This is a genomic window from Thermoactinomyces sp. CICC 10523 (genome assembly GCF_016055105.1).
GTDB classification, from domain to species: domain Bacteria; phylum Bacillota; class Bacilli; order Thermoactinomycetales; family Thermoactinomycetaceae; genus Thermoactinomyces_A; species Thermoactinomyces_A daqus.
Genome location: NZ_JAECVX010000003.1, coordinates 230687 through 287813 on the forward strand (window position 1 = coordinate 230687; position 57127 = coordinate 287813).

Sequence of the window (57127 nt, forward strand, 5' to 3'; positions counted from 1 at the left end):
GGGTGCGGTGGAAGAACTATTAAAAGCGCTTTTTTTCTATAAAGGAATCTACCGCCATCGTGAATTTGACGAACCGATTGACGGCGTTGTTTATGCTGTGGCCGTCTCGCTCGGGTTTGCCATGGTGGAAAATATACTGTACGTGTCCAGTTACGGCCTGGCCACTGCTTTTTTGCGCTCAGTTACAGCCATTCCCGGGCATATGTTTTTTGGCATCATCATGGGCTATTATTTCTCCCGGGCCAAAATGGGACGGAGCCGGCTCTCCGCTGCCTTTGCCATTCCCGCTTTTTTTCACGGCGTTTACGACAGTTTCGCCATGAGCGACGGGTTCCGGGCGAATGTCGCGCTTCTGGTCTATTTATTGATCCTGCTGTTTTTCAGTTTAAACATCATCTCCCGGCTGAAGCGAATGGTGATCAACTAACCCGGCAATTCAGCATCTCGGTCCCTGTCCAATACAACCCGGATCCAACACAAAAGCTCCTCGCAAATGAGGAGCTTTCGAGGAGCTTTTGTATCGCAATTTCCAATTTTCAATCTACAGGATAACGGCCAAGCCGGCAAACAAGTGCAAAAGTGCTACGATCATCCTGATGACCTCCCGTTCTATGAGTTAATTCTGAATTTTCCAGTTCCAACTTACAGAATAACAAGCAATCCAGCAACCAAGTGCAAAAATGCTACAATCACTCATGCCACCTCCCGTTCTATATACTGGTATTCAACCCAAATTCGGTAAATTCCTGTTCGTTAACATATTTGTCAATATTTTTTCTTTTTGACAATTTACACTGTTTTCTTCTGAAATTACACGGTTTGCTCTGGAACCCAAAAATTTTTTGCCGGCATTTTTGCAAAAACGTTGGAGAAGAAAATGCCGAAAAACAAGAAAGTTTTTCGTGTCTAGTCGCCGTCCACAAATATCAGAAACACACTCTTCTGAATAAATGATTTTTAATTTTGCATAATTATTGTTATAATTAAATTATTACAAATTATATATCGCATAGAATTTCAGGAGGTAAGAAATGAAAAGAAAAAGATTCTCTCCTGGACTTGTGATGCTGATGTTGACCCTCATCCTTTTTCCGCTGAATGGTTTCGCTTACAGCTATACAGGTTCCGAACAGTGTAACTACTATGTGGAATGGCGCTGGGGGGGAACACTCCTGAACGGCGAGGCGGTCTTCCAAAATGCATTTCAACAAGCTTTGACGGACTGGAACAACAGTCAAAATGCCCGTCGCTATGTCAATGGCGGTTCCGATGCTTCGGGCGCATTGGACACATACAGCGAAAAAGACGGGAAGTACGGAAACTCGATTTGGTATACTAACTTGCTCGGCTGTGTCACTTCCTGGGTATCCAAGATTAACCGATATTATTCGCTCACGCATGAATTTACTCCTGCCCGCAGCACGGCAAACCATGAACTGGGGCACATCCTGGGACTGGCCCATACCAATAATCCCGCCATCATGAACACCAGCCGGAATCGCTATTCCATGTACACCCCGCAAACGGACGATATCAACGGGGTGAATAATCTCTATTAGCTGAAACATAATCCGCAGTAAAAACGTCCGAAGATTAAAGATTATTTTGATCAATCACGGAGGACTTGAAATGAAAAAAAGGATCATTTTGGCGGTTGTTGTGATGATCAGTCTTCTTTCACTTTCCGGCTGTTCGAATTTACCGGCAACAGGGGTTCCCACCATTCACATCGGTGCTGACGACCTGATCGTCGCCAAAGATCTGAAAGATATGACAGAGAAGGCCCCATTCATTGTAGTTGGTCATTATATAAAATACGTAACATCCGTGAATGCGGCGAGGGACGTGCAAAACCCTGCCGAACCGGCCAAAGATGTCTACGATGAAGCCAAGGTATACGAATTCAAAGTGGATCAGGTCTTAAAAGGGACGATCACGAACGAGTCCATCCTGATTCATAAAGTTTACAGCCAGGAGATAAAGGAACTGAAGGATGAGAATGGCCAGCCATTGGATATCCATGTCCCCAATTCCACTTTTCTCAAGCCGGAAACGGGTATAAAATACATTCTTTTTCTGGACAAATACCCCTATATGGAAAACACCTACTCCGGCTCATTTGCCAACTATGAAATCAAGTTCAACGATCAGGATCAAGCTGTGTTGAAACAGCCGGAAGCGTTCAGTCCCCAGATGGTGAAAGCAAACGGAAAAGAGATTAACATCCAGATGGAAGGGGAAACGAACTTCCCCGATGATGTCAGCGGCAAAAGCTTTAAGGAATTGACGGACACGATCAGGGAAAATGCCCGGTCATCATCAACCTCTTGATCGGCGTCATTCCCGTCATGATCCCCGCCATGCATAAATCAGGAATATACCCCGGGGCGGATGCCGGAAACCATCAGGTTTAATCATCGCCACACGACACCTTCAGAAAAAGGGTTGAGCAAAGCTGTTGATTAGTGAAGAACGAATGTAAATCTGCCGACACAGTAACTGCTCAGGCATTATTTTCGCCCCTGGTTATGAAGCACCGCTGTTCCCCGGGATCATTAAAACTGCCCCCGACAAAAGGGCAGCTTTTTTCTTTATAGTCAAATCATCTATCACCTTTGGAGAAACAAACCATCGACCATTTGAAGGATTTTATTCTGCTATCGATTCTCAAATCGGAGAACTACTTAAGTCGCCTCACAGTTTCCGGCCAATCTATTCCACTCGACGAATGAACATCCGATAAGCCACCCACATCCACAAACCATGGATCACGAATCCCATCCCGTGCGCAACAAAAAAATGCTGTCCCGCAGGCAATCCCGATAAAAAAGCTGCAGAGGCCCAGTAAGTGGGGAGCCACCACGCAGCCCATTGCCACTGCGGCGGGAGAAAACACACGGCGACGGGCCCAAAAAAGGAAAGCCCCATCAACTTGGAAATGGCCAACCCCTCCACTTTGTTTTGCGCCCAGGCGCCCAGGAACAATGTGGCGAGCGGCGCTTCCAATGACAACATCAAGAGGGAGGGAAGCAAACGTGCGGAATCGAATTGGACAAGGTTTGCGAGCAGAATGAAGGCCCCCGTGAAGAAAAAACCAAGTAAAACGGGTAAAACCAATCGATACACCAGATATCCCCTCTTCGTCATTGGAGTGACCGCCAACACCAACAACATGCCCTCATCGCGGTCATCCAGCAACAGGAAACCGGCCAGCATTCCGATCGTCATCGGAGTGACGAGTGCGAGAAAACTCATAATGAAATCCAAATGGGGCCGGATGGAGAAATGGAATACGTGCTGAACACCCCATTCCATCCAAGGAAGGACGACCCAAACGAAGATCAAGAGAAAAAGAGGGGAGGCGAACGACATCAGCAAAACCCAATCATGTCGCAACCGCCGCACATCCCCGAGAATAAGATACAGCCATCGGGTCATGCCCGCACCCCTCCCCATTCTTTTGTGAATGCTTGAAATAGCGAGCGTTTCGCCCCATAGAATGAAACTGCACACCACGCGATGAGCAGAAGAAAATCACGCAGCGGAAAAGAAACGAAAGGCTTGGACAGGGCCCATTCCAGGAGGCTGAAAGCGGCGCTTCCCGGCCAGATATCGGCCCACAACCCGCCCGCCAATCCCCAATATCCCAGCAGAGGGAGAGCGATCGGGAGCAAAAAAACTTGTGAACCTACAAGAAAAGCGTTGATTGTCTGTACATGCACAACCAGTATCATGCCCCAGCAGGTGAAACAGATGGAACTGAAGAAAATGCCAATGACCATGAGAAGGCTTTTTCCGCTGAAGCCGTGAACCCCCATCGCAATGGTCATACTGGACAAGCTGGAGAGAAACGCCAGTGAAACCAATTTCGCGCTTAAATATTCTGACAAGCGGAGCGGCGTCACCCACAACGGCTGCAAAATCTTTTGCACTTTTTCCAACAGCACAATTCCTCCGACGAAATAAAACCCCAAAAAAGAAGGATCGCTATACAAAATAGTGATGGTCAAATCTTCTTGGTATTTTTCCGGAACGAAGCGCAGGAAAAGGATATACAGCGTGCTGATGATGGCATAAACGGCATAGAAACCATGGCGCCACTGGAAGCGAACGTCTTGGATCAAGGCCTTTGACCACCTCATGCCAACTTCCTCCCCGTGACGGCGATAAAAATTCGTTCAAGCGTAGTTTCTTGGGTGTGGATGGTCTCCAAACCGTCATGGGACAGCAGGCGGAGAAAGGCGTCATTTTGGGCAAGACCCGACAGCGGAAACTCCCGCGCCAGCAATCGATCCCCGTCTCGGTATTCGACGCGCACCATTTTGCGCCCGTACTTCAGTTTCATCACCCGCGGCGCATCAATTAACGCGATCTTCCCGTCCACGATTAAGGCTACTCGGTCGCACAGTTCTTCAGCGATGGCCATATGGTGGGTGGTGAGGAGAATGGTTTTCCCCTCTGCTTTCTTCTCCAATATCAACTTTTTTACCGCTTCCGTGCTGACCGGATCCAAGCCGGATGTCGGCTCATCCAGGAATACCAATTCCGGATCATGCAGAAAAGCGCGGCAGACATTGAGCCGTGTTTTCATCCCTTTGGAAAAGCTGGATACGCGTTGATGGACAGCGTCCGATAAGCCCACTTGTTTCAGCAAATCCACCGGGGAAAGCGTTTTATTTCGATAGAGGGAAGAAAAAAAACGCAAGTTTTCGAGTGCGGTGAATTTGTGGTAGAAATAGGGCGTCTCAAACGCCACTCCGATCTTTTCAAGGTATTCCGCACCCGTTTCGCGCAGCTCTTGCCCTTCCACTTTTACACTGCCAGCATAATCTTTCAGAATGCCGATCATCACCTTTTGCAAAGTGCTTTTGCCCACCCCGGAAGGGCCGAGGAAGCCGAAGATTTCCCCGCGGGAAACGGTGAACGACACATCGCGGAGTGCCGTTTTTTCCGTGCCTGGGTAGCGGTAAGTGAGCCCCTTTACTTCAATCACGATGCGCCTCCCCTTTCTCTGCACCGGTGGTCAGATATAAGGCGATGCTTTCCGCCAGTTTTTCCATCGTCTCGGAAAATACGTCCTTCCCGATTTCCCGCTGGTGGATGGGAAGAAGGAAAAACGCGCGAATCATCCCCGCGATCAATTCCGGCTTTTCCGGGCGGATGATTCCTTCCCGTGCCCACGCATCCACCAGCGGCGTCAAATCGTACAGATCCCGTTTGTTGTGATTTTCCAACAATTCAAGGGGGAATTTTGGCATATATTCCTTTTCCATGTAGAGACGGCGAACAATCTTGTTTTCATAAACTAGTTTCAATCCTTCCAAAAGCAGGTTTTTCACTCGTTCAAAACCACTTGACTCCTCTTTCATCGCTGTTTCCAAGAGCCTGGTTTTGATCTTCTCCTCTTCTCGCTCAAGGATGGCGAAGTATAATGCCTCTTTGGAAGGGAAGAAAAGATAAAAAGCCCCCTGTGAAATCCCCACCGCCCGGGCGATTTCCCGGATACCCGTTTTTTTCAGGCCATAGGTCCCGAAGAGCTCACACCCCACTTCGAACAGTTTTTGTCTGATTTGTTCTTTTTCCGCTTCACTGAATCCGCGCATGGTCATTCCTCTCTTATGGTTTATCCCCTTTTTATGAACATATGAACAAAATTATTATTTGTTCATGATTTAACTGCATTATATCGCTTGGTGACCAGGAAGGCAAGAAGATTAAGTTAAAAAGGCTGCCGGATCATTGGACAGGATTGAGAGACCGATGCATGACAGAAGGGGATCAGGATCGCTCCACTTGTCACAAATTGGACCATAAACTACAGGAACACCGGTTACACTTGTCCAGAAAAGGTCCGGTTATTTTTCCAAAATATTAAAGAAGGATCACAAACCTCCCTGATGTTACTGCTTTATTGCGTTTGGACTCACATCACTCATCCTTGAAACAACCAGGATTTTTTAATAGAAATGAATAAAGAAAAGCAGGAGAACTTGATTGTTTGATTAACAAATGTGAAAAGGAGTCTTATATCGAAGCCTAAATTTCCTCATTCACTTATGCCAAATTGTTGACAAAACAAAAGGGGCTGTTTGAAAAAAGGGTTTTCCTCCTTGCAAAAAGCGATTTCGAAATTTGTAAATAAGTTATGGGAGGATCTAAAAAATGACACACATGAACAGCGATCCACCTGAAAAAGAGGATCTGACGAATTTAAAAGCGATTCTGGTCTTCCTCCTGGCGCTCGGGGTCGGAGCCGGTTTATACGCCTGGCCGAAGCTCACTTACGCCCCGAAAAACCACATTTGGATTTACGAACCCGATGTGATTCCGATCATATTCATCGGCTTGACCATTGTACTTACATTTATCGGCTCCCTGCTGAAGGCGCGTAAATTTTGTATCGGTTGCCTTGTCTTCATCCTGTTGCTTGTGTTTTACTACCACTCTACATTTGCCGATGGTCCGTATCTGAAGGAGGATCGAATCGTATTGGACGGAAAAGCCTATCGATGGAATGACATCAAGTATGCCGTTCTGGACACATCCCTGGACAAGGGACATCCCCATGTCTATTTTGATCTTCACTTTCATGACGGGGAAATGTGCACAGTGGGCATGAGAAGTGTATTAGCCACGGATGTAAACGGACTGAACCGGGTTTATCATCAACTGCTGAAATACAGGATCCCGATTCAAAAAGAACCTTTGGATGAAGACAAGATTAAACATATCAAGTTTGATTTGTCGGACAGGGAAGAAAAGATCATCTTCTCCATGTATCAATGAAGAAGGGGGACAAAAAAAGAGGAAGCCTTGAACTCCCTCTTTCTTCCAAACTTATTTGCTGTTTTTCTCCGACACCAAAGCTGCGATTTTATCAAAGGTTTTGGATTCATTGGAGCTGGACACCATCTGAATCCCCATCTCCTGAATTCGTTTGTATGCTTCATCCAGCTTCGCCTGCAATGTGGCGATCGTTTCGTTGGCCATTTGCAATTGATTTTTGAGGTTGTCCCGTTCCTTTTCCAGAATCCGTTTGTCCGCTTCCACTTCTTTTTTGAACGCCGCTTCGCGAATGGCCAAGACTTTCTTCATTTCCGCATCTGCCTTTTCCTTGGCCTCTTTTTTCACTTGGGCGATTTTGTCTGGGATGGAGGCTACTTCAGCTTCCAGCTCCTCCATTTTTTCTTCCCGTTTTTGAATTTTTTCTTCGCGCTCGTCGAGCGATTTCTTATATGTATCCAACTCTTTTTTCCTTTTTTCCAATTCCGCTTCAAACGTTTTCCGCTTGCTGGCCAATTCGTCTTCCAGTTGGTCGTGCGCTTGTTTTTTATGTCTGGCGAACTCGTATTTAAACTCTTCTTCTTCCCTTTTTTTCAATTGCGCCAGTTTCTCTTTTTGTTCCTTGAGGAGCGATTCATGCTCTTTGCGAGCTGTTTCGATTTGTTTGAGGATCTCGGCCAGTTCGGAGGAAGCTTTTTCTTTCTCTTCGGCCAACTCTTTTTCTTGCGACAACTTCAGTTCCTGATGGGCGTTGACCAGTGCAGCCAGGGTATGGGCCTGTTTTTCAATCCCGTACAGTTCCTTCAATTCAGCTTCTTTCATGGAAATGGCTTCTTTTACCGTTTTCAGGTTTTGCGTCTGCTCGAGAATGTCCTCGCTGATTTTACTCAGCAATCGGGTGACCGATTTGGACAAGTCCATAATTTTGACGTCGATGTTCTCTTCCATGAGATTGTCCGCTTTTTTGATGGTTTCTGCCGTTTTTTTCGCCTGAGTTTCACTTTCAGGGTCCAGTTTCCCTTTTTCCAGTTCAGCGATTCTTTTTTCCGCTTCCCGAAGTGCTGCCAAAATGGTTGCCTTGGTGCTTCTCTCTGTTATTTTGGCCATCTTCGCTCTCCTTTTTGTGAATTCTTGTTGTCAAAATTATGATACCATACGAACAGACGTTTGTAAATCTTTTTGTCTTAAAAAAATGCCTTCCCAAGCGATCACTTGAGAAGGCATAAATTCTTCACTCATTCTGCTGAAACCATTTGGCCAATGCTTCTTTCAACGCGGGATTTCCCTCATCCTGCTGCCGTTCCTGCTGTTTCAGATACCTGGAAATCTCTTTTCGCGAAACCATGCTCTTTTTTTCCTTGCTTTTGCGTTCCTGGAAGGAAGCGTATTTTTCGCGGTAGCCGCAAGCACACACAAAAATCCGCCCATCCCCTTCTCCGCGCAGCTCCAGCTTTTTCCGGCATTCCGGACAGCGCGCATTGGTCACGCGGGCAATTCCTTTGCGGTAACCGCAAGCGCGATCCTGGCAAACGAGCATTCTCCCTTTTTTGCTGCTGACTTCCAACAGCCGTTTGCCGCAATCAGGGCAGCGGCTGGTTGTGAGGTTATCGTGTTTAAAGTTTTTTTCGCTCTCTTTGATCTCCCGGACAACCGCCTGCGCATATTCTCTCATTTCGGCAAGGAAGGATTCCTTGTTTAATTTCCCTTTGGCAATGGCGCCCAGTTTCTGCTCCCATTCGGCGGTCAAAGCGGGCGACTTCAGCTCCTCAGGAACCAGGTCGAGCAGCTGTTTTCCCTTGGATGTGATGGCAATATGCTTGCCTTTCTTCTCGATCAGGAAACTGTCAAACAGCTTCTCAATAATGTCCGCGCGGGTAGCCACCGTTCCCAGCCCGCCCGTTTCCCCCAGCGTCCTGAGCAAATCTTTCCGCTGATTTCCCATATATTTTCCGGGATTCTCCATAGCGGCGATCAAGCTTCCTTCCGTGAACGGTTCCGGCGGTTTGGTCTCTCCCCGGGTCAATTTGACAGACCGGATCGCCAGGCGATCTCCTTCCTTGATTTCGGGCAGAATCTGCTCCGGCATCCCTTCGGTTTGCTCCTCCTCCTGCCACTGGTCACCGTAAACTTGTTTCCATCCCTGCGCCCGGATCACTTTTCCGCGGGCAATGAAGGTCTCGCCGCCGATATTTGTCTGAACGGTGGTCTGCTCATACTCAAAGGGTGGAAACATCACGGCAAGGAAACGTTTGACGACGAGGTCGTAAATCTTTTTCTCCTTGGCGCTCAGTTTGTCCAAAAAGACCGGTTCTTCGGTCGGAATAATCGCATGATGGTCGGAAACCTTGCTGTTATCCACGAAGCGTTTGTTTGGCTTCAGCGATCGGGAAGCCTGGTGGGCCAGCTTGCGGTACGGGCCGACCCCGCAAGCCTCCAGACGGTCCTTCAGAGTGTTGACGATATCGGTGGAAAGATAACGGGAATCGGTTCGCGGATAAGTCAACACCTTATGATTTTCATACAACCCTTGCAGGACGGACAGTGTTTCTTTCGCGGAAAAACCGAAGCGCTGGTTTGCCTCCCGCTGTAATTCCGTCAAATCATAGAGCGGGGGTGCATAGCTTTTTTTCTTCGCCTTTTTCACTTCGGTGACGATCGCTTCTTGCCCCGTTAACCGGGAAAGTAGACGCTCGCATTTCTCTTTGGCAAAACTTCGCCAGTCTTTGGTTTTGCCGTCCTGCCAGACCAACTTCAGGCCATTGGCCGTGACCGCCTCCAACCCGTAGAAGGCTCTCGGCTGAAAATTCCGGATCTCCTCTTCCCTTGCAGCAATCATCGCCAGGGTGGGCGTTTGCACCCGGCCGCAGGAAAGGCTGGCATTATGTTTGCACGTCAAAGCCCGCGACGCGTTGATGCCCACCATCCAGTCGGCTTCCGCCCGCGCCACGGCTGAGGCATACAAGTTTTCGTACTGTTTGCCGTCTCGCAGCTGCCGAAATCCTTCCTTGATCGCTTTGTCCGTCACCGAGGAAATCCAGAGGCGCTTCACCGGCTTCTTGATCCTGGCTTTTTCGATGATCCATCGGGCCACCAGCTCCCCTTCGCGTCCGGCGTCGGTGGCGATGACGATCCGCTTCACATCCGGTCGTGACATCAAATTTTTCACCTGCTGGAACTGCCGGGCCGTCTTTTTGATCACCACCAGCTTCATACGGTCCGGGAGAAGAGGCAGGTCTTCCAACCGCCAGGTCTTGTATTTCTCTCCATAGGCTTCCGGGTCTGCCAACGTGACCAGATGGCCGAACGCCCACGTCACCACATATTGATCCCCTTCCATATAGCCATTTCCCTGTTTGTGACAACCCAGCACTTTCGCTATATCTCTGCCCACGGAGGGCTTTTCTGCCAATACCACTGTTTTGCTCATCGTAACATCCTCTCACCCAACATCCGCAGTACATACTTCTATCTTAACCCTATTTCCCCGCAGATCAAGGGCGAGGATGATCTCAGGCACCATCCCCCTGCCTGTGAGGAGACTACAGGACGATTGAATGCAGGAGGAAAAGTCCGGTGCCGCGGAATCACACAAAGTTGTCCAAAGCTCAAAACTTGTTTCACTCAGCATGAAGCAAATAGTATGCACCACCCGAAAATCAAGGGAGAGAGAAAGCATGGCAAAAGGATGTGAAGATGGCTGGCAGTCTGTCCGGAGTATGCAAATAACGGTGAAGAAGCGATGTATTTAAACGCCGAATCGCTTCCTTAAAATAGCGTTTTCGGCGTTTTTTGCTGAGGATTTTATTTCAAGTGCCTCAAAGCGGTGTCCGATTCGATCTCAGACGAAGGCCGCAATGGATCAGAGAAAATGAAGATCCTCATTTTGTGCGCAAAGCATCCTCTTTCTTGTTCGTTCCCGCTGCCAGATCCCAGCCTGCCTTCGCCAGGAAAATGAAGAGAACAACATTTAGAAGCGAGGTGAGAAACATGGGAACATTATAAGGGACTCCTCCGCGGGTCATGCCGTACAAAACGGTGGCGGTGTTGATAAAACTGGTGGCACTCAATCCGACGGACAGCCAAAGCAACCTTTTGTCCTTAAGAAAGATAAATGCCAGCAAGGACAGGGCCACTGCGGGGAACAGATACCTTTCATGCATACTGACGGAAAAGGTGAAGACACCGGCAATCTGAATCAGCGCCGCCAGGAAAGCATGCTTGGCGCTGCGTCCTCTGTAATAGAGAAACCCGGTGAAAAGGGTAATGAGGACAATGAAAATCATCCCCCAGGTATAGTAACTGAAAAACAACATCACGGTTGTATCCGGCTTGTAATTGGCCCCGATCAGACTGAAGAAGTTATAAGCATTGACTGAGGCATACGGATATTCCCCGATGGTCCCGGCGAACAGTTTGACAATCCAAAGCGGACTTTGCCGGAAGGAAAAGGGCAGGATGATGACCAGAGCCGTGGCCAATGCAGTAAATGCGGCAATGAAAAAACGCTTGACACTCTTCAGCCGCACCAGCTCAAATAACAGAACAGGCAAAAAGATGATCCCTTGCGGTTTCATCAGGACGGCTGCGGCAAAAAGCGCTGCCGAGCCGTACACCCTTTTCTCCGTCAGCAACCATACCGCCACGACTACAACCCATGTGAAGAAGGAATCGACCTGCCCCCAAAAAGTGGAGTTGATGAATACTGCCGGACTAAAAAGATAAAACGCCGACAGCAGAAGGCCGGTCTCCACCGAAAGATGCTTGGCGGCCAGCCGGTAAAGGAGAGCAGCGGTGAGCAAATCGGCCGCGATGGACGGCAGCTTGATCAACAGGGTAAAATAGGAACCCAACGCCGGAAGCGAGACTGCCTTGCCAACCAGATACAAAATGTAAATGTACAAGGGTGGGTAATCGCTGGAACCATGAAGATAAAATCCACTGAAGTTTTCGGCTGCGGCCAAGGCCCAACTTTTGAAGAGATTGAGATCAAACGATTGCCCCCCGACCCATGGAGCGAGAGCCACCCTCAAGCACAAGCCGGCTCCCAACAAGCTCCACAAAAAGGCCTTCTGCTGCTGAGGCGCAACCTTTCCCTTTTTGCGGAAAACACGATCGCAAGCAAAGGCAAAAGCGCCGAGAAACAAAAGGCTGTAAAGAAAAACACAAGTTCTTTCCGTTGAATCGGAATTCGCCCCGCGAAAGTTGCCAAAAAAATGTTTTCCGTCCGGTGATGGATTGCCACCGTTTCTCCACATCGGATGACTGGCGGGAATCTTTTGGCCCGGGTGCGCCTGATGCATCCGGTGGCCTGAATGTTTGTGCCAGCCCGCGTGGCCAGCCGGAGGCAGATCATTGGACTGAGAGGCATCGCCACGGGCTTTCCATACGGAGAAGGCACATAACAAAATCGATGCGGCCAGGATCAGGAACAAGCCGATTCGCAACTTATGACGAAACACCGCGATTTTCATCCCCTTTTTTCAAAGCCAAATGGATGGGTTTGATGCCATTTCCACGCACTCATTATGATCGTCTGCAAATCGCTGTATTGAGGTTTCCAGCCCAAGTGCTCCCGTAAGGCCTTGCTGTCGGCCACAAGCATAGGCGGATCTCCTTCCCGGCGGGGAGCGATCGTGCTGCGGATCGCCTTTCCGGTAACGCGTCCGGCCATGTCGATGATCTCACGGACGGAATAGCCCGACCCGGTTCCCACGTTATAGCAATTTTGCGGGAGATGGCCTTCACCAAGCGCCTGAAGAGCCAAAATGTGAGCTACCGCCAGATCGAGAACATGGATGTAGTCGCGGATGCAGGTTCCGTCAGGAGTCGGATAATCATCACCGTAGATGGCGACCGACTCACGTTGTCCAAGTGCGGTTTGAAGGACAAGGGGGATCAGATGGCTCTCCGGCTGATGATCTTCCCCGATCGCCCCGTCGAGCGCAGCACCGGCCGCATTGAAATAACGCAGGGCGACCCATTTTACGCCTCGGTTCGCCCCAGCCCATTGCAAATATTTTTCCGTTTTCAACTTGGATTGCCCATAGGGATTGACAGGCCGCAAAGAGTCATCTTCCCTGATCGGGGCGGAGTGAGCCGATCCGTAAACCGCTGCCGTCGAGGAGAAAACAATGTTCCGGACTCCTTCGCGGATGACCGTTTCGAAAAAGGAACAGGATTTCATCGTATTTTCCCTGAAATACAGGTCCGGCTTTTTGACCGATTCAGAGACAAGACTTTTGGCGGCAAAATGGATCACGGCATCGATCCGATGCTTTTGCACAATCTCTTTTACTAACGATTCATCAGCAATATCCCCTTCATAAAAATAAGGGGTTTGCACCGCCTCACGGTGTCCGGTGGACAAGTTGTCCAGCACGACCACATGGATCCGGCGCTTTTTCAATTCCCGAACAGTGTGGCTGCCGATGTAACCGGCTCCCCCTGTCACCAAAACGGATTTCATCGTAACACCTCTCCCTCCATTTCCCTTTTCAAGACGTCCTCCAGATAGGAGAGAAACGGCTCTCTCATTTCCTTCCGCCGCAAACCGATCTCAATGCCGGCTTTCAGGTAACCCAATTTGTCTCCGATATCATAGCGGCTTCCCTTCAGTTCCCGGGCGAGGATCGGCTTCTTTTTGCAGATTACCCGCAGGGCATCGGTCAACTGGATTTCATTTCCGGCCCCCCTGCCGACCGTCCGCAAGATCGGGAAGATGGCGGGCTTCAAGATATAACGTCCCATAATCGCCATGCGGGAAGGCGCTTCATGAAGGGAAGGTTTTTCGACCAAATCGCGAACCTCATAGACGCTTCCCCTTTGTTTGCGGGCATCGATAATGCCATATTTATGCACTTCTGACGACGGCACCGATTGCACCCCGACCACTTCGGTTTCCGCTTCGGCAAACACATCGATCAGCTGCTTTAGGGCCGGCTTTTCCGAGACCATCATGTCATCCCCCAGGAGAACCGCAAACGGCTCATCCCCGATAAACTGCTCAGCGCACAAGATGGCATGCCCCAGCCCCAACGGCACCTTTTGCCGGATATAATGAATGGCCGCCATGTTAGAAATCTGCTTCAGCTCCTGCAGGAGATCCGTTTTCCCTTTGTCCCGGAGGGTCTGTTCCAGCTCCACGGAACGGTCAAAATGATCCTCAATCGACCGCTTGTTTCTCCCTGTGACGATGATGATGCTTTCAATCCCCGATTGGACTGCTTCTTCGACGATATATTGAATGGCGGGTTTATCGACAATCGGCAGCATTTCCTTTGGCTGGGCTTTCGTCGCCGGAAGAAATCGCGTACCCAGTCCCGCCGCCGGGATGACTGCTTTCCTTACCCTCATGAAACTTCACTCCCCTTGGTTTTGGTTCCTGAAAACACCCAGAGGCGGCTTCCGATAAAGTTGACCGCCATTCCGCCCCCGGTGGCTGCCAGTTTGGCAATCCAAAGCGAAAGATGATTGACATCGCGCAAGAGGTAAAGCAGGCCGGATGACACCAGCAGTGAAAAAACGTTTACCAAAAGAAACTTCATCAACTCCGGGGTGTTCGCCTTGCGCCTGATGCGAAACGTCCATTTCCGGTTCAAGATAAAACTGTTGGCAATCCCGGCCGTATAGGAGAATGCCTGAGCGGGAAGGAACGGCATCCCGCCCAGTGTCAGCAGGCAGAAGACGCCGAAATCGACGGCCGTATTGGCCACCCCGACAGCGCAGAAGCGAATGAGCAAAACAGCCTCCTGCTTATGGGCGAACACCCTGCTTCACCTCTTGCTGCTCTCTCTGTTCCACATTCGGCCTGTTGCGGAGGATATAGAGGGGACGGTTCTTTGTTTCATCATAGATTCTGCCGACATACTCGCCGAGAATCCCCAAAATGATCAGAATCACCCCGTTGAGGAGCAGCACACAGGCGATCAGCGACGTCCACCCGGCAACCGTGCTCGTCGTGAACAATCTTTCCCCGAGCGTGACCAACAGATAGAGAAAGCTGGCGAAGGAAATGAAAAAACCGAGATATGTAGCCAGTTTCAGCGGTTTATAAGAGAAGGAGGTGATCCCGTCCATCGAGAACCGCAACATTTTTTTCAACGGGTATTTCGTTTCCCCGGCAAACCGCTCATCCCGCACATACTCAATCGCTGTCTGCCGGAAACCCACCCAGCTGACCAGACCACGGACAAAGCGGTTCTTCTCGCGGATGCCCTTCATGGCCTCTGCCACTTTCCTGTCGATCAGGCGGAAGTCGCCCGTATCGAGCGGAATGTTTACCTCGGTCAATGCGCGGAGCGTCCGGTAAAAAAGAGCCGCCGTCCACTTTTTGAACAGCGTCTCCCCTTTGCGTTTTGAGCGCTTGGCATAGACGACTTCATACCCTTCCTTCCATTTCTCGATCATTTGCGGAATCAGTTCGGGCGGATCTTGCAAATCGGCATCAATAATCACGATCGCATCGCCGAGGGCATGATCCATCCCTGCCGTGATTGCGATCTGATGGCCGAAGTTACGCGAGAAATCCAACAGCTTGACATGAGGATCAGCCTCTTTTAATTCCGTGATGATTTCCTCTGTGCGATCCTGGCTCCCATCGTTGACAAACAGCAATTCATACGGTTCGGCTAGCGATTCCATCACCTGCGTGAGCCGGCGGTGCGTTTCATGGATAACGGCTTCTTCATTGTAGACCGGAATGATGATGGAATAGCGAATCGCTTCATTCATGTTCGGCCCTCCTTACTTATTGCTCAATTTCGTATAATGTTTCCCCGCCGCCAAAGTGCATGGGGAATCCGTGATCGGGAGATGAGTCCGGCTGCCACTCGGACTTGGGCACTTCCTTGCCGTGCGCCCGGATCCACTCGAATACCCGGTTGCTTTCATTGCCGTCCCCAAATCCCCTGAAACCGTCTTGGGAAGGAATCAGGAAAAACTTCACTTCTTTGGTTTTCACCATCTCTTCCAGTTTGGAGACAGTGAGAATCGGGTCGGAACCCGAAAATCCACCCATCGCCATCACAGGTTTGCCCGTTTCGATGATATACGGGGCGGCTGACATCGCATTGGTCGTGGCAAACAGATACTTTTCACCCGTATTGTGACTGGTCACATATTGCAGCAATTTGGAGTTGATTTGCGTCTCGCGTCCTCCCCTTGTCCTTCCTGAGGAGAACGGGTGAGATTCGCGCGATTCTTGATTGGCAGACATCTGCGGATTGGCAAAGCGTTTCCCCATTGCCATTCCCGGACCAAAGCCCCGCTGCACCGGTCCGGCCTCCGGAATCATGCTGTTTTCACCGTAAATGATCGGGGTCGCTGCCCAGTACAAAGGGGCCACCAGCAGCACGAGCATGCCGGCAAGGGCCACGACGGGGATCCATTTCTCACTGGCGGCAACGAACAAGACCAGTGACAAGCCGATGCCGGCCGCTCCGATGCCGATCGACCAGCCGACACCGATCTGCTGCTGGTACGGGTGAAGCACCACCAGTTCAAACGCGGTCGTCGCCAAAATCCCTGAAGGCAGCAGCCAGCGTTTCCATTCCTCCTTGTTCCGGTATTGCCGCCACAGCGCCACCCAGCCCGTTCCGGTAAGGGCCGCGATCGGCGGAGCCAGCATGACCAGATAGTATTGATGGAAAAAACCGGCCACACTGAAAAACGCCATCACCGGAAGCAACCAGCCGAGCCAGAATAATGTTTCTTGTTGCTGATCCGTAAGCGGCTTTTTACGGCGAACACCGGCAAGCAGACCTGCTGAGGCAAAGGCGACAAAGGGCAGGAGCCAGCTGATTTGCCCGGAAAGTTCGCTTTGAAACAGGCGGAGCGGACCCGGTTGCCCGGTGCCGAACATGCCGCCAGATCCCGGGCCTTGTGCTCGGTCAAATCGGGGCATTTGGCCCGGTTTGCCATTGGACATTCCGAACGGTCCCGGCATCCGTTTCCCGTTCGGAGCCGTATGCTGATCGCCCGCCATGTTTCGTCCGTTCCCCTGTGCCTGGCGCAGATGCTCTCCGTTCATCCAGCTCTTGCCGCTGGCACCCTTGCCTCCCCCGTGCATTCCTGTAAGTCGGCTCATTCCGTTATATCCGAAAGCGAGCTCCAGCACGGAATTGGTTTGGCTGCTGCCGATATAGGGCCGTTGATCTGCTGGAATGGAATCGACCACGACCGCCCAAGAGAGGGAAACAGCGGCCATAAGTACCGTTGCTGCGGCCAACACCGTCAGTTTCTTTTTCCATCCGCTCTTAAAAGCGAGGAGATAAAAGAGATAAATAGCCGGTACGACCATATAGGCTTCCAGCATCTTCATGTTGAAGCCGACACCGATCATGGCAAATGCGCCCAAAATCCAGGAAATCTTTTGCCGTCGCATTCCTTTGAACAACATCCAGGTGGCCAGAAGCAGGGCAAACACCAGCATGCTGTCAATATTATTGCTCCGGCTGATCGCTGCCGCGACCGGTGTGCAGGCCATGACCAGGCTGGCGAGCCGGGCCGCTGTTTTTCCGAATGACGGTTTGACCAGTATGTACATCATCAGGACGGAGCCGACACCCGCCAAAGCCTGCGGCAAAATCACGCTCCAGCCGTGAACCCCGAAAACAGCAGCGAACATCGTCTGAATCCAGAACACGACCGGCGGTTTGTCAACCGTCACGTAGCCGCCGGGATCAAAAGAAGCGTAGAAGAAATTGTGAAAGCTCTGAAGCATGCTGGTGACTGCAGCGGTGTAGTAAGCATTCGCGTATCTATCCTTCCAAATATCGAAAATGTTCAAAAAAGCAGCCAGCAGGGCAATCACGATCAAGAGCCAATCGATCCGCAGCCTCTGCTTCGTTTGTCCTGTCATGGTTGCGAATTCACTCCTCTTTGTTTGATATCATGCGCTGTCTTCATTTCTCTGCTATCTTATCTGCTCTGGCTGAATTGACGCTTAAGGGTAACTGAATATTGCTTGAGAATTGGCTGAATGTTTGCTGAAAAGGCACAACGGCAGAGGGAAACGGAGCAACTTTCATAAAAAAAAGCATTCAATCCAGCTGAATTCGCCGGTTGAATGCCGTCAACGTTTGGGAAGCCAAACCGTGAAGGTGCTTCCTTCTCCCACCTTGCTGTCCACATGAATGGTTCCGCCATGCGCATCAACAATGGATTTGGTGATGGAAAGACCCAGACCTGCTCCGCCGTGTTTGCGGGCCCTGGACGTGTCAATACGGTAAAATCGGTCAAATACATGGGGCAGATGCTGTTCGTCGATCCCCGGGCCATTATCCCGGACGGACAATTTGACTCCATTCTTCTCACCTGACAGGGAAATTTGAATATGGCCTGTTTCAGGATCGGTATGCTGCACTGCATTTTGAAACAGATTTAAAATCACCTGCTTCATTTTATCCGCATCGTATTTGCATTTCTGATCGGGTTCGACGGACAGGCAGAGGCTCCGGTTCCCGGCCAGAATGTGCAGCTGCGGTTCCATCTCCCGCAACATGGCATCCAGGCATCCTTCTGCAAGCTCCATATGAGGCGTCCGATCCAGCTTGGCCAGGAGCAGAAGATCGTGAACCAATTTATTGAGGCGTGCCGATTCACTGTGCATGCTTTTCAGGGCTTTGTCCAGCTGCTCCGGGTTGTTGGCCGCACCGCGCAGCAGCACTTCCAAAAAACCGTGTATCGAGGTTAACGGAGTGCGAAGTTCATGGGAAGCATCCGCGATAAAGCGGCGCATCTGTTCTTTCGTTTCCCTTTCTGCCGCAAAAGAAGCCTCCAGCCGCTCCAGCATGCCATTGAAGGATTCCGCCAGTCGGTCGATCTCCATCTGCCCTTGCCGGGCGGGAAAGCGTTTGGCCAAATTGCCCGCATCGATCTGTTCGGCTATGTTCACCATATTGAACAAAGGAACCAACGTGCGTTTGAGCACAGGCATAAATCCGAGCAACCCCACCAGCATCGCTGCGAGGGAGAGGCTCAAAAAGGTGAACAGTTGCCGGATCAGCAGCTCCTTGAGCGGGCCGGTTGGCGTACTTGCCTGAACTACTCCGAGCACCCGGTCATGCGAAACAATCGGCTGCAGAACCAGCAATTGCTCCACCCCGTCCGGGCCGGCCGTTACCTGATAATCCGCCTCCGGATCATTGCGCAGCGCATCCAGATACTGCTCGGCAGCCAACTTCGGAGGAGCGGCGCTTTCGGGACTGATGGAGACAAACTGGAAATTCCCCTGCATATCAACAAAAGCCAGACTGACGTCAGGGATGAGAAAATACGGGCGATGCAAGTCGTCTCCCGGATTTATGTCCAGACTGCCGGGGTTTGTAACGAGTTGCTCCCAGGCAAAGCGGGGAATGGCGAGAATTTGGCTCTGCATGCTGGTCGCCTTGTTTTTGTAGATCACCCCTTGCATAAAAACATACTGAAAAAGCCCGATCAGCATAAGCAAGCCGGCCAGGACGAGCAATGACCTGGACAGGAGTTGAATCTTAAGCGAATCAAAGGCAAAAATGGTGCGTAAGCCATCCCGCAGTTTCCGATTCATGAAAGATCAACCCGATAGCCTGAGCCACGCAAGGTCCGGATCAATTCATGATTTTTATCGTTCAATTTGGCCCGCAATGAACGGATATAAACCTCAACGATATTTTCATCTCCCTGGAAGTCATAACCCCATACCTTTTCCAAAATCATCGTTTTGCTTAAAACCAGCCCATGATTGAGAACCAAAAATTTAAGCAGTGCATACTCCGTCGGGGAAAGTTCCAACACCCGGTCCCTGAACCTGATTTCTTTGCGGCGGTCTGCAATCTGAAACGGCCCGATCACCACTTCTCCGAACAGATCGGGGAACTGATTGCGGAGCCGGGCATGGATCCGCGCCAACAACTCCTCAAAGCTGAACGGTTTCACCATGTAATCATCCGCTCCGAGCGTGAGGCCCTTCACCCTGTCATCCACTTCATCCTTGGCAGTGAGCATGATCACCGCCACATTCTGCATTTTTTTCAACATGCGGCATAATTCAAAGCCGTCGATCCCGGGCATCATGACATCCAGGATGACCACATGCGGCTGGAACTGCTTCATGAGGTTCAGGGCTTCCATACCGTCTTGGGCCGTCCTCACCTCGAATCCCTCATTTTGCAGGCCGAGCTCCAAAAATTGCAGGATATTCGGCTCATCATCGACTGCCAATATTCTGATTCCCCTTATCTGGTGCATCTTACATCCACCACCTTCACCGAAGTCATTCCGCTTCTATTATCTTAGCCCTAACTGAATCCATACTGAAGGGAAACTGAAAATTTGTTGAAAGTGATGCAGGCGACTGAAACAACATTGCAATCCAAACAAGGCATCCTTGACCTGAAGGCAGGAGAGTGGTTTGCTATAATTAAAATTTTCATGATAATGAATATTTTTGTTTCCAGAGAGAGGTGAAACAGCATGAACAAAGAAACCCGGTTTCTGCCAAAAGCCCCGCAGCAAATAAACAAATGGAGTTCCCTCATTCCCGCCGCCTTTGTTTTAACGTGGAGCAGCGGGGCGATCTTTGTCAAATTGGGATTGCAGTACGCCAATCCCTTTATCTTTGTCTTTCTCCGTTTCCTCATTTCAACAGCTGTGCTTTGGATCATCTGCCTGTCTGCCCGATCCCCTTATCCCAAATCCGGCAAGGAATGGGGATATGTCATACTCACCGGCCTGTTGCTGCAAGCCGGGTATCAAATCTTCTACTTTATTGCGCTGAATAATCATCTGGCCCCGGGGATCCTGGCCATCATCCTGGGGGCCCAGCCGATCATCACAGCCTTTTTTGCTGCCACAAAAATCAGATATGGCCAATGGTCAGGTCTGTTTTTGGGATTAAGCGGTCTCGTTCTCGTGGTGGCCGATCACATTTCCGCTCCGCACTTTCCGTTATCCGGACTGGCAAGCGCCCTGTTGTGCCTCGGTTGCATTACGGCCGGAACGTTTATGCAAAAACGGATCAAACTGAGTCAGCCGGTAAACATGGCAATTCAATATTCCGGAGGGTTGCTGGTGATTCTTCTCTTGCTTCCTTTTTTCGGGGGATGGCAGGTTCACTGGAGTCCCGTGTTTCTCCTCAGTTTATCGTGGATGTCGTTGGTGATCTCTGTCGGTGCTTCCATGATGCTGTACTTCTTGATCCAAAAAGGGAATCTGACCAATGTCACCAGCCTGTTTTACGGTGTCCCCCCGGTCACGGCGCTTTTCGATTATCTGATCTTTCATGATCCGCTCTCTCTCCTTGCTTTTTCGGGGATGCTTTTGATTGTTTTCGGACTGGTCCTGATCCATCGACGAGGAACAGCCTTGTGAAGGATGCCTGCCATCAAAAAAGGAGCCCCCAAAAGACGGGCTCCCCGAAGTAAACATTTATTTTTGCAACTGGTATGGAACGATCGTGACAATCACATCGCGCATGCGCAACAGATAGGCCATGATGAGAAATCCCGACTGATTGTGCAGAATCCCGTGCCACCACTTCTTGGTGATAAATTGGGGCATGACCACAGTCACCCTGGCTCCTTTTTTGTCCGCTTTCGCTTTCACCATATCGATAAATTCACTCAGCGGCGTTAATACACTGCGGTATAAGGAATGCAACGTCACCAGTCTGACTCCCGTCTGCCATTCGGCCCATTCTCTTTCCATGCGATCGATGGCTTCCGGGCTTGATCCGATATAGACAGCAACCACGTTATCGGACAACGATTTGGCATAAACGAGGGATTGCTCCACCACTTTCGTTATCCCGGCAACCGGCACGATCACCACGTTGCCGGCCGTTTTGATCTCGCTCAGCTTATGTGACAAGTCGACGCGCAGCTGATCGCCGACCGCGACATAGTGCTGATGAATTTTATGGAAAATAAACACACAGATCGGAATGAAAACAAGACTCATCCATACATGCTGAAATTTGGTGATAAAAAAGATGATCAAAATCAGAAAACAAATCAGGGCCCCGGCAAGGTTGGCCGCCAATTTGCCGATCCAGCCTTTCGGCTTTGACCTGACCCACTTCAGAATCATCCCGGTTTGTGACAGCGTAAACGGGATAAATACCCCTACCGCATACAGAGGAATCAGATTTTCTGTATTTCCCTGAAAAACGATAATCAAGATAATTGAGGCCAGACCCAGGGTAACGATTCCGTTGGAATAGCCAAGGCGGTCTCCCCTTACGGTAAAGGCTCGCGGCATAAATTTATCCTTGGCCAGGCTGTATGCGAGTAACGGGAAGGCCGAAAACCCGGTATTGGCCGCCAGCACCAAGATCAGCGCGGTGGTCGCCTGAATGAAATAATAGAAGCCATTCCGACCAAAAACAGCCCGTCCCAGTTGAGAAAGCACCGTCTCCTTTGCTGAGGGTGCGATCCCATACCAATAGGCCAAAAAGACAATGCCGGAAAAAAGGGACGCTAAAATAAGTCCCATGATCACCAAGGTAAAGGCCGCATTTTTGGGAGCGGGTTCTTTAAAGTTGGGAATCGCGTTGGAAATGGCTTCAACCCCCGTCAACGCAGAACATCCTGAAGAAAAAGCCTTCAGGAGGAGAAACAGGCTGATCCCCGCCACCGGTGTTCCGATGCTTGCATGCACATGAGCCGGGGCTGCCCCTGTCAATACCTGATACAAGCCGACAACAATCAGCATAGCCAGGGCAAATACGAACAAATAGACGGGATAGGCCAAAATGGAAGCTGATTCGGTCAGTCCCCGCAAATTCAAAATCGTGATCACAACCACAATGCAGACCGCGATCCCCACTTTATGGGGATGCACCACCGGAAAAGCGGAGGTAATCGCATCCGTCCCGGCCGAAACGCTCACCGCGACGGTCAGGATATAGTCGATCAACAATGACCCGCCCGCAACAAGGCCAATATTCATCCCCAGATTTTCCTTCGCCACCATATAAGACCCGCCGCCCTGAGGGTAGGCATAAATGATCTGGCGATAGGATAAGATCAAGGCCACCAATAATATGAGCACGCCCACCGCGATGGGCAGGGAATACCAAAAGGCCAATGCACCGACCGTAGCAAGGACGATGAGAATTTGCTCCGGGCCGTAGGCCACAGAAGAGAGCGCATCAGAAGAGAGAGTGGCCAATGCTTTCAAATTGTTTAATTTCTGGCTGTGCAACTCATTCGACCTCAATGGTCTTCCAATCAGAATGCGTTTGATTTTGCTGAACATATGATTCCTCCAAAACCTGAAAAACTGGTGAATCATGCAACAGTAAATAGTGTTCCCGGTAACCGGTGGTATTTATTGCATAATATTGACAGGACATCAAAAACTATGTGTCCGCAGCTCTTGCCGCCTTCTCCGAAGTTCCGATTCGCTCTGTGCGCGGTTAATCAAGACAGCCGCTTTTCATAAATGAAGCAATAGAAAAAACCACAAAAAAGAGAAACTCCTTCCGTGGTTTATCACATACCGTTTCCCTCCCATAACGCTTACGAGGTTAGCTGACGGATTCGGGTCATGAGAGTGACCCTACCCGGGAAACACCCGGGATTCACCCCTAAAGCAAATCGTTGCTTTTTCGGTTCCCCCGCTCTGTACAGATTCAGCGCTTAATATAGAATTAATCGTATATTACTCCGATTTACGCCATTAGTAAAGATAAAATTGCCCGCTCTTTTCCCTGAAGAGAAAAAGCGGGCAACACCTGATCAGACACAAACGCAATCCGTCCGATCTCCCTTTTCGTTTCCTGTTTTAATCCTCCACATCGATCAGAAAGATTTTTTGCTTAAACCGTCCTCTCTCCTCCGCTTTCCTTCGGCGCAAATCTTCCAGATCTTTGATTGCAAAACCATGGGATTCCGTCAGCGCATGCAAAATCTCCAGCACGTCGGCCAGCTCTTCCAATGCTTCTTGATCATTGCGGCTGCTTAAGTATTCATTAACCTCTTCGCGCAATTTTTTTTGTAATTCCGCTTTGTATTCTTTCTCATCCAAAACACGGGTCCTGCACTTCTTTCCGGCATGTTCAATGACCCGGGGAATCAAATCACGCACCAGTTTGTTGTAAGCAGGCATCATGCCACTCCTTGTGATCAGGGTTTTGACCGGAAGTTTAAGAATAATATAACATGATAAAGTCATGGGATATCAGCGGAATCTTACCCATTTAACAGGAGTGGATTTTATGCGGGCGGAATCTATCAAATCAAGCAAATTCCTCAGCAAAGTGTTGCGGCATCGGCCTGATCTCATCGGGATTCAACTGGATCCGAACGGATGGGTAAACGTGGAGGAACTCATCCACGCTTGCCGGAAACACGGAGTGCCATTGGACCGCGAGACTCTGGAACAGATCGTCCGAACCAATAACAAACAGCGCTTCGCCTTCAGTGAAGACAGGCAAAAAATCCGGGCGAATCAAGGCCATTCCGTCGCGATTGACCTGAATTTGGATCCGGTAAAACCGCCGGACCTGCTCTTTCACGGAACAGCTCTTCGCTTTCTCCCCTCCATCCGCAAAAAAGGATTACTCAAGGGAAATCGTCATCATGTCCATCTGTCCCCGGATCCCGTCACAGCCCGCCGGGTCGGAAAAAGACACGGAACCCCGGTCGTCCTTCAGATTCTGTCCCGGGAAATGCATCGGGATGGGTATACGTTTTTCCAATCGGCCAATGGCGTCTGGCTGACGGAATTCGTTCCGGTCCGGTATTTGCGGGAAAACCCCCGATAATGGGAAGAATAAAAAAAACCGCCTCTCCGAGACTGCCGGAGAAGGCGGTTGGCTTTTTGCATTAATGGACCTCTTTCTTCCCGAAAAAATGCTTCAAAGCATCATACACCTGGCTTTTTTCTCTGATCACAAAGTGGGAAAAACGCGGTTCTTTGATGTGGCGGTAGGCTGTCATCAGCGTGGAATGCCGGTTGTACTGATTTACTTCACCGTAGCCGAACATATTGGCACGTTTGAGGATTTCCTTAACCAGTTCGACACAGCGCTCATTGTCGGAACTGAGGTTGTCGCCATCGGAGAAGTGAAAAGGATAAATGTTGTAGCGGTCAGGTGAATAACGGGTATCAATGATTTCCAATGCTTTCCGATAGGCGGAGGAACAGATGGTTCCGCCGCTTTCCCCTTTGGTGAAAAAAGATTCTTCGCTTACTTCCTTGGCTTCGGTATGATGGGCGATGAAGACGATTTCGACATGTTGGTATTTGGTTCTGAGAAAGCGAACCATCCAAAAGAAGAAGCTGCGTGCAATGTACTTTTCAAAGATTCCCATCGAACCGCTGGTATCCATCATTGCGATGACCACGGCGTTGGAGTGCGGGGTCACGATCTCTTCCCATGTTTTAAACCGCAAGTCATCGACGGAAATTTGCACTTTCTTCTTCTTTCCATTGAGCGCATTGCGCTTGATCGCTTCCAGCAGCGTTCTCTTTTTGTCGATATTGCCCATCAAGCCTTTCTTCCGTACATCATTGAAGCGAATATCTTCAACGGTCATGTCGACCTGTTCTTTCCGTTCCATGTGCGGGAGCTCCAGCTCGGAGAAGAGAATCCCTTCCAGTTCGGCGATGGAAATTTCCGCTTCGTAGTAATCAATTCCGGCCTGATCACCTGCTCCCTGGCCTTTCCCCGGGCCCGGTTTGCCATCTGTCGGATCTTGGCCGAGCACGTCGCCCACTTTGCTGTTGCCGTCCCCTTGGCCAACGTGTTTTCCCTTGTTGTAGTTATAGCGAAAACGGTATTCTTCCATCGAGCGAATCGGGATTTTGATGATTTGCTGCCCATCCGACATGATGATACTTTCCTCGCTGACCAAATCGGGCAAATTTTTGCGGATCGCTTCCTTCACCTTTTCCTGGTGCCGCATCTGGTCTTCATAGCCCTTGCGGTGCAGGGACCAGTCTTCTTCCGAGACGATAAACAGGGGGTGCTTCATGTTCTTTCACCTCCCATTTAGAATCGCACCGAAGTGCGGGCTTAGCGATTGAGCAAGCTCCCGACATAACGCAGCAGCTCATTGGCGCTGGCGGGTGTGTAGCCGTATTCTTCCACCAGTCTGGCAATCACTTCATTGATTTTTTTCAACTGGTTTTCATCCGGCGTTTTGGTTGAGGTGGTGATTTTGACGACATCTTTCAAATCGGCAAACAGTTTCTTCTGAATCGCTTCCCTCAGGCGGGGATGGGTATTGTAATCGAAGCGTTTGCCTTTGCGGGCATACGCGGAAATGCGGATTAATATCTCTTCCCGGAACGCCTTTTTCGCATTTTCCGAGATGCCGATCTGCTCTTCGATCGAGCGCATCAGTTTTTCATCCGGCTCCAGCTCTTCACCGGTGATGGGATCGCGGATTTTTTGCCAGTTGCAGTAAGCTTCCACATTGTCCAGATAGTTATCCATCAGGACTTTGGCCGATTCTTCATAAGAGTAGACAAATGCTTTTTGTACTTCTTTTTTGGCGATTTCATCGTATTCTTTGCGGGCGATGGAAATAAAGTGGAGGTATTTTTCTCGTTGCTCGGGAGTGATCGAAGGATGTTGGTCCAATCCTTCCTTGAGGGAACGAAGGATATCAAGTGCGTTGATAAAATCGGCATCCGTTTTGATCAGGGCGCTGGAGATCCGGTTGATCACATAGCGGGGATCGATTCCGGACATCCCTTCGTCCAGGTGCTCATTGCGCAATTCATCCAAATCGATGTCATTGGCGCCTTCAACTGCTTCACCATCGTACAGGCGCATTTTCTTCAGCAGGTCGACACCTTGTTTTTTCGATTCTTTCAGCCGGGTCAGGACGGAAAAAATGGCGGCGGTTCGCAGCGAGTGGGGAGCGATGTGAATATGGGCGAGGTCGCTTTGTCCGATCAATTTTTTGTAAATTTTCTCTTCTTCTGTTACACTCAAATTGTATGGAATCGGCATCACGATAATCCGTGATTGCAGAGCTTCATTTTTCTTGTTGGCGATAAATGCTTTGTACTCCGACTCATTGGTATGGGCAATGATCACTTCATCGGCCGAGATCAAGGCAAAACGGCCTGCTTTGAAATTGCCTTCCTGTGTGAGGGAAAGCAAATTCCAGAGAAATTTCTCATCACATTTGAGCATTTCCTGGAACTCCATCAGACCCCTGTTCGCCTTGTTCAACTCACCGTCAAAACGGTAAGCCCGCGGATCGGACTCCGAACCGTAGTCGGTGATGGTGGAGAAGTCGATGCTTCCCGTCAAGTCGGCAATATCCTGAGATTTCGGGTCAGACGGGCTGAATGTACCGATCCCGATGCGCTCATCTTCTGAGAGCAGGACGCGGTACACGGCCATATCCTCGATCCGGCCCCCGTATTCCTCTTGCAAACGGAAGCGGCAATAGGGGCAGAGGTTTCCTTCAATCCGCACTCCGAATTCTTTTTCAAACTCAGGACGAAGTTCGCGCGGGATCAGGTTCAGCGGCTCTTCATGCATCGGGCAGCCTTTGATCGCGTACAAGGCCCCTTCATCCGTGCGCGAGTATTCCTCCAGCCCTTTTTTCAGCATCGTCACAATCGTCGACTTCCCGCCGCTGACAGGACCCATCAGAAGCAAAATGCGTTTGCGCACATCCAAGCGCCGCGCTGCTGAATGAAAATACTCTTCCACCAGTCGTTCGATGGCGTGATCCAGCCCGAACAGCTCCTTGCTGAAAAACAAGTACTTTTTATTTCCTTGGGCATCTGTCTCAATGCCTGCTTTCGCAATCATATCATAAACTCTGGAATGAGCGGTTTGAGCCACACGGGGGTTCTTCTTCACGATGTCCAGGTAGTCGGCGAAGGTTCCTTCCCACATCAGCTTTTTCTCGCGATCGCGGTACTCGGCAATCCGTTTGAGAATATCCATGGAAAGCCTCCTCTCCTTCAGTGAAAGACAAACCCTGAGTTAGACTTTTCTGATTTTATACCTGCCTCGTCAGTATCCCCTAGTGACTATAGATTACTGAAATAGGAAAGAGTAAGGCGATATTTTATATCATGTATATGCTACAAATAGAAAGTTGTTACTTCTATTTTATCAAATTTCAAAGGAAAAAGATAGAAAAACCTTGGCAAAAATCCAAGGTTTTTTCGAGACTGTTTTTATTTTTTTACCGGATGTTCCTTTTGAAAAACACCCGTCCCCTTGCAAATGGATTGGAACAAATCTTCCATGGTTCCCTCCTGATCAAAGTCGTAGGACGGGCGCCCACGGTCAATCCGGTATTCTTTCAGGAAAAAAGTGCGCATGCCCACAACGGAGGCCACCATATCCTCCTGCATGTCATTGCCGATCATCACGCACTCTTCCGGCGACACGCCCAACCGTCCGGCCACTTCCCTGTAATAACCGGGATGCGGCTTGCAAAAATGCGTTTCTTCATAAACGGTTACCGTGGCAAAAGGAAGATCGTCCAATCCCGCCCAACGCAACCGCTCATAAATCGCCTCTCTCGGAAAAACGGGGTTGGTCGCAACCGCCACCTGATATCCCCGGTCAAGAGCAGCCTGGACCACCTGGCGGGCAAGGGCACTTTTTTCCGCATGTTTCTCCAGCTTCGGAAATTCTTCTTTATAGAAGCGGTCAAACAAAGGCCAAATTTCCTCTTTTTCAAGTCCTGAAAGCTGCAAAAAAGCCCGGGTGAATACTTCTTCGTTGGTCAGGTCAGCCTGGTCGTTTTCAATCATCGCCCCCGTCGCTTTCCAGATGATCGGAACCAGCTTGTCCGGCGGAACGACATGGGCTACATAAGGGGCCAAGGCTTGCAAATATACTTTTACAAAAGCTTCGGTATCAAGCGGCAAAAGAGTTCCATCCAGATCGAATAAACAGGCTTTTATCATGCCTTCCCCCACTCTCTGCAAATGATTTCAAACCCTGGCGGCCAAAAGCCATTCAGCGTGCGCTGGTCCATGCGGAACCACGACGTCCCAAATAGATTAAATCCTTTCGTCCCCGGGTCCTGTCACAAAAAAGATGCTGGTTTTCATTCAGGAAAGCCCGGGGAAATTCAATTGCCGAAGCGCCTCATAAACCACGATCGCCACCGAATTGGAGAGGTTGAGCGAGCGGGTCGACGGCCGCATCGGGATCCGAATCAATGTTTCACGATGCCGGTTCAGTATTTCCGGCGGGAGTCCTTTGGTTTCCTTGCCAAACACAAAAAAGTCGCCTTCTTCGTACTGAAAATCGGTATGTGCGCGGCTTGCCTTCGTCGTGGCACAAAAAAAGCGCCCGGCCGGATATTTTGCTTGCAACTGGGCAAATGAATCGTGATGCTCAATATCCAGTTCATGCCAATAATCCAGACCCGCGCGCTTCAATTTGGTATCGTCAATTTTAAAGCCGAGCGGATGAACCAGATGCAACTTGACTCCCGTCACTGAACACGTGCGTGCAATATTCCCCGTATTTTGCGGAATCTCCGGTTCAACGAGTACAATGTGAAATGGCACGTGCCTTCATCCCTTCCATTCTCGAAACATCTCTTTTATTTTACCCAAATGGCAAACCGGGCTTCAACTGATGTGAAAAAAATCATAGCGAATCCTCGGGGTATACGCAACGGAATCGTAATATTCCCAGCGCCGGTTGTGGCAGTTATACGTATGGGCCGTGACCAGCGGTTGCCCGGCAGCGTCAAATCCGGTCACAATCGTATTGTGATTCCAGCGCCCGTCCCCTTCAAAATCGTAGCAGATCACATCCCCGAGCCGAAGTTCAGCCGGACTGCTCAATCTGCGGCAACGACCCGTCGGCCCGCCTGCCTGCAACATATGGTGAAACGCATGGGCTACGGTCCAACTGTAACTCCAGGAGTGCCCCTTTGCTCCCCGGCGGTACCACCATTCCCGGCCTGATTTGGACGAAAAAACCATCGGCAGCCCTCCGGCATGCAGGCACTGCGAGATGAAGTTGGTACAATCGTCATGAAAAAAACGATAAGCGCGGTTTGCTCCATTCCAATAAGTGCTGGCATATTGCACTGCCGCCAGCGGATTGTACGCGCGAATGCCGGCCTCCATCCAATTTTCTCCACTGCTGCTCATAAAGCGAAAACTCCTTTCCTTTTATACCACACTGTATGAAAAATGTCAGAAAAGGTATACTTTTCCCTCCACCCGGTCTCACGAGGATGAGTGAAGCAAAAAAGAAAGGAGCGGGGGTACAGCTGACCGGCAATGCCACTCACTAAAAAAGGCGGATGTTCCTGATCCGCCATCTTTCCTTATGATTCCTCTTTCGGTTTTAACCAGCCTTCAAGTGTTAACAGATATTCTTTAATATGAAGCCCGCCGCCGTAACCGACCAGCGATCCGTTGGATCCGATCACGCGGTGGCAGGGAATAATGATCGAAATGGGATTTTTATTGTTTGCCCCTCCTACGGCGCGCACGGCTTTAGATGCTCCGATCCCCAGTGCCACATCTTTATATGAGCGCACTTCACCATATGGAATCGTCCGAAGGTATCTCCATACCAACTTTTGAAATGCCGTACCGTGCAGGTCGAGCGGAATATCAAACTCCCGCCGCTGTTTATTAAAATATTCGTTCAATTGTTGCATGTACGGCAATAAGGCTTGCTCATTCCGTTCCAAACGGTAATGGTTAAACCATTGATTCAACCAGATCTGAATTCCAACTGTCGGGGCGCTTTTTTTGGCAAAATCGAGGTGGCACAACCCATGATGGCTGGCCACAAGAGTCAGTGGTCCGACCGGACTTTCCATCTGGCTCCATGCTATGACCTGTGATCCGGAAGCCATCGAAAATACCCTCCTACTTGGGATTACAAAAATTTTATCACAAATAACGAACTGAATGAAAACCCTCCTTACCAACACCATAACATGTAATATGGCGAATAAAATTGCATCATATTGGAAGGATTGCAACAAGACTGTTTTGTTTGCCAAAATGCTTCTATTTCAACCAACATTGCCTCGCAGCAGATCTCCTATAAAACAGACGAAAAAAAAGAGAAAAAGTTTCAAAAATATTTTAACCCATTTCGGCACTGCTGCGGACTCCCAGCCACCTTAACCAGTCGTGGTTAAGACCGCTTCAGCTTTAAATGCCAATAATGCGGGAACCACACGAATGACAGCCCCGCCACACTTCCGAAAACTGAAGAATACTGCCATGCAAGGAAGAAGCATCACACTCCCTTTTGAGGAAATGAAGCTCGTTATCCAGAAGGAAAGATATAATATTATATTACAATAACATTCATACACACAAGGAATCGATACAAAAATTTTTCCTTTACGAAAAATGAAAAAATAATATTGATCGGATAGCCGGGATCTGTGGGATAATTACGGATTTTTTGCCCCCTTCAACAAGGGCTGCTCGATTTAATCCACGTTCCGAAGAAAATATGTAAAGATGGCATGCGACAGAAAATCACAATAATCAAATATTGACCATCATCAAAAAATTATTCGATTAATAATCAAAAATATGAAGGATTCTAAATGCTGAAGCAAAAATTAATAACAGGGTCTCTCATCTTGATACACAAAGCCACCATTATTCTTATAAGAATGGGAGAGTCGTAAACACACTCTCTTATTCTTCTTGTTTTTTTGGGAAAGGAGGGGCCGATTTGTTAACAAAAATCACAAAAATGGAAATAAGGCGGGCGTTCTTTCGCCGGCAGGCATTAGTGGCTTTTTTAATCATGTCGGCTTTTTTTATTCAAGGTTTTGAAGCATACCGTCCTGGACCGCTTGTACCCGTAACGGCAAATCATAATTTTTACTTCGCTTTTTTATATGCACACGGTAATGGAGCCTCAGGTTTATTGCCTTTGGTATTTGCGCTGATCGTTTCTTTGGCTGCCGGTGATTCGCTGGCATGGGATAAGAAGTCAGGCTTTATACAATATGTGCTTATGAGAACTTCTTACAAAACTTACATTGTGGGAAAAATGGTTTCTGCATCTGTTGTCAGTTTTGTATTTGTATTCATATCAGAACTGTTTTGTTTCGTTTTGGCTGCAATACAATTTCCAAATATAAGCGATATCAATAAAATCCACAGTTCATTCATCCCAAAATATGCCGGATCTTTGTTTATCGACCATCCGTTTCTCTATATCTTGCTGATCATTTTCAACAGTGCCCTGTCAGCCGTATTCATCTCAATGGTATCGGTTTTCGTTTCCACAACAGTCAAAAACATTTACATCGTTGTTGCGACTCCCTGGCTGTTATTCATCGTATTACATTTCGTTCTTTATTCTATAAATTTAACCCGATATGCCCCCCTCGACTTAGTCGGAGCGTACATATTGAATCATTTCAGTTATCGTACACTTGAAATTCCTTTCATTTGGATTGTCTTATCCATTGTATTTTACACGTTAACCTACTTTTTCTTTGCCAGAAACTTTAAAGCGAGGGTTTACAATGGATAAAATCAACAATTTGGTAGAGTTCACTAAAGTATCTAAAAAACTGGGGAACAAACAAGTGTTAAATGATATCAACTTAACCGTTGCTTCCGGTGAAGTAGTGGGGATCGTTGGTCCAAATGGTTGCGGGAAAACCACTCTGTTACGATTGGTTACAGGGTTGATATATCCTGACAGGGGAGAAGTTCGGGTGTCAGGCAGAGCGGTTCGCCTTGGTTTGATCGGTGAATTACCCGCATCTGTTGGAGCACTGATCGAATCCCCTGCTTTCCTGCCACAACTTTCCGGTCTGAAGAATTTAACAATACTGGCCGATATACAGCAAAAAATAAATGAGCAAGCCGTAAGAGAAGCCATTAAACGAGTGGGTTTGGATCCTGACAACCGAAAACCCGTTAAGTCTTATTCATTGGGAATGCGCCAACGACTGGGTATTGCACAGGCTATAATGAAAAAGCCGAATATTTTGTTGTTTGACGAGCCCACCAACGGTTTGGATCAAGAGGGAAAGATTCTTTTTTTCCGGGATTATGAAAGAGCAGGTGGAGCAGGGAGCAGCTGTAATGATGGTATCGCACAATAAAGAAGAAATAAACAGATATTGTGACCGGGTTTTTATGATACAAAACGGCACCTTGCATCCGGTCAGAGAGCAGCGTGATAAAAGTTGGCTGATTATCACAAACAATCTGAGTGATTTGGAACATATTTATCAACAAGGTTTATTATTGCAAATCACGGAAAGAGTAGACGGTTATCCTGCCGGCATATGCAAAGGAAAATGGAAAAATCGGGATGAGATGATGTCATTTTTAACAGAGATCGGAGTAAAAACTGTCGATGTAAGAGAGGTTGAAAATGATTACATTTGAGCTTATGCAGCTGTTTTATCGTCGAAAATGGCGCTGGTTAGTTGTGTTTGTGATCATTTTTCTTTTGTCATTTTTTTCTCTCGCAGAAATGGAATTCAATCACTGAACGTACTGGATTACATCATAAATGCATTGACACAACAGTTTAATTGTATGGTAATGCTTCCTTCCATTTTTCTGATTCTCGTTGCGGATTTAATCCTGAGTGATCTTAACAATGGGTATGCGGGATTAATTTTGACACGTGCCAGATCCAGGCTCTCCTGGCTACTGGCTAAAATCTGCGTCTTATTTGTCTGTGCTTTTTTATTTACAATGATATGTACTGTTATATATCTGATCTCAGGTTTGCTTTCAGGTTTGCCGCTTGATTTTACATGGAGTTCCCATTCACTGTTTACAGAGGAGACTTCTCCATCATTTGTACTGATCATGATCGAATGTTTATATATTTTTGGTTTAACCGCTTATGGAACATTTTTGCTTATGGTTTCATTGATTTTGCGAAACACTGTGTTCACTTGGGGAACAGGGGCATTTATGAATATCCTGTCATATGTTGCTTGGTTAAAAATGAGGGAAATTGAGAAATGGTTCCCAACTTCTCAGATGATGTTTTTATCTCAGTATCCAAATAAATTAATCGTAAACACACCTGGATTTACGACTCATTGGTCACTTACATATCATTTTCTTCTTTTTACTTTCTCAGTCCTGTTGGGATTATTACTGTTCAGACGAATCAATTTAACTCGATCAATTTAGGATGGATCGTATGAAAACACTGATTCACTTGAATTTGTTACTTGTTCTTCGTTTGAAAAATCTGTTAATAACAACCGTTTTATTTATCGTTCTTGCTCTTGCACAGGTGAATTTTCTTCATGTGACTGCAAGTGCAGCACAGTTATCCCCCAATCTCTGGGACTACTTGGTGATCTCGTCGGGTGGGCTTTTTGCGCATGATCACATATGGAAATTCATCGGATGGTTCAGCATGATTTCTCCGATTTTTTTCTATCTGTACGATCTGACGGGGGTCACAGGAGGCTTTGATACTTTTGTACTTACGCGTATAAAGTCGCGTCAGGGGTGGTGGGGTTCCAAGATCATTTCCACTGCTATTATCGTGATCCTGTATTGTACATGGTATTTGTTTGTCCATTTGATCGTAGGTTTTTTATTTTTCCCGGCAGCTAAAAGTTGGAGCTCTTTTGCTCAATCGTTTTATTTAAAGACATTAAAATTGCAATTCGACCCTCCCATCCTGATGATGTTTATCTTTCTCATCCTTGTTACCGGCATGATCGCCATCTCCATTTTCAGTCAAATGACATCTTTGATTTTCAAAAACTCAGTTTCGTTTCATATCATAATCACAATAATCATTTTAATACTGGGAGTCGGATCTCTCCGAGGCATCTTCCTGAGAGAATTTTCCCCTGTTATGTTTCCGTCATTTTTCGATATGTTTCAGGATGGTATTTTTCATCTATCTGTCTATTGGAATCAATTATTATACAACTTCATTTTCGCATTTGCTTGCTTTATCATCAGTTCGTTTTTGATCCATCGCTATCCTTTTGTATCCAATGATTGATGAAAAACGATCCTCCCTCCTTTTTGAACCCGCCGATTTTGCGCACAATTGAGGGCGGCTTTTATTAAGAAAAAAAGAGCTGCCCCGGCAAACGGGCAGCTTTCATCTTCAAGGGGCAAAATCACGCCGCTTTTTCACATGCTTTTCTTTCAGATGCATTCTTCCGCAAGCATGTCCAATCCTTTATCAATTTCCGCCAATACTTCTTCTTCCTGTTCCTTCTGTTTCGCCTTCAGCAATGCCTGTCTGGCTTCCTCGCCTCCGATTCTCCCCAAAGCCCAGGCGGAAGTGCCGCGAATGACGGGGCGGGGATCCTCGTGCAGAAGGGAAATCAGGTCCGGAATCGCAGTCCGGTCTTTAAAATGAGCCAGGGCAATAATCGCGTTCCGTTGAATCGGTTTTTTGCCCCGCCATGAACCGGACATCGGGCCGAATTTCTCCTTAAACTGGCGATTGCTCATCGTGAGAAGGGGTTTTAAAAGCGGCTTTACCTTCTCGGGATCCGGCCGGAACGCTTCATGATGGTCAAAATGCAGCTTGCGGTTCTTGGGGCAGACCGTTTGACAGGTGTCGCATCCGTACAATCGGTTTCCCAGCTTTGTCCGGTAGGCATCGGGCAGCAAGTCTTTGGTTTGCGTCAAATAAGCAATGCAACTTTTGGCGTTCAACTGCCCCGGCTGGACCAGCGCTCCCGTCGGACAGGCATCCATACAAAGGGTGCAATCACCGCACCCATCAAGAACGGGCTCATCCGGCGGCAGGTAAACGTCGGTCAACATCTCACCCAGATAAACCCAGGAACCGAATTCCTCGGTAATCAACGCTGTATTCTTGCCAACAAAGCCGATTCCGGCCCGTTCAGCGACGGCGCGGTCGGACAGGGCGCCGGTATCGACCATAACCTGCGTCCGGACACCCGGCACCAGCGTTTTTAAATAAGCTTCCAGTTGCATCATTTTCTCGCGCAGCACGACATGATAATCTTCCCCCCAGGAAGCCCGGCAAAAAATCCCGCGGTATGCCCCCGGTTCCGAACGGGGAGGATTTTTTAATTTGGAGGGGTAGGCGAGCGCAATCGCGATCAGCGATTTGACCTGGGGCAATGAGAGTTCGGGGCATACCCTCTTTTCCAAATCCGGTTCTTCAAATCCGGAAGCATAACCTTTTTCCCGGCTTTCCCTGAGCCGCTCCTTCAGTTCAACAAAGGGGTCAGCGCTGGCAAAACCGATCTTGTCAATTCCGATCTCCCTGGCTTTTTCGATCAATTTTTGCTTCAATTGGTCGGGTCTCACCTGTACCACCTCCTTATTTTTGATCGAACATCCAACATTCCATCATAACACCAATCGGTCGGTTTGCATACCCTCATCTGGGAACAGCAGCCCGGGCCAATTCATCACAACGATTATTTAATTCCACGTCGCTGTGCCCTTTCACCTTAATAAACTCAACCTCGTGCTGTTTCATCAGTTCGAGCAGCCGCTGCCACAGGTCTTTGTTTTCGACCGGCTTTTTACTGGCGGTCACCCAGCCGTTTTTTTGCCATTTAACATGCCATTTTTGCTTGAAACAATTGACGATATAGGCACTGTCGGAGTGTACCTTCACCCGGCACGGTTTTTTCAGGGCTTCCAAGGCCCGGATCACGGCTGTCAGCTCCATGCGATTGTTCGTGGTCTCCCGTTCCCCGCCGGAAATTTCCTTGCGGCGCGACCCATGCAACAAAATGGCTGCCCAGCCACCGGGGCCCGGATTGTACGAACACGCACCGTCGGTATACACGATCACTTCATCCATTCACTATTCTCCTCTCACTTCGAGCGAACGCAAGCGATTGACCGCACCCGCCACTTCCAGCTTGCGCGGCAAGGCCAAATCACCCGGGTGATGCCCGCGTCGATACGGGGAAATCGCATCAAAGCCCTGTTGCTTCAACTCGGCAAACACCTCATCAATCAGTTCGCGCAAACTTTTGCTCCCGTCCACTTTCTCTCCCAGCACGCGCAAGATCTGGGCGATCGCTCTCGTCTGGCTGGGATCGACCAATTGTTCCAATGCAGAAAGATCAATGCGGCCGGTGCCCAACTGGATCGTATCAAGGCCCAAGGCATCTGCTTTTTCCTTTCTTCCCTTATGGGCATCAAATCCTTCCGCCAGCGGAAACCGGGGCGTCACCTCACCAAAAGATTCCCCGCCTTCCCGTTTACGCGCAAGCTGATAAGACCGGGCGATGTCCTTTGCTTCTTCGGTTACATCACAGGGGGTATAGTGATCCATCATGATCACATGGTCGGCGACATCAAAGTAATCACCTGATCCACCCAGGACCAGAATCGTCGAAACTCCCTTTTCTTCATACAGCTGGCGCACTTTGTCGATAAAGGGAGTGATCGGCTCTTTTCCTTTGCTGACCAACGCCTGCATTCGGGCATCGCGAATCATGAAGTTGGTGGCACTGGTATCCTCATCCATCAACAGGCAGGAGCAACCCATCTCCAAACTTTCCATGATATTGGCCGCCTGCGAAGTGCTTCCGCTCGCATCGTCTGTAGAAAAACGCTCCGTCGCTCTCCCAAAAGGCAACCGGCTGATAAACGGGGAGATATTCACTTTTTCCACCCGCCGCCCGTCTTCGGAGCGAATCTTGACGGCATCGGGAACGGTGAGCACATATTCCCGCCCGTCTCCCTCGATATGGTGATAAACCCCCCGTTCAATGGCTTTTAAGAGGGTGCTCTTCCCATGATAACCACCCCCGACAATCAACGTAACCCCTCGCGGAATGGCCATCCCCGTGATCGGGGCACCATGCGGCACGGCAATCGACACTTTAAAGGAAGGCGGGGTTCTGAACGGAATCACCGACTCGCCTCTGAGCGGCTGGTCATTGATGCCGCTTTTTCGCGGCAGGATTGAACCGTCGGCCACAAATGAAACCCAGCCGTTCCTGTCCATCTCCTCCCGGATGGCCTGCTGGTTGTCGACCAGTTGCATTCTGGCTTCAATGGAGCGGAAATCCGCTTCCCGCAGGATACACGTTTCATCCACCAGTTGCGGCAGATCCTCAAGAAGCATTTGCCGGGCCTGCTTTCCCAGCACGGTTCGGCCCCGAGCCGGCAACCCGACGGAAAGGCGCACCTCGAGATGATCAGCAGTAACCACCGCGGCCGCGCGTTTCAATATCTGCTGGCCCGGACGGTCAATCGCAATCAGCCCGCTTTTCCCCGTCCCTGTTGTCCGGCGGGAAAAACGTCCGATGCGCTCCGCCCATTTTCGCACCCACCAGTCTTCCAGCGCTGTCTGCCGCAAGGCGTTTTTCAGCCATTCCGGACGGTGTTTCGTGATCCGCTGCGATACTCTGATCCGGATGCGCGAAGGCGAAGCGAACGGATCCCCCTGAACGTGGTCAATAAACAGGGTGAATTTCCCAAAGCGGTATTCTCCCTGAATATCCTTATATGCCTTGTATCCTTTTCCATCAATTCGTGTCAAAATCTGACTCAATCTTTCCATCTGGCTGGCCCTCCTCCTCTCTCTTGTGTCAGCACCATCCGGTACGCGTCGCGAATCTGCTTGAAATCTTCCCATGCTTCCCGTTTCGCAGCCGGATTGCGCAACAGATAAGCCGGATGAAAGGTGGGCATAAAGCGAACCCCTTTTTTCTCCACCCATTTCCCCCTGACTCTGGTGATGCGCGCCCTGGGATCGATGAGGGCACGGGTAGGCGCCGATCCCAAAGTGACAATGATTTTGGGGCGAATCACCAGAAATTGCTGGCGCAAAATCTGAATACAAGTGGCCATTTCCTCATCATGCGGTGTTCGGTTGCCCGGCGGGCGGCATTTCACAATGTTGGTGATATAAATTTCCTCCCGCGGAATCTCCGCCGCCTGCAAAATCTTATTTAACAGCTGCCCGGCCCGTCCGACAAAGGGGCGCCCCTGCCGGTCTTCATCCGCCCCGGGCCCTTCCCCGACAATCATCAGCGGAGAATGGGGATTTCCCTCTCCGATTACCACTTGCGTCCGGCGGGTATGTAAAGGACACATCCGGCAATTCCGATACCGTTGAAAGATCATTTGTAAATCCATGCTACTCTTCCCCTAAGCAAATTTTCCCCTATATGAAACTGAAAAATTATGATATACTTCTTGGAATCATATCACTTTGCCATAATTGAACAAAACCTCAACTCCCGCTTCATCCGAATTCGCTATACTTGCATTGCAAAGGAGTTGATCAGAACTTATGAAATCATTGTTTTACCCCTTTCTCGTATCTGATCTGGATGGCACCCTTCTCAATGATTCGAAAGAAATCTCGGCTGAAAATAGAGACAGCATTGCTCTGTTCCGCGAAAATGGCGGGATCTTTACACTGGCTACCGGGCGCAGTTACAAAGAAAGCATAAAATTCATCGAACAGTTGCAGCTGACTTGTCCCGTCATTTTGTATAACGGAGCGATGATCTACGACCCGGCAACCGGACAATTGAATCCGGTCTGTTTGATCTCCCGTTCGCTTATGCTATCTATTCTAAAGGATTTGGAGCAAAAATTGCCCTCATCGGTTGATATTTTTGTCTACGGTACGGATAAAATCTACGGCACTCAGGTCGGGGAACTGACCAAAGCCTGGAGCGATGCCGATTTTTCCCTTGAGCTGCTCCCCTCTTTCGCTTCTCTTCCCGACGATGTGGTTTGTGTCAAATTGGTCGCGGTTGCAGACACGGAAGAGATGAAAGAACTGGTTCAATGGTCCCGGGCGAACAGCCATCTGCCGATCGACTGCGTTTTGTCCGCGGATCATTATTTCGAAATTCTTCCAGCCGGAGCTTCCAAAGGGAATGCGTTACTGAAAGTGTTAAAAACCCTCGGGCTTTCTCCAAGCCAGGCGGCGGCCGTCGGGGACCATTTAAATGACCTTTCAATGTTCCGGATTGCCGGTTTGCCCGCTGCCGTAAAAAACGCCCACCCTCAGGCGCAAAACCATGCGCAGCTGATCCTCCCTTCCAATAACGACAACGCGGTGGCGCATTTGATTCAAAATCATTTATTGCCAACACTTTCCCAAACATCAAACTGAATGGAAAAGGAGACCTGTTGCCGGGTCTCCTTTAGACTTGTATCCGGATTGTTCTCACTTGGATCTTCAAGCGGAACCGGTTATCTCAAAATAAAAAGTGAAAAATTCTGCCCTTTTCTGTTTTTTTGTTTTCTCATTTGCTATATTAGCAGTAAGGTGCTGCAAGAAGATCCCTGCCATCATTTGCGAACACCGGAAGCTTCGAAACAGATCGAAGGGATGTTCGGAAACGCCAAAGGTCGCAAAAACAAAGGGGAATCAGACTTTTTGAATGGAGAAGATCCTGTCAAAACGGTCCGAAACCCGGATGAATCAGAAAGGTGTTCGGAAAATCACGTACAAACTCAATAATCAGAAAGGATCTCATGAACGCCGCATCAATGAATACACCTCTAGCAAGAGGATTGAAACCCGTAAAATTCCCGACATAATACTGCTCTCTCCCAATGGCATCAATGAATACACCTCTAGCAAGAGGATTGAAACCAGGAAATAACGATCAGCGGAACTGAATATCCCGGCGGCATCAATGAATACACCTCGGGCAAGAAGATTGAAACATCTTGCGGAAACGGCCGTGATCGGGGCTCGTTGAATCAATTTACGTATGAGCAAACAATCCATATGCTCTGTCGATTTATTTTCACACCCCGGATGAAAACGAATTTAAGATGATCACAACTTTATGATCAGACTTCTAGGGGGGGATTTACCAGCCACGGCATTGGATGAATGGTTTATCAACAAGAATGAATTTTCTAGAATTTTCATCAATATTTCGTACACGTCACTACTGGTCTGCAAGAGGGGAATATTTCCGCCTGGTCGATCGGGCGAATTTCCCGGCGGAAAATTTAAGCGATCCTCTTTGGATTCCCATTCACAATTAAATTTTAAACACAAGCAAACTCGTATCAAAAATCGCTTCCATCTCATAAATTTCATATTGGCTTAATTGCAGCAATGAACACGGTTTCAGCCTGAACCGCTGATTATATACACTAAACATGATCTCCCCGCGAATCAAAAAAATAATTGCATCAGAGTTTAAATAATGACGGGGAATGGTTTCACCTGATTTTAACCGAATATTTATGACCTCTCCTTTGTTAAAATCTAAAACCTTCATTTTTCCAGAATGATTTTCTTCGATCCTGACCATTTGCATTGTTTCAACCCTCCCAAACTATAAAAAGATCGCACTCCAACTCATTGAATAATCAGGTAATGTCATACATTAAAAAAACTCCCACAAACGGAAAATCTCCCTGATCACTTTACTCCCGTACTCCCAGGTTTCTATAGCCAATATAAGCCCGGCAAACGAGTATATATGTGATCATTTTCACATACAGAAGTTTGTTCACACAAAATCCACAGTTTGAACCTAGCCAAAAAAAGTTCATCTGAAAAGGATATCCTTTTCAGATGAACTTCAGGATTAACCTTTCTTGCTGATCGCTACACGCCAAACCTCAGGTCCTTCCTCCAAGTATTCCCATCCAAAACCGTCCGGCCTTTCCATTTGAAATTGGTAATACAGGGGTTTTGGGTCATGATCATTCAATAACAACATTGTCTCCCCTGATTTCAAACTATCAAATGTTTCAAAAATGACACGATGCTTGTCCCGCGGCGGGTATTCTCTGGCATCAACTGTTGCTTTAAAACTTTCGCTCATTCCATTCACTCCTTTTCATAAATTTTGATTCAATCTTAAATTACCTTTCTAAAAAATTTCTGTGATATTTAACACTTTCACTGAAAAAAATCAGATGTGATCTTGGTCACAAAATTTTCCCAAATCATTGCGTTATAGTATAGGCAAAAGGAGGGGAATGAGAAATGAACCAGAAAGAACTACGATCCATCGAACTGGACGTCCGCGAGGACTTGAGAAAAAAAATAGAGCCCTTTAAAAAAATTATGGATGCTGTTCAATCCCTAAAGGATGGAGATCGCCTGATTTTGCATACAACTTTTAAACCGGTTCCATTGATTCGCATTTTAAAATTAAAAGGATATGCCTGCGAAACAACAAAAAAAGAGGCAGATCATTGGATTTGCATTTTTTATAAGAACAAAGAAGGACGGGAATCTCCTGCCAACGAAAACATCTCTGCTGACAGCACCAACCCGGAACCAAAAATCCACCGGCTTGACAATCGCGGCCTGATTCCGCCAGAACCCATGGTTCGAACGCTGAATCAACTGGAAAAAGCCAAACCGGGCGATCAGGTTGTAATATGGAATGATCGGGTACCCGTTTATTTGCTGGAGGAATTGGATAGTCTTGGCTATTCCTATAAAATCGATCAAAAAGATGATGGCTCTGCTGAAGTTACGATTTACAAATCACATTCCAACGGGAAGTGAAACATTTTATGAATACAACTGTCGGTCCTGCAAACCTGCAATCTCAGAGCCATGCATCATCTCTTAAGCTCCCTTTGCTCTTTATCATTACGGGTATTCTTGAAATGGTCGTCTTTTGCCTGCTTTCACTTGTATCACTTTCCGATATAAATTTTACGGCTCCCAGGTATCCGTCGGGCTGGGCCTTTACGCACCTTTTTGTACTCGGCTGGTCCTCAATGGTGGCAATGGGAGCAGTCTATCAGCTGGTTCCGGTTGTCGTTAATCGATCGCTCTTTAGCAAATGGATGGGTTTTATTCACTACTGTTTGTTTATGATCGGCCATCTGGGGCTGATCCTCGGTTTTTCACGATTTAATCCGAATTGGATCGCCTGTTTTGCCGTAATACTTTTCCTTTCAATCTTGCTCTTCGCCGTAAATGTTGTCATCACACTGGTTTCTGCAAAGCAATGGAACACGGTTACAATTCATGTTCTTTGTGCGTCCATCAGTTTGATGTTGACGGGATTTACCGGAATGCTTATGGGCTATGATTTTGCAAACGGACAATTGGGAGTGAACCATAATCATCTGCTGTTGACCCATATTTGGCTTGGTGCTGTCGGATGGTTTGGAAACCTGATCATGGGATTCACCTATAAGTTGTTACCGATGTTTTCCATTTCTCACAACTACCCCGTAAAAGCACAAAAAACCGCCTTGGTTCTCCTTAACCTCGCAATCCTTCTGGGAACGGGGAGCGCATTGGGCGGCCTCGATAATCTCTTTCTGAGATTTCCTGTCGTTTTGCTCGCGTTGGCTTTCCTGTCCTTTGTTTATGCCACGTATCAGATCCGTCAATCCGGAATCAAAAAAAATCCGGGAGCCGGAGTCGCCTTTACCGTAAAGATCAATGCCCTCATGGCTCTATATCTTCTCTTATTGGCCGGGGCTGTTTTCTTCATTCCGGGGCAGGAAATCTTCATCATGAGTATCTGGATCAGCTTATGGGGTTGGGTTTATTTCACGATCATCGGATACCTGTCCAAAATCGTACCGTTCTTATGGTGGACATTTAAATATGGCTCTCATGTAGGGAAAGAAAAAGTTCCCCTGCTTCACCAGATGATTGATGAAAAACGTGTGCGTTGGGGACTTAACGGGGTCGCTTGCTCATTTTTGGCAACCACACTGGGAATGGCTGTCTCTTCATCGTTTCTTTTTAATGGGGGTTTCATTCTGTTTTTGTTATTCAGTCTGTTTTATATCTTGTTAATCGGATTGGTATTTAAAAACTGATTGGGGATGTATCAAGAATGAATGTAACCAAAGAAGAGATTATTGAACGGCTCAAAGATGTGTATGATCCGGAATTGGGGATTAACGTCGTCGACCTTGGATTAATCTACGATGTTGATATCAAGGACAATCAGGTGTTTATCAAAATGACCCTCACTACTCCTGGCTGCCCGCTTCATGACACGCTCTCGAACGGTGTCAAAACGGCATTGAGTTTGCATCCGGCGATTCAATCCGTTGAGGTCGAAGTTGTTTGGGATCCACCATGGACTCCTGAAAAGATTTCACCCGAAGCCAAAAAATCATTGGGATTTTAAAAGTGACAAATTAATCAGAACCTTTTTCATGTACACCTGTACCCACCGGTTGTTGCAACCAATCTCTCTTCAAAACAGTGCCAAGCAAAAGCACCAAACGCAGCGGAGAGAAAGAACATCCGTCTGGATAAAGTCTTGCCACCCCTGACGTTTGGTGCTGGAGGTGCTGGAGCCTTTTCCTGACTCAGTATGTGATTTGTATCATAATGAGATGATTTCAACCTCCTTAAAATATAGTATGTATTAATAATAAACAATTGATGTTAAAGCAATATGATCATCATTTCACATACACGAATGAGATAAACCAGTTTGAAGAAGGGAATAAAGATGCGAAAAAAATATATTTTGGCATTAGGTGTTGTGGCAACAGTCCTGACACTTTTATTACTATATTTTTTCCCATTAAATACCGAAGAGCCGACTAATCCTTCGAACCAGACAATAAGATACGCGAAAAAAACAGAAAAATATTCACATCCGATCAAACCTGTTATTCATCGAAAAGGCCATAATGTGTATATCCAAATGACCGCTCAGGTTACAAAACTGAAAATCGCCCCAGGTATAATTCATCAGGCCTGGACATTTAACGGAACGGTTCCGGGCCCAATTTTAAAGGTAAATCAGGGGGATACACTTCACATATCATTTAAAAACCTGGACCCCAATATGCCTCATTCTGTCGATTTTCATGCTGTCAATGCCTCACCTTCCAAAAACTTTGCCAATGTACTGCCGAATAAGTCAGGCGAATTTGTCTATACAACGGATACACCCGGAATTTTCATGTATCACTGTGACACTGAACCGGTGTTGGAACATGTGGCAAACGGGATGTTTGGAATGATTATCGTAAAACCGAAATCCGGTTACCCGACAGATAATCAAGTGGATCGCACGTTCACCTTGATACAGAGCGAATGGTATGATGAATCAAATTCTAATTCCCTGCAAAACGGAACTCCGCAAGCTGTTGTGTTTAACGGAAAAGATTTCAGCATGCAAAAACCTCTTGCAGCCAGAAACGGGGAACGAATCCGTTTGGAAATTGTGAATGCCGGTCCCAATCATTTTTCAGCTTTTCATGTCATCGGTGCAGTCTTCGACCGTGTCTACCTAAACGGAAACCCCGCTGACATGCTCCATGGGCAACAAACCGTGACCATTCCCCCCGGTGGGAGCGCAATCGTCGAATTTGTTGTCAAGGAAAAGGGAGATTACCCCATCATTTCCCATTCACTAATGGACATGCAAAAAGGAGCCAAAATAATCCTCCATGCAGAATAACCGGAAGCACATCGTTGTGACATAGCCCAACGTTCATAACACCATGTTTCCGGAACTCTTTTGGCTACTGATCAGGCTGACACACCAATCCATCATTGGATGGAAGCTGGTTTCGTTGATGATTCCGAAAAGGCGATCCAAACAAAAAAAGGTTGTTGACCTTGATTGCCAACAACCTTTGGGAGACCTCCGAGCCGGGTCTCCTTCATTTATCTATGTGGTCGGGATGACAGGATTTGAACCTGCGACCCCCTGGTCCCAAACCAGGTGCTCTACCAAGCTGAGCCACATCCCGTTATATGGATTTAAAAAGCGAATAGGTGAATTGAAAATGGTCGGGACGACAGGATTTGAACCTGCGACCCCCTGGTCCCAAACCAGGTGCTCTACCAAGCTGAGCCACGTCCCGGCAAAATACAAAAACAATCATTTTCAGAAACAAGATATAATTTAACATGGAGAAATCGTGTTGTCAACAAGAAAATTTTTATGAAAATTAAAAACCAGGGATCGTTCTCCCTGGTTTTACTGGTGCCGAAGGTGGGACTCGAACCCACACTCCTTTTGGGAACACGATTTTGAGTCGTGCGCGTCTGCCAATTCCGCCACTTCGGCATATCCTCATATTTCTTATCGACAAAAAACATTATACGAAGGATCCACTGCCGTGTCAACCGAAAATTGAGATTCGCAATATTCGGCAAAAAAAACACCTTTCTCCGGTACCTGCTGAAAGCCGGTTTCCCGCTCATCGCCGTGTTTGCCGAACCCTTTTGCGATCAAATCCAAAAAATGACACCCTTACTTCGATCGCTTCCACCACCAAGTAAGGGTGTTTTATGTCAAGTTGGCACGGCGGGTTTCAGGAATCAGGCATTTTGCAGAACCCGCCACGGTTCCGCCTTCATAACGGACCAACCAATGTGATGATAATTAATCAGGAGGGGTTAATCAGAAGTTGATTCGGCCCGCTCCGGTCACTTTAAGCGTTCCTGAATCATTTTTTCGATTCGGCCAAACCTCTCATCGATGCTGCTGATCCTTCTTTGAATCTCCTCCGCGATGCTCATATGTCTTGTGATCATCTGTGACATGTCTTCATTCTTGTGTTCACGTCGAGCCGTCGAAATCGTGTATGGGGAGTAATAAGGATATCCATAATACATTTTTTCTCAACCTCCTTTCGTTCAGGAGCAGCTGTCCATCCAGTGGGAACTGCCGGAGGAGCTGCTGTCCATCCAATGCGAACTGCTGGAAGAGCTGTCCCAGTGACACCAGTCATGATAGTGATGGCGGTGATGATGATGGCCGAGCATATGTTTCAAGAGCTTCGTGGCACATTTGCTGTGGTGATAGGCTTCGTGCAAATGATGATAATCTATCATTTTATGATGATGTTTGGGATAGTGATGTTTTTTGTGATGTTTGGGATGGTGAAAGATCGGATACATCGGGGGCATCGGCATCGGCATCATTGGATAAACCGGAGGTTTCATTCGTTCCATACGCTTCACTCCTTGTTAAGCTGGGATACACGATTATAATATGACCGTTTATCCAAATCGCAACTGGGCAATTTGCCTTAATTTTCCCATTGCCGGCAACACTTGTTTGAGATGTCTGCTCATTCTCTTCATCCTCAAAAGCACCCAAAAAACTGAAAAAGATACTAGTCCAATTTCAATAAAAAATAGGAGAACGCACTTCCACTGTTTCACCCGTGAAATAAGATATATTGAATTTGTTTCTGGAGGTGAGAAATATGAGTTATGGTTATGGTTTTGGATTTGGCTGGAGAAGGCTGTTAATCTTCCTGCTGGTGATTGCGACCATTTTCGTCTTCGTCGCCGGCGGATTTGGTTTCTAAGTTAGAGGCACCGGTTCTTTTTCCAGCAACGCCGGTGTTCACAGAGGCGAAGCAGAAGCTTGCCGGCCAAATTTATAAAGAAGACAAGCAAACCTCTTCATCAACCATTCATCCTCTTGGGGTTGAATGGTTATTTTTATTCTCAATGAAAAAACCGGGGGACCATCACTCCCCCGGTTTTTATTTCATCCGTTCAATATTTTCCTTCAGTTTATCCTTCGGCAGGATGATTTGCACAAACTCACTTTCCCCGACAACGGCGCGGTCATGCCTGGCGATCACATCACAGACCACTTTTTGTTCCGTCACTTCTTTCACGGTGGCAGTAATGGTGACTTGCTTGCCAATCGGGGCCGGAGCGCGGTGTTTTACCTCAATGTACGCTCCCACTCCTTCTTCACCCTCCTGCAAAAAAGGCAAGATCACCTTTCGCCCCGCCCATTCCATATAATAGACAAGCGATACCGTGGATAACACGGGATGAACCATCTGTCCCCCGAAGGAGGCGACCATATCTTCGGTTACGGTAATCGTAATCTCTTCCTGGTATCCCGGCGACAGTCCTGCTTTCATCTCGCTCCTCCTACACACCGAACGGATTGAGCGGTTTTGGCCCTACATAGGAGAGGACACTTTTCGTCTCCATATACAATTCCAGCGATTCGATGGCCAGTTCACGGCCGAACCCGGATTGTTTGTAACCGCCAAACGGCAGGCCCGGGAAAGCGGAGAACGGATTATTGATCATCACCACGCCGGCTTTCAGCTGGGAGGCAACCCGATGCGCCCGTCCGAAGTCACGGGTCCATACGGCCGCAGCGAGACCGTACATCGTTTCGTTTGCCAGCTTTACCACTTCTTTTTCATCTTTAAACTTGATCACAACGACAACCGGACCGAAAATCTCCTCTTGAGCCACCCGCATGTCATTGGTTGCATCGACGATCACCGTCGGCATATACCAGTAACCTTTGGCAAACTCCTCCCCTTCCGGACGCTTGCCGCCATAGAGAACCCGGGCGCCTTCTTTTTCCGCCAATTTGACATATGAATCGATTGTATCCCATTGCCCTTGGGAAATAACTGCTCCGACGTGAGTCTCTTCGTTAAACGGATCGCCCAATTTCAATTTTTTGGTCTGTTCCACAAATTTCTCAATAAAGGCATCGTAGATATCCTCGTGAACAAACAGGCGGGAGCGAGCTTCGCAGGATTGGCCGGTATTATAGTAAATTCCGTAGACAGAGCCGTTCACCGCCGCTTCCAGATCAGCATCGGCAAAGACGATATTCGGCGATTTCCCGCCGAGCTCCAGAGTGACGCGCTTCAAGGTGTCGGAAGCCTTGGCCATGATATCTTTCCCGGTCGTCGTTTCCCCGGTAAAGGCCACTTTGTCAACTCCCGGGTGTTCGACCAGGTAGGAACCGACATCGGCGCCGCTCCCGGTAATCACATTGATCACGCCGGCAGGAACTCCCGCTTCATGGCAAATGTCCGCGAGTACGAGTGCAGTGAGCGGGGTTAAACTGGCCGGTTTCAAAATGAGGGTACAACCTGCGGCCAGGGCCGGGGCCACTTTCCAGGCCGTCATCATAAGCGGATAGTTCCACGGAACGATTTGCGCACAAACCCCGACCGGCTCTTTCACCGAATAGTGAAAGAAACCATTGGGAACGGGTTTTGTATGTCCCTGAATCGTGGTAACCGCACCGGCATACAGTTCAAAATCCTCAATGGCCTGCATCACTTGTCCTTTGGCGGCAGACAACGCTTTTCCGCTGTTGAGCACTTCGAGTTCAACCAAATCATTGAAGCGCTGCCGCATGATCGACGCGATTTTGTTTAAAATCTGTCCGCGGCGGGAAGCGGGCCAGCGTGCCCATTTGCTGTTGGAAAGCGCATCGCGCGCGGATTGCACCGCCCGGTCCACATCGGCGCGGGTCGCTTTGACCACTTGTGCAATCGCTTCTCCGTTTGCGGGATTATAGACGGTAAAATATTCACCCGACTCACTGGGCACATGTTCGCCGCCGATCAACAGGTCGTATTTTTCCTTAAGAAGCGCTACTTTTTCCTTTAACATGCCTGATCCTCTCCTTTTGGTTTAGCTGTCAATCCGTTCGATCAGGGTGGCGATTCCCTGGCCGACGCCAATGCACATCGTAGCCAGGCCAAACCGTCCCTGCCGCTTTTCCAATTCATGCACCAGCGTCGTCAAAATACGTGCACCGCTGGCTCCGAGCGGGTGGCCCAAGGCAATTGCTCCACCGTTTACATTCACCCTGTCCGGATCAAGACCCAACTCGGAAATGCAAGCCAAGGACTGTGCGGCAAATGCTTCGTTTAACTCGACCAAATCGAGATCGGACACGCTGATCCCCGCCCGTTTCAGCACTTTGCGGGTGGCTCCGACCGGGCCTATGCCCATATAAAGCGGATTGGTTCCCTCGACGGCAAACGCGACAACCTTTGCCATCGGTTTCAGACCGAGCCTTTCCGCCACGTCCCGGGCCATTAAAAGAAGCGCGGAAGCACCGTCATTGATCCCGGAAGCATTTCCGGCCGTCACGGTTCCCCCCTGGCGAAAAGCGGGGCGTAACTGCGATAATTTTTCCAATGTCGTTTGCGGCCGGGGATGCTCATCCCGCGCAAATGCGACGGTTGCCCCTCCCGGTTCGGTTACCTCAATCGCGACGATTTCATCGGCAAATTTGCCCTCTTCCCATGCCGCACGGGCTTTTTGCTGGCTGCCGAGCGCAAACCGGTCTTGTTCTTCCCGCGAGATCCCGTATTTTTCAGCGACATTTTCGGCTGTCTCACCCATGCTGACCGGATCGTACATCGCCGCCAGTTTCGGGTTGACAAAGCGCCAGCCGAGGGTTGTATCGACCAGCGTCTGATTCCCGCGGGCCAACCCCGTCTCCGGCTTCAGCATCACCAACGGGGCGCGGCTCATATTTTCCACGCCGCCGGCAATCATGGCATCGCCGGCTCCAAAAGCGATCGCAGCCACGGCCTGATTGACCGCCTCCAGACCGGAACCGCACAAACGGTTGACGGTGACCCCGCCGGCCTCCAGCGGCAAACCGGCAAGCAATGCAGCCATGCGCGCCACATTTCGATTATCTTCTCCCGCCTGGTTGGCACATCCGAGCAGAACATCTTCGACCAGTGAAGGGGGCAAACCAGGATTGCGATCAAGCAGCGCCTTGATGACATGGGCGGCCAGATCATCCGCACGCGTTCTGCTCAAACTTCCGAGATAACGGCCGATCGGCGTGCGGACGGCATCGACAATCACCACTTCGCGCATCGTTCACCCTCCCAGCTTGGCATCCTGATAGTGATAAAAACCTCTTCCTGCCGCAATCCCCACATAACCAGCATAGATCATCTTCTTCAGCAACGGTGCAGGACGGTAGCGATCGTCGCCCCATTCGCGCTGCATTCCCTCCAACACGGCGGCAATTTGCTCAATTCCGACCCGATCCGCCCATTCCAAAGGGCCAAAAGGAAAGTTGGTTCCCTTTTTCATGGCCGTATCGATCTCTTCTTTGCTGGAAATCCCTTCACTCAAGGCAAAAGCAGCTTCATTAACCAGGAGCGAAAGAATCCGCGGGAAGACCAGGCCGGGTTGATCACCGACCCGCTCCACCTGTTTGCCCCAGGACTCCGCCAGCCGAAGATGTTGATCCCAACCTTTTATCTCTTCCGCTTGCAGAGGGCAGGCGACTTCCAGCACGGGAAACTGCTCCAGTCCGAGAGGTGAGAAGCCGACGACCCGTTCCGGCACGGACAGCCAGGAAGCGATTTCGGTCGCCGTTCGGTGGAGCGTCGAGGTGTAGATCGGCGTTTGCGGCGAAATCCGCGCTTCGGCCAGCTGCAACTGCTGCCTCTTTTGCCCGTCCACTCCCGGGTTCACATCCACAACCGCACAAACATCGTGATCCGCCAGTTGTTCCAGCGTCAGAGGCGCAAAGCCGCGTTCCCGCAAAAAACGGCAAACCGCGGTGAACAAGCTTCCTTTTCCCAAGACCGCTATATTACGACTCATACGAATAGTGCCCCTTTCCGGTTTTGCGCCCCAGCGCTCCGCTCTCCACCATTCGCTGCTGGACAAAATGCGGGCGGAAGCGGGGATCGTGAAAATATCCTTCGTAAACGGAAACGGAAGCGGCATAATTGATGTCGATGCCGATCAAATCCTGAAGCTCAAACGGGCCCATTTTAAATCCGGCCGAACGGATGATGCGATCCACCTGCGCTTTACCGGCCGTTCCTTCCTGCACGATCCGGTACGCTTCCGTATGAAACGGCCGGGCCACGCGATTGACCAGAAATCCCGGCACATCCTTCACTTTGACCGGTTCTTTTCCCAGCGTCCTGATCCATTCGCTCACGGCTTCCACCAACGCGGGCGATGTGGCCATGCCGGCGACCACTTCCACCAAGGCCATCCGCGGCACGGGATTGAAGAAATGAAGACCGAGCACCCGCTCCGGCCGGGTCGTTTTGGCGGCAATTCCCGTAATCGACAGAGAAGAAGTATTGGAGGCCAGAATCGTATCCGGGGAGGTGCATGCATCCAGATCCTTGAAGACCTCCTGCTTCACCGCGAGATTTTCGACAACGGCCTCAATCACGAGATCCACCTGATCCAGATTGTTGATGGCCGGTACATAACGAATCCGCCCGAGGATCTCCTCCCGCTCACGCGCGGCCATCTTCCCCTTCTCCACTCGTCGGAGCAAGCGCTTGTCCATCTTTTGCAGGGCATCATTAAAGAGGTCTTGCGACAGTTCCACCACCTGAACCGAAAATCCGTTTCCGGCCAGAACTTCGACAATCCCCATTCCCATCGTCCCGGCCCCGATCACGGCCGGCCGCTGAATCCGCAGACCTTCACTTTTCATTGCCATCCAGCTCTTCACCGATCATCATCGTGACCAATTTGCCGGCAAACGACATCACATCTTTGGCGGCCGCTTTTCCTTCCGGCGATCCCATCGCCCGCATCAGGGTTTCCTTATCGTCAAAAAACATTTCCGCTTTGAGGTAAAAAGGAGCCTCCGTTCCCATCGGGGTCTCACTGAAACGGGTAACCGTCACTTTTTTCAGCCCCGGCATTTTGCCCGCAAGCGGAAGATGGATATTGAAATAGTGGTCATCAAACGCTTGTTTATCCTCCGGCTGTTTGTACAAGGCAACCAATTTCACCATGGATCTCATCCTCCCCTTATTTTTGCGTAATGCAATCAGTGCTCATGAACCGGCTGTCATGCGGCGGTCGATGATGCGAACCGCTTTTCCTTCGCTGCGCGGAATGGATTTTGGCGCATGGATTTTTACGAGTATACTAAGCCCCAGCAGATCCTTGATCTCGGACGCAAGCTCTTTTGTCAGCGCTTTTAATTTTTCGTGAGCGGCATTTCGTCCAAGCTGCTGCCACACAGCTTCCGTCACTTCCACCTCAACAGTCAGCTCGTCCAGCCTTCCTCTCTTTTCAATGATCAATTGATAATGCGGGGCAAGGTGGGACTTCCTCATGAGCACGGGTTCAATTTCCATCGGATAAACATTGACTCCGCGGATAATCAGCATATCGTCAATGCGCCCTTTTACCCGGGACATCCGCGCATGGGTCCGGCCGCAGCGGCACGGTTCCCGCACGACTACCGCCAAATCCCCGGTACGGTAGCGCAGAAGCGGAATCGCTTCCTTGGTCAGGCTGGTGAACACCAGCTCGCCGATCTCCCCGTCCGGCTTTCTCTCTCCCGTTTCCGGATCAATCACCTCCACCAGAAAATGATCTTCGGCGATATGCAAACCATCTTTTGCTTGCCAGCATTCAATCGCCACTCCCGGGCCGGTCAGTTCGGACAGGCCGTAAATATCGACGGCATGAATGCCCCATAAGTCTTCCAGTTTTTCACGCATCGCCTCCGACCACGGCTCCGCTCCGAAAATTCCGTATTCGAGCGAAGTTTCCCGGGGATCTTCTCCCATTTCCGCCAATGTCTCGCCCAGACTGAGGATGAAAGAAGGAGTGCCCGCAATTCCCCGGGGTTTGAGGTCGCAAATCATGCTTAACTGCCGCAGGCGATTGCCGCCCGAAGCCGGGATCACGGTTTGCCCCAGTCGTTCCGCACCTTGATGCAGCCCCAGTCCTCCCGTAAACAATCCGTAGCCATACGCATTATGAAAAATGTCTCCCTCTTTCCCGCCGGCAGCGACGATCGCCCTGGCACAGACATCGGCCCAACTTTGCAGATCTCGCCTCGTATACCCGACAACCGTCGGTTTTCCCTTTGTCCCGGATGAAGCGTGGAGCCGTTTCACTTCCTCCATTCCGACCGCGAATAAACCCGCCGGGTAATGGTCACGCAAATCCTTTTTGGTGGTAAACGGCAACCGGGGCAAATCGTCCAGCCCGCGAAAACAATCAGGTGAAAGTTTGCGCTCATCCAGCTGCTTCCGGTAAAACGGCACATGATGATAAACCCTGGTCACGATCTCACGCAAACGCTTCTCCTGTAACCGTTCCAGTTCGGTCCGCTCCATTGCCTCAAATTCGGATTGAAACATCTCCCTCACCCCCGTCACACCTTTTTCATCCCTTCAAACGGCTGATGACAGCGTTTGCAATAATAGATGGCACGGCAGGCGGTAGGTCCGAACAGATTGATCACGTCGGCACCGGCCTGTCCACAATAGGGGCAAGGCGGGGGCTCAGCAGGGCCTTCCACAGGCGGGGCGATCCCGAACTGCTTCAGTTTCTGCTTACCCTCATCCGTAATCCGGTCACTCGTCCACGGCGGGTCAAAGAGAAACGTCACTTGCACTTCGCGCACTATTCCGCCTTTCAAGAGCCGCTGTTCCACCTGCTTGCGAATGAGATCAAGCGCCGGGCATCCGACAAAGGTCGGCAGCATTTCCACCTCGACGGTCCCATCGCTTACCTTCACCCGGTTAACCATCCCCATATCGACAACGCTCACCGTCGGAATCTCCGGGTCCGTCACTTCTTTCAGCGCATCCCAAACTTCCGTCTCCGTCACGCTCTCCCCTCCCTTGCAGCCTCACCATCTCGCGTTGGAGTCGATGGCATACACTTCACAGAGCGTGTCCAGCAGGGGCTGCAGGTCGGAACTGTGTTCACCCCTTCGGCCGCTTCTGGAGGAAGAGGGGATTTCTCCCGGCCATTCGAATCCGATTGATAAGAGCGCATCACGTACCTGCTCTTCCCAGCGGCGGCGAACTTCACTGCCGGAGAGAGAAATGATGCCAAATTCCAACAATTCTTTTTCATAAGGGCCAAAATCGAATAAATCCCCAAGATCCGGCCACACTTTCAGCAGCGCCTCTTCCATCCTCTCCCTTGCTTGTCCGCCGGCACTTCCCAAGCGGGAAAACAACGTCTTCATATGCAACAAATGATAGTACTCTTCCCGCCGGATTTTTTGTGTGCCCTGCCTGAGGGGAGCATAGCTGGAACTTTCCATCGACTGCAGCCTCAGATCATCAAACAGGTCATAAAAATAGTGACGCAGAATCGAGTAAGCCCAATCCCCGTTCGGCCGCTCCAGGAGAATCGCGTTACGGCGCAAGTGCTGATCGCGGCTGAACGCCAGCCGGTCGGGATCCCCCTCCCCCAGTTGATGAAGCAGGTCAAAATAAAAGACGGCATGTCCCACTTCATCCTGAGCAATCGAACTGAACGCCACATCCCCTTCAATATCCGGGCAAAGCCCAAGCCATTCGGAATCACGATGCCCGAGCGTCAATTCATCATCTGCCAGACAGGCAAGCCAGTATTTCAGGGCCGTTTCAAACTTTTGCCCGTCCGTTATCCTTGTGTCCTGTTCCATTTTCATCCGCTTTCACCCCCGTTCTGCCCTTCTTTCCCGTTTACTTTCCTGGTTTCTCCCTTCGACATAAGCCACGATCTCTTCCAGGGTAATCGCCTTCTCTTTGAACATCCGCCACAAGCGGCCATTCTCTGTATAACCGGCGACCTCGCGATATTTGCGATCCATTTCCCTGCTCAAAAAACCGGACTCACCGGTCGCTTCGGTCACTTGTTTACTTGGAACCACCCAGATGCTGACCGCCGGATCCCGGCGCATAAAATTCTCGCGCGCCAGAATCAGTGCAACATCGGGCGAAGGAGCCAGCAAACTTCCCACATGGACTTGAGGTTCTTGATGCGAGCGCCGGAGAAAAACTTCATACTCTTCATACTGCCAAGTTTTTCCAGTCATTATCTGCCCTCCTTATCCCGCCGGCAAATGGGATCTGGCCATCGCTTCTCTCACCCAGCGCTGTTCCTCGTGTGCGGATCGCCTCAGCTCCATTCTTTCCCTGGATTTCGGCCCCCGGTTCTCCCGGACAATCCGGCCGAACTTGTCCCAATCCGGTTCAGAGTAAACCCATGCCTTCCGTTCACGATCATAGCGGAGCTGTTCATCGGGAATGGTGAGGCCAAGCGATTGAATCCGCGGAACGTATTTGTCCAAAAATTTCTGACGAAGCTCCTCGTTCGTTTTCGTGCGTATCCGGTAATACAACATGCGTTCGGCTGCCGGGGTCACCTCTTTGGGCCCGAAGAAAAAGAGCAATGATTCCCACCAGTAATTGAGTGCTTCTTGTAGCATTTGCCGTTGCTGTTTCGTTCCCATCGCCAATGCCAGAATAATATTTTCACCGTGCTGCATGTGAAAGCTCTCCTCGGCACAAATCCGCTTCAACACACGGGCATAAGGCGCATAAGAAGTTTCCAGCAACGCCGCCTGGTTGATGATCGCGGCTCCGTCGACAAGCCACCCGATCACCCCGGCATCCGCCCAGGTACGCGCTTCCATATGAAAAACATTATGAAATTTCACTTTCCCTGTATAAATGTCTGCTATGAGATCTTCACGCGTTTTGCCCAAGGGCGCAGCCAAATCTTCCACCACGCGCAGGAGCAACTGGCCATGCCCCATTTCATCCTGGACTTTGGCCATGATGGCCAGTTTACGCCGCAGCGTCGGCGCTTTTGGCACCCATTCCTTTTCCGGATACGCCCCCATGATCTCGCTCACCGCATGCATATGGATCAGTTTGATCAACAGCTTTCTGTATTCATCCGGCATCCAGTCGGTCGCTTCCACCTTCCCGCCGCGGCGGATGCGCTCCACGAACTCCTCGGTCCGGTGATCCATCCTTTTTCTCCCCCTTTTTTACGCCTGAAAGCCGATGAGAATCATCTCCACAAACCGGTCGGCAACCTCATCCGCCTTCAGTTTCCCTCCCGGGCGATACCATTGGTAAGTCCAGTTGGCCACCGACAATACGAGCAGACGGGCCAATTTTTCATCCAATTGCTTAAATTCCCCGGACTTGATCCCCTCTTCCAAAATGGCTGCCCACAAGCGCTCATAACTATCGCGCTTTTTTCGAATTTGCTCATACCGGTCACCGGTCAGCGCTTTCCATTCATGAAAAAACACGGTGGCTGCTTCCAGATTTGCCTCGATCACATGCATATGCGCCTTGACCGCTTCCCGCAGTTTTTGCGAGGCAGTCTTCCCGCTCTTCACAATCGGCTCAAGGGAGCCCAAAAACGCTTCCGCCCCCCGGTCTGTAATCTCAAACAGCAAATCTTCCTTGGTATTGATATGAGCGTATAAACTGCCTGACAGAATTCCGCAGGCCTCAGAAATATCGCGAATGGTAGTGCCATGATACCCTTTTTGGCTGAAAAGCCGGCAGGCAATGGCTAAAATCTCTTCTCTCCGTCCAACTCTGGCCATCATCCAATTCCTTTCTCCAACTTCTGCAAAGACAATCTCAAAAACAAGCGCTTGTTTGTTTTTATCTTAATAGAATTTTCGAATATTTGTCAAGGCTACTTTTATATCTTTCATAAATGCTATTTTATTTGAATAAGAAAAAAGCATCTCCTCCCAGCCAACCCGAAGATGAAAGCCTCAGCAAATTCAGATCTTCATGCTTTTTTCGCTGAATAAGCAGATGACCATCCTGAGGATGCTCTTCCCTGACACATTCAGTATGCGGTTAATTCCCGCAGCAAATCCCCATCCTTTCACGTTTCGTTAACAGGAAAACGAATGTAAATATCAAAATATAACAGTAATTACAACATTAGCCGGCAAACGGAAGGTGGGCTGAGACGTGTTTTTCAGGCGGAAGCAGTCAGAGTTGG

58 protein-coding genes, 3 tRNA genes and 1 riboswitch (2 of these 62 cut by a window edge) are annotated in these 57127 nt (G+C 49.2%); of the genes, 16 read left to right on the top strand and 45 right to left on the bottom strand.

Translation table 11 applies throughout. The features are described 5' to 3' along the window. The 3 genes from I8U19_RS06215 to I8U19_RS06225 form a co-directional block, all read left to right on the top strand. Window positions 1–427 carry the 3' portion of a PrsW family glutamic-type intramembrane protease gene (locus I8U19_RS06215; RefSeq protein WP_033101030.1) on the top strand. The gene continues 233 nt to the left of window position 1, outside the view, so 427 of the gene's 660 nt are visible here — the last part of the coding sequence; its start codon lies off the left edge, out of view; it ends in the stop codon at window positions 425–427. A gap of 604 nt (window positions 428–1031) precedes the next feature. Then, the gene (locus tag I8U19_RS06220; protein WP_052154191.1) at window positions 1032–1559 is read left to right on the top strand and encodes a matrixin family metalloprotease; all 528 of its coding nucleotides are present in this window, start codon (window positions 1032–1034) and stop codon (window positions 1557–1559) included. A gap of 70 nt (window positions 1560–1629) precedes the next feature. Continuing rightward, window positions 1630–2331 (top strand): hypothetical protein, encoded by a 702-nt coding sequence (locus I8U19_RS06225; protein ID WP_033101029.1) that lies wholly within the window; start codon window positions 1630–1632, stop codon window positions 2329–2331. Window positions 2332–2712: 381 nt separating this feature from the next. Here I8U19_RS06225 and I8U19_RS06230 read toward each other — a convergent pair whose 3' ends face one another. Genes I8U19_RS06230 through I8U19_RS06245 form a run of 4 tightly spaced genes read right to left on the bottom strand, consistent with a single transcriptional unit; the run spans window position 2713 to window position 5603 of the window. Continuing rightward, window positions 2713–3438, bottom strand: coding sequence for a hypothetical protein (locus I8U19_RS06230; protein WP_033101028.1), 726 nt, complete (start codon window positions 3436–3438; stop codon window positions 2713–2715). Beyond that, window positions 3435–4142 carry a fluoroquinolone export ABC transporter permease subunit gene (locus tag I8U19_RS06235; RefSeq protein WP_198055465.1) on the bottom strand — a complete coding sequence of 236 codons (708 nt, stop codon included), beginning with the start codon at window positions 4140–4142 and terminating at the stop codon, window positions 3435–3437. Before I8U19_RS06235 ends, I8U19_RS06230 begins: the two co-directional genes overlap by 4 nt. Continuing rightward, complete coding sequence (locus I8U19_RS06240) at window positions 4139–4993, bottom strand: ABC transporter ATP-binding protein (protein WP_033101027.1); 855 nt, start codon at window positions 4991–4993, stop codon at window positions 4139–4141. The genes I8U19_RS06235 and I8U19_RS06240 overlap by 4 nt, the downstream gene beginning before the upstream one ends. Then, the gene (locus tag I8U19_RS06245; protein ID WP_198055466.1) at window positions 4986–5603 is read right to left on the bottom strand and encodes a TetR/AcrR family transcriptional regulator; all 618 of its coding nucleotides are present in this window, start codon (window positions 5601–5603) and stop codon (window positions 4986–4988) included. The genes I8U19_RS06240 and I8U19_RS06245 overlap by 8 nt, the downstream gene beginning before the upstream one ends. 559 nt (window positions 5604–6162) lie before the next feature. On the opposite strand from I8U19_RS06245, the gene I8U19_RS06250 reads away from it, so the two are divergent. Continuing rightward, window positions 6163–6786: a hypothetical protein gene (locus tag I8U19_RS06250; RefSeq protein WP_033101025.1), complete on the top strand. Its 624-nt coding sequence runs from the start codon at window positions 6163–6165 to the stop codon at window positions 6784–6786. Between the two features lie 51 nt (window positions 6787–6837). Here I8U19_RS06250 and I8U19_RS06255 read toward each other — a convergent pair whose 3' ends face one another. From I8U19_RS06255 to I8U19_RS06300, 10 genes are all read right to left on the bottom strand, one after another. Continuing rightward, window positions 6838–7890 (bottom strand): hypothetical protein, encoded by a 1053-nt coding sequence (locus I8U19_RS06255; RefSeq protein ID WP_198055467.1) that lies wholly within the window; start codon window positions 7888–7890, stop codon window positions 6838–6840. 124 nt (window positions 7891–8014) lie between these two features. Then, on the bottom strand, window positions 8015–10210 hold the full coding sequence (locus I8U19_RS06260) for a DNA topoisomerase III (protein WP_198055468.1): 2196 nt from the start codon (window positions 10208–10210) through the stop codon (window positions 8015–8017). Between the two features lie 451 nt (window positions 10211–10661). Beyond that, complete coding sequence (locus tag I8U19_RS06265; RefSeq protein WP_198055469.1) at window positions 10662–12242, bottom strand: glycosyltransferase family 39 protein; 1581 nt, start codon at window positions 12240–12242, stop codon at window positions 10662–10664. An 8-nt stretch (window positions 12243–12250) separates the two neighbouring features. Continuing rightward, a complete protein-coding gene (gene galE, locus I8U19_RS06270; RefSeq protein WP_198055470.1) occupies window positions 12251–13249 on the bottom strand; it encodes a UDP-glucose 4-epimerase GalE in 999 nt (332 codons plus the stop codon). Next, on the bottom strand, window positions 13246–14136 hold the full coding sequence (gene galU / locus I8U19_RS06275) for a UTP--glucose-1-phosphate uridylyltransferase GalU (RefSeq protein ID WP_198055471.1): 891 nt from the start codon (window positions 14134–14136) through the stop codon (window positions 13246–13248). Before galU ends, galE begins: the two co-directional genes overlap by 4 nt. Then, window positions 14133–14549: a GtrA family protein gene (locus tag I8U19_RS06280; protein ID WP_198055472.1), complete on the bottom strand. Its 417-nt coding sequence runs from the start codon at window positions 14547–14549 to the stop codon at window positions 14133–14135. The genes galU and I8U19_RS06280 overlap by 4 nt, the downstream gene beginning before the upstream one ends. Further along, complete coding sequence (locus I8U19_RS06285; RefSeq protein ID WP_198055473.1) at window positions 14536–15513, bottom strand: glycosyltransferase family 2 protein; 978 nt, start codon at window positions 15511–15513, stop codon at window positions 14536–14538. Before I8U19_RS06285 ends, I8U19_RS06280 begins: the two co-directional genes overlap by 14 nt. Before the next feature lie 16 nt (window positions 15514–15529). Beyond that, complete coding sequence (locus I8U19_RS06290) at window positions 15530–17641, bottom strand: ArnT family glycosyltransferase (protein ID WP_198055474.1); 2112 nt, start codon at window positions 17639–17641, stop codon at window positions 15530–15532. Window positions 17642–17854: 213 nt separating this feature from the next. Beyond that, the gene (locus tag I8U19_RS06295; RefSeq protein ID WP_198055475.1) at window positions 17855–19327 is read right to left on the bottom strand and encodes a sensor histidine kinase; all 1473 of its coding nucleotides are present in this window, start codon (window positions 19325–19327) and stop codon (window positions 17855–17857) included. Then, window positions 19324–20007: a response regulator transcription factor gene (locus tag I8U19_RS06300; protein WP_033100881.1), complete on the bottom strand. Its 684-nt coding sequence runs from the start codon at window positions 20005–20007 to the stop codon at window positions 19324–19326. The genes I8U19_RS06295 and I8U19_RS06300 overlap by 4 nt, the downstream gene beginning before the upstream one ends. 225 nt (window positions 20008–20232) lie before the next feature. On the opposite strand from I8U19_RS06300, the gene I8U19_RS06305 reads away from it, so the two are divergent. Next, window positions 20233–21129, top strand: a complete 897-nt coding sequence (locus I8U19_RS06305) for a DMT family transporter (protein WP_198055476.1) — start codon at window positions 20233–20235, stop codon at window positions 21127–21129. A 57-nt stretch (window positions 21130–21186) separates the two neighbouring features. Here the strand turns inward: I8U19_RS06305 and I8U19_RS06310 are convergent, their stop codons facing one another. Next, entirely contained in the window at window positions 21187–23016 is a 1830-nt protein-coding gene (locus I8U19_RS06310; RefSeq protein ID WP_198055477.1) for an APC family permease, read from the bottom strand. 245 nt (window positions 23017–23261) lie between these two features. After that, a riboswitch (cyclic di-AMP (ydaO/yuaA leader) is annotated at window positions 23262–23408 on the bottom strand. 136 nt (window positions 23409–23544) lie between these two features. After that, a complete protein-coding gene (locus I8U19_RS06315; protein WP_033100879.1) occupies window positions 23545–23868 on the bottom strand; it encodes a nucleoside triphosphate pyrophosphohydrolase in 324 nt (107 codons plus the stop codon). Window positions 23869–23977: 109 nt separating this feature from the next. Here I8U19_RS06315 and I8U19_RS06320 point away from each other — a divergent pair, with 109 nt between their 5' ends. Beyond that, window positions 23978–24526 (top strand): RNA 2'-phosphotransferase, encoded by a 549-nt coding sequence (locus I8U19_RS06320; RefSeq protein ID WP_198055478.1) that lies wholly within the window; start codon window positions 23978–23980, stop codon window positions 24524–24526. 61 nt (window positions 24527–24587) lie between these two features. On the opposite strand, the gene yhbH is transcribed toward I8U19_RS06320, so the two are convergent. The 6 genes from yhbH to I8U19_RS06350 all read right to left on the bottom strand — a co-directional run bounded on the left by yhbH (window position 24588) and on the right by I8U19_RS06350 (window position 30581). Continuing rightward, window positions 24588–25739, bottom strand: a complete 1152-nt coding sequence (gene yhbH, locus I8U19_RS06325) for a sporulation protein YhbH (protein ID WP_198055479.1) — start codon at window positions 25737–25739, stop codon at window positions 24588–24590. Between the two features lie 41 nt (window positions 25740–25780). Further along, window positions 25781–27679, bottom strand: a complete 1899-nt coding sequence (locus I8U19_RS06330) for a PrkA family serine protein kinase (protein ID WP_033100877.1) — start codon at window positions 27677–27679, stop codon at window positions 25781–25783. Window positions 27680–27915: 236 nt separating this feature from the next. After that, window positions 27916–28656, bottom strand: a complete 741-nt coding sequence (locus I8U19_RS06335; RefSeq protein ID WP_198055480.1) for an HAD family hydrolase — start codon at window positions 28654–28656, stop codon at window positions 27916–27918. A 147-nt stretch (window positions 28657–28803) separates the two neighbouring features. Next, window positions 28804–29268: a tRNA (uridine(34)/cytosine(34)/5-carboxymethylaminomethyluridine(34)-2'-O)-methyltransferase TrmL gene (trmL, locus tag I8U19_RS06340; RefSeq protein ID WP_033100875.1), complete on the bottom strand. Its 465-nt coding sequence runs from the start codon at window positions 29266–29268 to the stop codon at window positions 28804–28806. Window positions 29269–29331: 63 nt separating this feature from the next. After that, entirely contained in the window at window positions 29332–29862 is a 531-nt protein-coding gene (locus tag I8U19_RS06345; protein WP_052154158.1) for an amidase domain-containing protein, read from the bottom strand. Window positions 29863–30041: 179 nt separating this feature from the next. Further along, window positions 30042–30581 (bottom strand): methylated-DNA--[protein]-cysteine S-methyltransferase, encoded by a 540-nt coding sequence (locus I8U19_RS06350; RefSeq protein WP_198055481.1) that lies wholly within the window; start codon window positions 30579–30581, stop codon window positions 30042–30044. Window positions 30582–31423: 842 nt separating this feature from the next. On the opposite strand from I8U19_RS06350, the gene I8U19_RS06355 reads away from it, so the two are divergent. The 4 genes from I8U19_RS06355 to I8U19_RS17625 are packed head-to-tail and all read left to right on the top strand — an operon-like array spanning window position 31424 to window position 33870. Next, window positions 31424–32236, top strand: coding sequence for a sulfate permease (locus I8U19_RS06355; protein ID WP_198055482.1), 813 nt, complete (start codon window positions 31424–31426; stop codon window positions 32234–32236). Beyond that, window positions 32229–32816 carry an ABC transporter ATP-binding protein gene (locus tag I8U19_RS06360; protein WP_232337230.1) on the top strand — a complete coding sequence of 196 codons (588 nt, stop codon included), beginning with the start codon at window positions 32229–32231 and terminating at the stop codon, window positions 32814–32816. The genes I8U19_RS06355 and I8U19_RS06360 overlap by 8 nt, the downstream gene beginning before the upstream one ends. Then, the gene (locus I8U19_RS17240; protein WP_232337231.1) at window positions 32797–33105 is read left to right on the top strand and encodes a hypothetical protein; all 309 of its coding nucleotides are present in this window, start codon (window positions 32797–32799) and stop codon (window positions 33103–33105) included. The genes I8U19_RS06360 and I8U19_RS17240 overlap by 20 nt, the downstream gene beginning before the upstream one ends. A 27-nt stretch (window positions 33106–33132) precedes the next feature. After that, window positions 33133–33870, top strand: coding sequence for a DUF2705 family protein (locus I8U19_RS17625; protein WP_152568536.1), 738 nt, complete (start codon window positions 33133–33135; stop codon window positions 33868–33870). A gap of 984 nt (window positions 33871–34854) precedes the next feature. Here I8U19_RS17625 and queG read toward each other — a convergent pair. The 4 genes from queG to I8U19_RS06385 form a co-directional block, all read right to left on the bottom strand. Beyond that, window positions 34855–35997, bottom strand: a complete 1143-nt coding sequence (gene queG / locus I8U19_RS06370; protein WP_198055483.1) for a tRNA epoxyqueuosine(34) reductase QueG — start codon at window positions 35995–35997, stop codon at window positions 34855–34857. Between the two features lie 73 nt (window positions 35998–36070). Next, on the bottom strand, window positions 36071–36502 hold the full coding sequence (gene rnhA, locus I8U19_RS06375) for a ribonuclease HI (protein WP_033100869.1): 432 nt from the start codon (window positions 36500–36502) through the stop codon (window positions 36071–36073). A gap of 3 nt (window positions 36503–36505) precedes the next feature. Next, on the bottom strand, window positions 36506–38218 hold the full coding sequence (locus I8U19_RS06380) for an ABC-ATPase domain-containing protein (RefSeq protein ID WP_198055484.1): 1713 nt from the start codon (window positions 38216–38218) through the stop codon (window positions 36506–36508). Further along, a complete protein-coding gene (locus I8U19_RS06385) occupies window positions 38206–38796 on the bottom strand; it encodes a uracil-DNA glycosylase (protein ID WP_198055485.1) in 591 nt (196 codons plus the stop codon). Before I8U19_RS06385 ends, I8U19_RS06380 begins: the two co-directional genes overlap by 13 nt. A gap of 157 nt (window positions 38797–38953) precedes the next feature. On the opposite strand from I8U19_RS06385, the gene I8U19_RS06390 reads away from it, so the two are divergent. Further along, the gene (locus tag I8U19_RS06390; RefSeq protein WP_198055486.1) at window positions 38954–39790 is read left to right on the top strand and encodes an HAD family hydrolase; all 837 of its coding nucleotides are present in this window, start codon (window positions 38954–38956) and stop codon (window positions 39788–39790) included. Between the two features lie 886 nt (window positions 39791–40676). On the opposite strand, the gene I8U19_RS06395 is transcribed toward I8U19_RS06390, so the two are convergent. Together I8U19_RS06395 and I8U19_RS06400 are read right to left on the bottom strand one after the other, a co-directional pair. Then, complete coding sequence (locus I8U19_RS06395) at window positions 40677–40958, bottom strand: hypothetical protein (RefSeq protein ID WP_033100865.1); 282 nt, start codon at window positions 40956–40958, stop codon at window positions 40677–40679. A 273-nt stretch (window positions 40959–41231) separates the two neighbouring features. Beyond that, window positions 41232–41471: a DUF2249 domain-containing protein gene (locus I8U19_RS06400; protein ID WP_198055487.1), complete on the bottom strand. Its 240-nt coding sequence runs from the start codon at window positions 41469–41471 to the stop codon at window positions 41232–41234. Window positions 41472–41635: 164 nt separating this feature from the next. On the opposite strand from I8U19_RS06400, the gene I8U19_RS06405 reads away from it, so the two are divergent. The 4 genes from I8U19_RS06405 (at window position 41636) to I8U19_RS06420 (ending at window position 45053) form a co-directional block, all read left to right on the top strand. After that, complete coding sequence (locus I8U19_RS06405; protein ID WP_198055488.1) at window positions 41636–42166, top strand: DUF2249 domain-containing protein; 531 nt, start codon at window positions 41636–41638, stop codon at window positions 42164–42166. A gap of 227 nt (window positions 42167–42393) precedes the next feature. After that, a complete protein-coding gene (locus I8U19_RS06410) occupies window positions 42394–43446 on the top strand; it encodes a hypothetical protein (RefSeq protein WP_198055489.1) in 1053 nt (350 codons plus the stop codon). 17 nt (window positions 43447–43463) lie between these two features. Further along, window positions 43464–43763 carry a metal-sulfur cluster assembly factor gene (locus I8U19_RS06415; RefSeq protein WP_198055490.1) on the top strand — a complete coding sequence of 100 codons (300 nt, stop codon included), beginning with the start codon at window positions 43464–43466 and terminating at the stop codon, window positions 43761–43763. A 516-nt stretch (window positions 43764–44279) separates the two neighbouring features. Further along, window positions 44280–45053, top strand: coding sequence for a multicopper oxidase domain-containing protein (locus I8U19_RS06420; RefSeq protein WP_198055491.1), 774 nt, complete (start codon window positions 44280–44282; stop codon window positions 45051–45053). A 218-nt stretch (window positions 45054–45271) separates the two neighbouring features. On the opposite strand, the gene I8U19_RS06425 is transcribed toward I8U19_RS06420, so the two are convergent. From I8U19_RS06425 to I8U19_RS06505, 17 genes are all read right to left on the bottom strand, one after another. Then, window positions 45272–45348: transfer RNA gene (locus tag I8U19_RS06425), tRNA-Pro, on the bottom strand. A 37-nt stretch (window positions 45349–45385) separates the two neighbouring features. Further along, a tRNA-Pro gene (locus I8U19_RS06430) sits at window positions 45386–45462 on the bottom strand. A 120-nt stretch (window positions 45463–45582) separates the two neighbouring features. Next, window positions 45583–45668, bottom strand: a tRNA-Leu gene (locus I8U19_RS06435). A 362-nt stretch (window positions 45669–46030) separates the two neighbouring features. Beyond that, entirely contained in the window at window positions 46031–46219 is a 189-nt protein-coding gene (locus I8U19_RS06440; protein ID WP_033100860.1) for a hypothetical protein, read from the bottom strand. 21 nt (window positions 46220–46240) lie between these two features. Further along, the gene (locus tag I8U19_RS06445) at window positions 46241–46558 is read right to left on the bottom strand and encodes a hypothetical protein (RefSeq protein ID WP_033100859.1); all 318 of its coding nucleotides are present in this window, start codon (window positions 46556–46558) and stop codon (window positions 46241–46243) included. A 542-nt stretch (window positions 46559–47100) separates the two neighbouring features. Then, complete coding sequence (locus tag I8U19_RS06450; protein WP_033100858.1) at window positions 47101–47493, bottom strand: thioesterase family protein; 393 nt, start codon at window positions 47491–47493, stop codon at window positions 47101–47103. A gap of 10 nt (window positions 47494–47503) precedes the next feature. Beyond that, entirely contained in the window at window positions 47504–49003 is a 1500-nt protein-coding gene (locus tag I8U19_RS06455) for an aldehyde dehydrogenase family protein (protein ID WP_198055492.1), read from the bottom strand. Between the two features lie 21 nt (window positions 49004–49024). Continuing rightward, window positions 49025–50233, bottom strand: coding sequence for a thiolase family protein (locus I8U19_RS06460; protein WP_198055493.1), 1209 nt, complete (start codon window positions 50231–50233; stop codon window positions 49025–49027). Between the two features lie 3 nt (window positions 50234–50236). After that, window positions 50237–50974 (bottom strand): 3-hydroxyacyl-CoA dehydrogenase family protein, encoded by a 738-nt coding sequence (locus I8U19_RS06465; protein ID WP_198055494.1) that lies wholly within the window; start codon window positions 50972–50974, stop codon window positions 50237–50239. Then, entirely contained in the window at window positions 50964–51839 is an 876-nt protein-coding gene (locus I8U19_RS06470; RefSeq protein WP_232330853.1) for a 3-hydroxyacyl-CoA dehydrogenase family protein, read from the bottom strand. The genes I8U19_RS06465 and I8U19_RS06470 overlap by 11 nt, the downstream gene beginning before the upstream one ends. Beyond that, window positions 51823–52140: an EthD family reductase gene (locus tag I8U19_RS06475; protein ID WP_033100853.1), complete on the bottom strand. Its 318-nt coding sequence runs from the start codon at window positions 52138–52140 to the stop codon at window positions 51823–51825. The genes I8U19_RS06470 and I8U19_RS06475 overlap by 17 nt, the downstream gene beginning before the upstream one ends. Window positions 52141–52182: 42 nt before the next feature. Beyond that, a complete protein-coding gene (locus I8U19_RS06480; RefSeq protein WP_198055495.1) occupies window positions 52183–53505 on the bottom strand; it encodes a phenylacetate--CoA ligase family protein in 1323 nt (440 codons plus the stop codon). Window positions 53506–53519: 14 nt separating this feature from the next. After that, a complete protein-coding gene (gene paaD, locus I8U19_RS06485; protein ID WP_198055496.1) occupies window positions 53520–53978 on the bottom strand; it encodes a 1,2-phenylacetyl-CoA epoxidase subunit PaaD in 459 nt (152 codons plus the stop codon). A gap of 21 nt (window positions 53979–53999) precedes the next feature. Further along, window positions 54000–54794, bottom strand: coding sequence for a 1,2-phenylacetyl-CoA epoxidase subunit PaaC (gene paaC / locus I8U19_RS06490; RefSeq protein ID WP_052154154.1), 795 nt, complete (start codon window positions 54792–54794; stop codon window positions 54000–54002). A gap of 6 nt (window positions 54795–54800) precedes the next feature. Beyond that, complete coding sequence (locus I8U19_RS06495) at window positions 54801–55181, bottom strand: phenylacetic acid degradation protein (protein WP_198055497.1); 381 nt, start codon at window positions 55179–55181, stop codon at window positions 54801–54803. A 12-nt stretch (window positions 55182–55193) separates the two neighbouring features. After that, window positions 55194–56123 (bottom strand): 1,2-phenylacetyl-CoA epoxidase subunit PaaA, encoded by a 930-nt coding sequence (gene paaA, locus I8U19_RS06500; protein ID WP_033100850.1) that lies wholly within the window; start codon window positions 56121–56123, stop codon window positions 55194–55196. A gap of 18 nt (window positions 56124–56141) precedes the next feature. Next, complete coding sequence (locus I8U19_RS06505; protein ID WP_232336327.1) at window positions 56142–56717, bottom strand: TetR/AcrR family transcriptional regulator; 576 nt, start codon at window positions 56715–56717, stop codon at window positions 56142–56144. Window positions 56718–57096: 379 nt separating this feature from the next. Between I8U19_RS06505 and I8U19_RS06510 the strand changes: the two genes are divergently transcribed. After that, window positions 57097–57127: the start of a hypothetical protein gene (locus I8U19_RS06510; RefSeq protein ID WP_033100849.1), read on the top strand. It continues 164 nt past the right edge of the window; 31 of the gene's 195 nt are visible here — the first part of the coding sequence; it begins with the start codon at window positions 57097–57099; the stop codon falls past the right edge of the window.

Excerpts from the sequence above, each read along its gene's own strand:
- I8U19_RS06405 (WP_198055488.1), top strand. The coding sequence starts at position 41,636 with ATGAACCAGAAAGAACTACGATCCATCGAACTGGACGTCCGCGAGGAC.
- yhbH (WP_198055479.1), bottom strand. The coding sequence starts at position 25,739 with ATGAAGCACCCCCTGTTTATCGTCTCGGAAGAAGACTGGTCCCTGCAC.
- I8U19_RS06415 (WP_198055490.1), top strand. The coding sequence starts at position 43,464 with ATGAATGTAACCAAAGAAGAGATTATTGAACGGCTCAAAGATGTGTAT.
- I8U19_RS06480 (WP_198055495.1), bottom strand. The coding sequence starts at position 53,505 with ATGTTTCAATCCGAATTTGAGGCAATGGAGCGGACCGAACTGGAACGG.
- I8U19_RS06310 (WP_198055477.1), bottom strand. The coding sequence starts at position 23,016 with ATGTTCAGCAAAATCAAACGCATTCTGATTGGAAGACCATTGAGGTCG.
- I8U19_RS06465 (WP_198055494.1), bottom strand. The coding sequence starts at position 50,974 with ATGAGTCGTAATATAGCGGTCTTGGGAAAAGGAAGCTTGTTCACCGCG.
- I8U19_RS06330 (WP_033100877.1), bottom strand. The coding sequence starts at position 27,679 with ATGGATATTCTCAAACGGATTGCCGAGTACCGCGATCGCGAGAAAAAG.
- galU (WP_198055471.1), bottom strand. The coding sequence starts at position 14,136 with ATGAGGGTAAGGAAAGCAGTCATCCCGGCGGCGGGACTGGGTACGCGA.
- I8U19_RS06380 (WP_198055484.1), bottom strand. The coding sequence starts at position 38,218 with ATGGAAAGATTGAGTCAGATTTTGACACGAATTGATGGAAAAGGATAC.
- I8U19_RS17625 (WP_152568536.1), top strand. The coding sequence starts at position 33,133 with ATGGCGCTGGTTAGTTGTGTTTGTGATCATTTTTCTTTTGTCATTTTT.
- I8U19_RS06360 (WP_232337230.1), top strand. The coding sequence starts at position 32,229 with ATGGATAAAATCAACAATTTGGTAGAGTTCACTAAAGTATCTAAAAAA.
- I8U19_RS06440 (WP_033100860.1), bottom strand. The coding sequence starts at position 46,219 with ATGTATTATGGATATCCTTATTACTCCCCATACACGATTTCGACGGCT.
- I8U19_RS06305 (WP_198055476.1), top strand. The coding sequence starts at position 20,233 with ATGAACAAAGAAACCCGGTTTCTGCCAAAAGCCCCGCAGCAAATAAAC.
- I8U19_RS06290 (WP_198055474.1), bottom strand. The coding sequence starts at position 17,641 with ATGACAGGACAAACGAAGCAGAGGCTGCGGATCGATTGGCTCTTGATC.
- I8U19_RS06470 (WP_232330853.1), bottom strand. The coding sequence starts at position 51,839 with ATGGCAATGAAAAGTGAAGGTCTGCGGATTCAGCGGCCGGCCGTGATC.
- I8U19_RS06390 (WP_198055486.1), top strand. The coding sequence starts at position 38,954 with ATGAAATCATTGTTTTACCCCTTTCTCGTATCTGATCTGGATGGCACC.
- I8U19_RS06320 (WP_198055478.1), top strand. The coding sequence starts at position 23,978 with ATGCGGGCGGAATCTATCAAATCAAGCAAATTCCTCAGCAAAGTGTTG.
- I8U19_RS06255 (WP_198055467.1), bottom strand. The coding sequence starts at position 7,890 with ATGGCCAAAATAACAGAGAGAAGCACCAAGGCAACCATTTTGGCAGCA.
- I8U19_RS06475 (WP_033100853.1), bottom strand. The coding sequence starts at position 52,140 with ATGGTGAAATTGGTTGCCTTGTACAAACAGCCGGAGGATAAACAAGCG.
- I8U19_RS06445 (WP_033100859.1), bottom strand. The coding sequence starts at position 46,558 with ATGGAACGAATGAAACCTCCGGTTTATCCAATGATGCCGATGCCGATG.
- galE (WP_198055470.1), bottom strand. The coding sequence starts at position 13,249 with ATGAAATCCGTTTTGGTGACAGGGGGAGCCGGTTACATCGGCAGCCAC.
- I8U19_RS06335 (WP_198055480.1), bottom strand. The coding sequence starts at position 28,656 with ATGATAAAAGCCTGTTTATTCGATCTGGATGGAACTCTTTTGCCGCTT.
- I8U19_RS06455 (WP_198055492.1), bottom strand. The coding sequence starts at position 49,003 with ATGTTAAAGGAAAAAGTAGCGCTTCTTAAGGAAAAATACGACCTGTTG.
- I8U19_RS06250 (WP_033101025.1), top strand. The coding sequence starts at position 6,163 with ATGACACACATGAACAGCGATCCACCTGAAAAAGAGGATCTGACGAAT.
- rnhA (WP_033100869.1), bottom strand. The coding sequence starts at position 36,502 with ATGGATGAAGTGATCGTGTATACCGACGGTGCGTGTTCGTACAATCCG.
- I8U19_RS06285 (WP_198055473.1), bottom strand. The coding sequence starts at position 15,513 with ATGAATGAAGCGATTCGCTATTCCATCATCATTCCGGTCTACAATGAA.
- I8U19_RS06495 (WP_198055497.1), bottom strand. The coding sequence starts at position 55,181 with ATGACTGGAAAAACTTGGCAGTATGAAGAGTATGAAGTTTTTCTCCGG.
- I8U19_RS06245 (WP_198055466.1), bottom strand. The coding sequence starts at position 5,603 with ATGCGCGGATTCAGTGAAGCGGAAAAAGAACAAATCAGACAAAAACTG.
- I8U19_RS06350 (WP_198055481.1), bottom strand. The coding sequence starts at position 30,581 with ATGGCTTCCGGATCACAGGTCATAGCATGGAGCCAGATGGAAAGTCCG.
- I8U19_RS06395 (WP_033100865.1), bottom strand. The coding sequence starts at position 40,958 with ATGCAAATGGTCAGGATCGAAGAAAATCATTCTGGAAAAATGAAGGTT.
- I8U19_RS06505 (WP_232336327.1), bottom strand. The coding sequence starts at position 56,717 with ATGATGGCCAGAGTTGGACGGAGAGAAGAGATTTTAGCCATTGCCTGC.
- I8U19_RS06450 (WP_033100858.1), bottom strand. The coding sequence starts at position 47,493 with ATGAAAGCAGGACTGTCGCCGGGATACCAGGAAGAGATTACGATTACC.
- I8U19_RS06400 (WP_198055487.1), bottom strand. The coding sequence starts at position 41,471 with ATGAGCGAAAGTTTTAAAGCAACAGTTGATGCCAGAGAATACCCGCCG.
- I8U19_RS06220 (WP_052154191.1), top strand. The coding sequence starts at position 1,032 with ATGAAAAGAAAAAGATTCTCTCCTGGACTTGTGATGCTGATGTTGACC.
- I8U19_RS06410 (WP_198055489.1), top strand. The coding sequence starts at position 42,394 with ATGGGAGCAGTCTATCAGCTGGTTCCGGTTGTCGTTAATCGATCGCTC.
- I8U19_RS06460 (WP_198055493.1), bottom strand. The coding sequence starts at position 50,233 with ATGCGCGAAGTGGTGATTGTCGATGCCGTCCGCACGCCGATCGGCCGT.
- I8U19_RS06260 (WP_198055468.1), bottom strand. The coding sequence starts at position 10,210 with ATGAGCAAAACAGTGGTATTGGCAGAAAAGCCCTCCGTGGGCAGAGAT.
- I8U19_RS06295 (WP_198055475.1), bottom strand. The coding sequence starts at position 19,327 with ATGAATCGGAAACTGCGGGATGGCTTACGCACCATTTTTGCCTTTGAT.
- paaC (WP_052154154.1), bottom strand. The coding sequence starts at position 54,794 with ATGAAAATGGAACAGGACACAAGGATAACGGACGGGCAAAAGTTTGAA.
- I8U19_RS06300 (WP_033100881.1), bottom strand. The coding sequence starts at position 20,007 with ATGCACCAGATAAGGGGAATCAGAATATTGGCAGTCGATGATGAGCCG.
- I8U19_RS06235 (WP_198055465.1), bottom strand. The coding sequence starts at position 4,142 with ATGAGGTGGTCAAAGGCCTTGATCCAAGACGTTCGCTTCCAGTGGCGC.
- I8U19_RS06385 (WP_198055485.1), bottom strand. The coding sequence starts at position 38,796 with ATGGATTTACAAATGATCTTTCAACGGTATCGGAATTGCCGGATGTGT.
- I8U19_RS06230 (WP_033101028.1), bottom strand. The coding sequence starts at position 3,438 with ATGACCCGATGGCTGTATCTTATTCTCGGGGATGTGCGGCGGTTGCGA.
- paaA (WP_033100850.1), bottom strand. The coding sequence starts at position 56,123 with ATGGATCACCGGACCGAGGAGTTCGTGGAGCGCATCCGCCGCGGCGGG.
- I8U19_RS17240 (WP_232337231.1), top strand. The coding sequence starts at position 32,797 with ATGATGGTATCGCACAATAAAGAAGAAATAAACAGATATTGTGACCGG.
- I8U19_RS06315 (WP_033100879.1), bottom strand. The coding sequence starts at position 23,868 with ATGCCTGCTTACAACAAACTGGTGCGTGATTTGATTCCCCGGGTCATT.
- I8U19_RS06345 (WP_052154158.1), bottom strand. The coding sequence starts at position 29,862 with ATGAGCAGCAGTGGAGAAAATTGGATGGAGGCCGGCATTCGCGCGTAC.
- I8U19_RS06225 (WP_033101029.1), top strand. The coding sequence starts at position 1,630 with ATGAAAAAAAGGATCATTTTGGCGGTTGTTGTGATGATCAGTCTTCTT.